Source organism: Pseudomonas sp. JZ134 (assembly GCF_051027695.1).
In the GTDB taxonomy this organism is placed as follows: Bacteria; Pseudomonadota; Gammaproteobacteria; order Pseudomonadales; family Pseudomonadaceae; genus Chryseomonas; species Chryseomonas luteola.
Genome location: NZ_CP069251.1, coordinates 748,857 through 806,527 on the forward strand (window position 1 = coordinate 748,857; position 57,671 = coordinate 806,527).

Here is a 57,671-nt window from a genome sequence, read left to right on the forward strand (position 1 = left end):
TCATGTTGTGACAGGATTCACATCAAATACTGTATTAACAATACGACCGTTAATCTGATACCTCAAGCCTTGCATTGGCAGGACTTGAGGTAACCCTCTATCAGATGCCACCTTCTTCATCGGCCTCGTCAGGTGCCTGGTCAGGGTCCAGTGGTGCCATCTCGTCATCGTTCGCACCTACTTCATCACCCGGACCTAATGGATCAGAGCCCTGCATCCGCCATGTGTCGATTGGTTGAGTATTCATATACACCTCGAGTGGGGTCCTAAATGACCCTATCGTTGGACAGCACTTGTAGGGCTTCATTGAATCCGTGAAACGCTTTGAATCAAACGGTCTTTATGAATACCCAAGCCTTGGCGGCCTTACTGCTCTGGTTCCGCTACTGGTTGATCCAAAGTATCTAGCGATGCAAAGACCTCTTGGGCTGCGAACAGTCCGTTCAACGCCGCTGGGAAGCCTGCATAGACCGACATCTGTATGATCGTCTCAATGACTTCTTCACGCGAAACACCTACATTCAGCGCGCCCTGGATATGTACTCTGAGTTGAGGCGCTGCATTCCCCATAGCCGTGAGCGCCGCCACCACTGCAATTTCTCGACTTTTAAGGTCAAGACCGGGACGAGAGTAGATGTCTCCAAACGGAAACTCGATTAGATAGCGTGCAAAGTCCGGAGCGATGTCAGCAAGACTGGCGACGACGCGCTCGCCTATCTCACCATCGATTTCCTTTAACTTCTCAAGTCCGCGTTCATAGCGCGTTGCAATGTTCATCAGGCGTCTCTCCATGGTAGCTAAGGGTTATGTCAGGAATGCTCCAGCGCCTGGTAGTGCTCGACCTTGGCTTGCAGGGCATCGGCAGACTTTTTCATGGCCTCGATTTGGGCAAGTACCTCCGCCAGGTGATCCTCCAGCAAGCGACGGCGCTCGGATACGGTTGAGTCTCCAACAGCACGCAACTTTGCGAAGGTCAGCATTTTTCCGATAGGCATCTGGGTGGTACGCAGCCTTAGAAGAAAACTGATCCAGGCCATGTCTGATGCTGCGTAACGCCGTTGGCCGCCAGGGGCTCGGCCAACAGGCGCAATCAACCCGATACGCTCGTAGTAGCGCAACGTGTGAGCCGTCAGACCAGTACGCTTGGCAACTTCATCTATCGTTAAATTCGAGTCCATGGAGAAGATCCTAGAGGTTAGAGTGCGCTCTAAGTCAAACACTTTTTTCTGCTCGCCGACACCTCTTCATGTTATGCCGTAATCGTCTAGAGACCGCTTGCTACAGACGCGGCTGCCCTATCCCTCGAAGGACTTGCGAGGCCATCCACTTGAGCTGATCGCGGGAGCTGACGTAGGAGGCGCTGCCGGCCATGTTGCGGGACATTACGACAGTGCAGGTGCGGCGGCAGGATGCGCGGTTGGCCATCACGAGGCCAATAAGAAGGACAAAGCCAAAGATACCCAGTCGGAACAAGAGATCCGGTGCCGCGCAGTCAGGCTCCTCTCAGGCGGCACCGGCTGATAAATAAACAAGGTCGCCATAAGAGCACTGCCGGTACAGTAACCGGCAGGCAGCTGATTGTCTTTTAAAGGTAACGTCTTTGATACCCGCCTGTTGAGCCTGAACGTCTGTCTTTGACAAACGTTCAGATGACTCAGACACTAGCCGGATCGGCTAATAACGATAACCAAGCGTAGCTCAGCAAAACGAGTCAATCGATTACACGTACGGTTTACGCCAACCTGAACCGACCTACCAGCTTTTGCTGGTGCTCAGCCAGACGCGCCAGCTCCAGACTGGTTGCGGCAGTCTGCTCGGCACCTGCGCTGACTTGGATAGCCACATCGTTGATCTCCACGATGTTGCGGTTGATGTCCTCCGCTACGGCGCTTTGCTCTTCCGCAGCCGCAGCAATCTGCAGGTTTCTATCGTTAATACTAGCTACGCCCTCGGCAATCCTGGTGAGCATATCACCGGCCCGCTCGATGTTGGAGGCGCCCGCGCGAGCCTTGCCTACAGTCTCCTGCATCGATTGAGTAGCACGATCAGAGCCTGTCTGCAGGTTTGCAATCATCTGCTGAATATTGCCAGTAGACTCTTGTGTCTTTTGGGCCAGCATACGTACTTCGGAAGCCACCACCGCAAAGCCCCGACCGTGGTCGCCGGCCCGCGCCGCTTCGATGGCCGCATTAAGCGCCAGCAAATTGGTCTGGTCCGCAATGCCGCGGATCACATCAAGCACCGTGGAAATGGAGTCGCTTTCTCGCTTCAGATCGCTGATGATGGCTGCGGTCTGATCGGCCTGGGCAGACAGTTCGCGTATGACACTGATCGTGCTTTCCACCTCACGTCGACCCTGGCTTGTGCTCTGGTTGACCTCTTGTGACATGCTGGCGGCATCGCTGGTGCTCTGAGCTACCTCTCGCACGGTCGCGCTCATCTGGTTGATCGCGGTGACAACAAGCTCAGTACCCTGGCGCTGGCGCTCAATGCTTTTGCTGGTCTGAAGCGTGACCGCTGAGGATTCTTCCGCGGCCGTTGCAACCTGCGTGGTGGCGTTACCAATTTCCTGAATCACCTGGCCCAACTCGTCAGCCATACGATTGAGGTTATGGGTAATCTCGCCAAATTCATCCTTGCCCTTATAATCGGATCGCGCAGTAAGATCGCGTTGCGAAAGTGCCAGCAGCGCATTGTTCACCGCTTTTACGGCAACGCTGATGTTGCGAATGATCAGGTAGGACAGCACCGAGACGACCAACAGCGCAAGCACTGCGACACCCAGCGTTGTCCACAGCACGGCTGACGCATGATGTTGCGCCTTGGCTGCCAGGGCGCCCACCTGCTGTCCCAACTCTTCCTCTACTTCGCCCATCAGATCGATTCGGCTCGTCGAGGTTTTGAACCATCCTTCGGCAGACACACCCAGTGACTGGCCGATTGGCGTCTCGAACGCCAGATGCTGCAGACGTGCGACCTCAAGCGCGCTGGGCTGCTGCATCTTTTCATCAAGCTTGCGCACAAGCGCCTCAGACGCGTTACGTCTGAAGGCCTCGGAGTAGGCGGAAAACTCACCCAGGTTACGGCTGAAAGCTGATAGCAGATCAGAATCGAATCGATCCTGGTTGAACACGACACCTAGCATGGCCCGCTCACGACCTGCCCGCTCCTTCATCTCGATGAATTCATTAAGCGAGGATAACGCTCGGGCAAGCGATGGCTCATTCACATTGTGTTCCAGTGAATGAGTGAATCCAATCAGCGTTTGAATGATTTTGGTAAACCGCGAGCCTGATTCACGGTTGGTGATGCCCAACGTATCAATCTGGTCACGGGTGGCTTTCAAACCATCCAATCCAGCCATGGCGTCGCGAATCTCTCTGGCACTTCCAGAAAGCGCGCGCAAGGCCGCCATAGCTTCATCCGTCTGCTGACGCATGCGAGGCAGCATATCCCGCATTGCATTTCCCTTGCTGCCCAGATAAACACCGCTTGCGCCGCGCTCACGCTGCAGCACAGTAATTAACTGACTTACCTTCTGGGCAACCGTGCTCGCTTCCACCGTTCGATTCATCTCCTGCAAGGTCTGGTAGCTATCAACCACCTTCGCCGTCGCGAGCCATAGGAAGCCGAGAAGGGGGCATATGAGAATCAGCAGAAGCTTGAAACCCAACGGGATGTTTCGGAGCACGATGTTCACCTCAGAGTCTGCTTCGATATCAATGGTACGAAGCTCAGTCGATTACCTACCGTCGTGCTTTTATGGCTGCACGTTAAGCAGGATGAGCGCAGCCAGAGGCTGCCCTTACAAGGCATCACACTCTCTATCGGACCGATAGAAAAAATCTTTAGAAAGGATATGTGTCCAACCCCTATAACTTTCGGCATCTGTATCGGTAGCTAGCTTGCCCGTCTGGTTCGTGCGCGATGGTCCTGCAAGAGCTTGCATTGATGATCGGGTAAACGACTTGCCCTGCCTGATTGCAGACGAGATGACTGACCTGTTTCCCTGGGGTAAACCGCTAACGATGTCGAAAGCCAGGAAAGTACTGTTGCTGCTCATGATTGTGGGCGCTGCCCTGGGTTATCTCGGGCTTCGTGCCGCTTCAACTCCGCGCGAGGCTCAAGCGGGAACTACTGATGTCGCTCAGCGGCAGCAACTGATTCATGCACTGGTCTCGAACAAGAAAAGCCCTATCAAGGAAGCCCGCTGGGTTACACCGTCCCTGCTGCAGATAGGTGTTGTCGATGATCATACCTTGCAGTTCCGGCTGGCCGAGTCCGTTTGCCTGAGTGCCAAACAGTACGGTACGCCTGCAAGGCTCGTCAGAGTGGTGGATGCAGCAGAACTGAGGCAAGGTGGAAAGCTGGTAGAGCTTGGGCAGGCCGCTTGTCAGTAGATAGTCTCGTGAAGGTCGTATAGACGAGAAAACCAACTCTCAAGCGCGCCCCGATTGTCACAATCGGGGCAAGGCGAATCTGGAATGCTGAGCCGTTTAATGTAGCCGTTAATCGGCCTGGTGCCTTCCGGTTGATGTGAGAGATGCCACCTTAATTAACGGTTGATCAGCCCGTGTTTACGGAGCTTGCGGTACAACGTATTGCGACTGATACCGAGCCGCTCAGCCACATGCCCTCGATGCCAGTGCTCAGCCTGCAAGGCTGCAACCAGGGCATCACGCTCCGCTGTCCCCAAAGGGTTACATGCATTTTCTGCAGGTGCCTCCAGAGGCAGAACGGCTGCCACATCCCTGAGGCCGATCCAGCACCCTTCGCTCAAGGCTACAAGCGTTCTCAACAGGTTTCTCAGCTGACGAATATTGCCGGGCCATGGCTGCGCCAGTAGCGCCTGCCTGGCTGCCGGTTCCACTCGAATTTCTTTGCCACGAGCCTCCTCTCGGAGCAGATGATCGATCAGATCAGCCTTGTCGCTTCGTTCTCGCAAAGGCGTCAGGGTGACTTGCAGGCCAGTCAGGCGGTAATAGAGATCTTCCCGAAACTGACCCGCCGCCACCAGCGCCTTGAGGTCTCGATGGCTGGCACTGATCAGGCGAATATCAAGCGGCTGTGGTGTGGTACTTCCCAACGGAACGACATGACGTTCCTCTAGAACACGCAGTAGCCGGGTCTGCAGGGCAAGCGGCATATCGCCAATTTCATCAAGGAACAGGACGCCGCCATTGGCATGCTGGAGCTTGCCTGCCATGCCTTCCTTGCGTGCACCGGTAAATGTTCCGCCGCAATAACCAAACAGCTCGCTTTCGATCAGCGCCTCGGGAATGGCCGCACAGTTGAGTGCGATAAATGGCTTGCCTGCACGTGAACTGGCACGGTGCAGCGCAGTAGCGAAAGCCTCCTTGCCAGTCCCGGTCTCCCCATAGAGAAGAACCGGCACATCATGCTCCAACACCTTGAGCGCCCGATCGAACGCCGCATGTAGTGCATGATCGGCGAGACATAGCCCCTCGATCTTTGCGCGGCGAACCGGCGGAGGCGTTACAACTGTACGCAGCTGTATGCCCCGTACCTGTGCATGGAGCAACACGCCGCTCAAGGTGCATATCGACCAATAGGTACTGGGTTGCGGCTGCGCATAGGCCAGGAGTTCATCGAGTCTGATGTCAAGCACGCCCTCCAGCGACTGACCCAGCAACGCCTCACGGCGGGTGGCCAGTAGGTTCAGGGCCGGCTCGTTAACCGCGGTAATCCGACCGCCTCCATCGAATGACAGGAGCCCCTCGCTAAGCAGACCGAGAAACTCGGGCTGGGTATGGAAGCGCAGCAGGTAGTCCTGCTTACAATGCTGCAGGAAAACGCCATTTTCGATCAGTTTTGCCGAAAGTGTCGTGAGCGCCATCGTATGAAACTGGCTCTGCCGCGATTGCTGCTCGCGAACCGTAGAAACGTTGAGTACCGCCTGGAGGTTTCCGGCCGGATCAAAGACGGGCATCGCCGAGCAAGTCAAACCCGTATGGCGACTGCGAAAGTGTTCCTCCCGAAAAATCGTGATGGGTTGGCGCTCAACCAGACAGGTACCCACCCCGTTGGTCCCCTCGATATCTTCGTTCCATACCGCACCAAGCCACAGGCCAGCACGCTCGAGCAGAACTTGCTCTGCCTCATGGAAGACGCTTTCAATCACCACGCCCTGGGCATCGGTCAACAAGATCGTGTGTCCTGCCCCGCCCAGCTGCTGGTAAAGGGTGTTCATCTGCCCACGGGCCAAGCCAAGGAGGTTACACAGCGGCTCTCGGTGATCAACCAGGCGCGGCTGCTCTATGACGCAAGGTGCCTGGGGACTGGCAGGATCCAGCTGGTAGTGCTCAAGGCAGCGCTGCCAGGAGCGTACGACAACCGGGTCTGTAGAGCCTGAAGGCAAGCTGTCTTGTGCTCTTGAAAAAGGAGGTATTGAAGTATGAGGCCTTTGGGACATTCTTGTTATTCTCCCTATGCAGGCGGCAAGGTGCAATGTCTAGTGTAGGTCATTCAAGCCTCTAAGGCTGGTAGGCCAGAAGCGGTACAAAATGTCACCCCCTTAGGCCATGATCGATACACGGGCTGACCTGGGATAGCCACAACCGTATCGGCAACACCACAGCAGGTAAGCGTTTTCCAAACCTGGCCCTATCCTTGCTCCACTCTCCTATGTATTCCCCTGCACAACAACAACGATCAGGAGAGTCCATTTATGCGTTACGCCTTTTTCTGCACCAGGAACGTTTGCGCCCTGCCATACGGTACGCCAAAGCCATCCATTATCGATTCAAGGGAGCAGCACGCTACGCCCGCTGAACAATCCCTCCTACGCCAGCATGCCTGGTGCCGGGAAGCCCTCACTCTCTTGCCCGTTGCACGGCCTAACTAACCCCGTCACGACAGACCTGTTTGAGCCGACGCGGACTTGCCGACCCGGGGCGGGCTGCGCACAACAACAATTAGTCCGGGAGGAGACACCTATGAATATTCATGTTGATCCTACAGCCGTATCGCAAGCGCAATCCCCGACAGCCCAGCTCTCCAATTGGGTAGAGCGCTTCGGCAGCCGCCTTGCTGCACGAGACATCGATGGCACACTTGAGCTGTTTGCCGATGACTGCCACTGGCGTGATCTGGTGCTGTTCAGCTGGAACCTGATTACGCTGGAGGGCAAAACCGCGATTCGTGAAATGCTTGAGGAGCGCCTCGAACAGACCCAACCTGATCACTGGACGTTGGAGGGCGAGGCGACTCTAACCGAAGGTGTACTCGAAGGCTGGATCCGTCTGGAAACAGACGTTGCCCGTGGTAAAGGTTATGTGCGACTCAAAGACGGGCTGTGCTGGACACTCCTCACCACCATGCGTGAACTCAAAGGGTTCGAGGAGCCTTCCGGGCGGCGGCGCCCCATGGGTGCAACGCATGGACATGGTCATGCCGACAAGCGCAACTGGCTGGAAAAACGCCGTGACGAGGAGGCAGCCCTGGGTATCACCGAACAACCCTATTGCCTGATCATCGGGGGTGGGCAAGGCGGTCTGGGGCTTGCCGCACGGCTCAAGCGCCTTGGCGTTCCTACCTTGATCGTCGACAAGGCTGAACGACCGGGCGATCAATGGCGTGGTCGCTACAAGTCGCTTTGCCTGCATGATCCCGTCTGGTACGACCACATGCCCTACCTGCCTTTTCCTGATCACTGGCCCGTCTTTACGCCCAAAGATCAGATCGGCGACTGGCTGGAGATGTATTCCAAAGTCATGGAGCTCAATTACTGGGCAAAGACCGAATGCGTCAAAGCCTCTTATGACGAGGCTGCGCGGCAATGGACCGTAGAGGTGGTACGTGACGGCAAGCCGATTACGCTTAAACCTACCCAGCTGATTCTGGCAACCGGTATGTCGGGCGTACCCAATGTTCCCGTTTACCCCGGCGCTGAGACGTTTGCCGGGCAACAGTATCATTCCAGCCAACACCCAGGAGGCGATGCCTGGCGTGGCAAACGGGCAGTCGTTATCGGAGCCAACAACTCGGCCCACGACATTTGCGCAGATCTTGTGGAAAACGGTGCGGACGTCACCATGGTGCAGCGCTCCAGCACCCATATCGTACGCTCCGATTCGTTGATGGAAATCGTCTTCGGCCCTCTCTACTCCGAAGATGCCCTTGAGAAGGGGATTACGGCAGATAAGGCCGACATGCTGTTCGCTTCCCTGCCCTACCGTGTGCTGCCTGAATTCCATCGCAAGGCCTTCGACCGCGTGAAGGAACGAGACAAGGACTTCTATGAGCGGTTAAGCGCAGCCGGTTTCATGCTGGACTTCGGGGACGATGAGTCCGGCCTCTTCCTCAAATATGTTCGCCGCGGCTCAGGCTATTACATTGATGTTGGGGCGTCGGAGCTCATCGCCAATGGCACTATCAAGCTCAAGAGCGGGAAAGGACTGGGCGTCGATCATATCGAGCCAGACGCCGTAGTCCTGACCGATAGCAGCCGATTACCGGCTGATCTTATCGTCTATGCCACCGGCTACGGCTCGATGAATGGATGGGCCGCCAAGCTGATCTCACAGGAAGTGGCTGACAAAGTAGGTCGATGCTGGGGGCTTGGGTCAGGAACCACCAAGGACCCAGGCCCATATGAGGGAGAGCTGCGTAACATGTGGAAGCCTACCCAGCAAGACAACCTCTGGTTCCATGGGGGCAATCTCCATCAGTCCCGACATTATTCTCTGTATTTGGCTCTCCAACTCAAGGCACGCTTCGAGGGGCTGAATACCTCGGTCTACAAACTTGCGCCAAGCTACCACAAGGGCTGATCGGCTTGCGCCAATCGCTCAATATTGCGGTCTTGCATGCTTTCTCCAGGCGATGTGCAAGACCGTCTCACAATACGCCGGATATCCTCAGGGCGCTTGAAACGCAGATCAACGCAGGTGTCCCTGTCATGCTCCTGACTAGCAGCTTGTCCGGACTGGTCGGTGCCACTTATATAAGGGGTAGATGATTAGACCGCAGGGCATAACGCCGCTACAGGGGGCGTCAAGTAAGACAGGCAGCAAGACGGGCCTTTCCCTGGCCCGCCTTGCTGTTTTGCTATGAGTCGCAGCTCAGTCCTTGATTCGACTCATCGCTATTCGCTTACGCCAGTTGTGTATCGAGGTTGGCACCATCCCCCTTGTAATCTTCATGCTCGACGTCGTCGAAACCGGGCGACGGCAAATGCCCTCCGTCTGCAAAGAACTCATATTCCTCTTCACGGTACTCGAAGATACTTAGCTCTTCCGGTGCGTCACGCTGGCCGTAGTTGTACATGTATTCATCCAGAAACTCGAAGCGCTGTTTGCCATCGGCGGTGAGCAGGTTCTGATCATTCAGATCGTTGATCAGGCTTTGCAAATCTTCGCGATGAGCATCCATGCGGTTGTTGTGTTTGATGTCCTCGACGATCAGGAAGGGCGTCAGCGCCACCGTCAATGCTGCGCCAACCCATAGCAGCGGCCCCGCCAGGGCACGAGCGGCGTTGGCTCCCATGACCGCGGCCATTTGTGCGCCGCCACCGGCAAAGTTGAAGGCGCCCGCAGCAACAGTAATAGCACCCTGCGCCACAGCGACCTTGTCGCTGCTGTTAAGACCTGACTTGATCTTCAAGCCACCCAGCACAATGTCAGCGACCCCGGTGAAGGTATTAGCGCCTGCATCCATGACCCGCAGGAATGCCGAAACGCCACGGCTGGTAGGGGTGCTGCCCTTAAGCCCCGGATTTTTGGCAAAACCGTCACGGAAGCCTTCGTTCAGGGTTGTCCACTGCTCCGGCGTCAGATCCATCTTTGCTGCCAGCTTCTGCTGATCGGGAACAGGGGCAGCATCAATCGCTGCGTTGAAGCCTTCATAGATCTTTTTCAGATCACCCTCCACAAGGCTCAGGTTTCTGCCAGAACCTTCCGGTACATCCTTACCAAAGATCTGCGGCAAGGACTTGTCCAACCCCATCATCTGGTTGATCTTGGTCCCCCAGATGCTATCGACGATATTACTGCCCAGGTTCACAAAGTGCTGCCCTGCGCCCAACACACTGACAAAGTCTTTTGCAATCGCCAGGCGCTCCTCTGGAGTATCCGCCAGTGTGCCGCCCTTGCCTGCAATCTGGTAAATCCCGGAAGCCAGGGAAATCAGACCACCTGCAGACCCCAACACGCCGTTGCTGTTGAGCTCGGTAATGGTCTTGAGCATGCTGCCATGGGCGCCCTCACCCAAGGTCTTGTAGACGTCTTTGCTCATAACCTTGTTGATGTCATCCGCCGTCACGACCCCGTTCTTGCTAAAGGTCGCCCCCAATTCCTTGAGTGCTTCGCCAAATGCTTTTGCAGTCTGCTTGTTACCCAGGAACTCCTGTACGAAGCGCTCGGTTTCCACAGTGCGCCGCGATATGTCGATACCGCCTTTTTTCAGTGCGGTCAGGAGCGTCTTGATGGTGTCCTGGGTAGCTAGAACTGTGTTTTCGTCGTTGATTCCCGAGGGATCGGCCAGCAGCTTGTCGAGATCAATTGTCGTGGCGTCAATCATCATGTGCTGGGAAAACTGCGCAGCCTTGTCCGGGTCGAAGGCCGCCAGCGAAGCATAGGTCTTGCCGATGTCAGCCTCCGCCAGTTCATCCTTGCCATTCTTCTTGAGTTCGGCGATATAACGCGAGTACTCCTCGGAGAAGGCCATGGTCTCGAGTTTTTCGCGCACCGCGTCCTTGTTTGGCAGTGCGTCCAGGGCCTTACTTTGTTGAGCCTGGAAATCCTTCTGTACGCTTTCCGAGCCGAAGAGCTTGCCGACCTGTTCGTCCACCTTGGCCTTATCAATGATGGAAGACAGGTCTTTACCGCTCACCTTGGCTGTACCCTGCCCCATCGACATGTCCAGCACGACCATGTCCAACCCGTTCTCGCTGGCGCTCTGAGCACGCAAGGCGTTATAGAGCTTGGCGCGGTCATCGTCCTTGGCAATGCTGCCGTTGTCGATTCCCTTTTTCCAATCGGCGAGCAGGTTCTGCCACGTCAGTTCGCTCACTGTAAGTTTGCGGTTCTTGTCCGCTGGATCAGTTGTGGTAGTTTCCAGGTTGGCAACATCCGTTTCGGTATCCGGTGGCAGGCCTGCACTTTCGCGTGCAAAATCGATTTTCCCTTCTTCGGTAAGCTCTGGCCCCTTGAGATTGGAGAAACCGTACTTGCCAAAATCCTGAAGTCGGCCGGCCTCAGTGCCATTTTCTGCTTCGCCGCCCTTGGTGATGCCATTGATCTTGCCATCGCCAATATCGCTACCAGAAAGAACCTTGCCTTCACCGTCGTAGCGCTCGATGTGTTCGAGCACCTGTGAAGCCCGGTAGGCTGCATCGGCATCTTTTTCAAAATCGCCGACTCGCTCCTTAAGCATATCCTTGATGCCACTCTGGTTTCCCAGATTCTTGAGTAGCGGATCGCTGTCGATAATATCCTGGGCCGAGCGCTTATCGTTCGGAGGCAGCTCCCATACGATGCCCAGTTTCTCGGCCTGCTCACGGGCCTGCTTGTCACCCGCTACCGCTGCAGGGTCCTTGAGCTCACCTTTCAGGCTAGAAAAGCCGTACTTACCAAAATCCTGCAGCCGACCGGCTTCAGTGCCGTGCTTCGCCTCACCACTCTTGGTAAAGCCGTTGATACTGCCATTGCCCACGTCTTTTCCGGCAATCTTCTCACCAGAGGCGTCCAACGTTTCTACATGCTCCAACACTTGTGCCGCCCGGTAGGCCGCATCGGCGTCCTTTTCAAAATCACCTACCTGCTCCTTGAGCATGTCCTTCACGTTGCTCTGGTTGCCCAGGTTCTTGAGCAAGGGATTGGAATCAATAATGTCTTGCGCGGAGCGATCATCACCTTCCGGCCGCTCCCAGCGGATACCCAGCGCTTCTGCCTGCTCGCGAGCCTTATCGTTATTACCAGCTAAAGAGACCTGATGGAGCTCGCCCTTCAAAAAAGAGAACCCATACTTGCCAAAGTCTTGTAGGCGGCCAGCTTCAGTACCGTGCTTTGCATCGCCCCCCTTGGTGAATCCATCGATTCGATCATTATCGACATTGCTGTCACCGATGATGCGATTGCCGTTTTCATCGATCTTCACTACGTGCTCAAGCACCTGGACAGCCCGGTATGCGGCGTCAGCGTCCTTCTCGAAATCGCCCACCCGCTCCTTGAGTTTGTCCTTCACCCCGCTCTGGTTGCCCAGATGTTTGAGTAGCGGGCTGTCGTCGATGATTTCCTGCGCGGAACGCGTATCGTCCTTAGGGCGTTCCCAGCGGATGCCGACCTCCTTGGCATCTTCCACTGCCTGACTCCAGGCTTTGTCTGATTCCGAGCCTGCTGGCGGGTTATCGTTATTACTTACAGCCTTGACGGTCATTGCCTATTCCTTCTTGTGGTGGACCAGACAAGTCAGTGACTACATGAGCTTACGTAAACAGGCCGCAAAACTCCCTACTGGTTAGACTGGGCATGGATGAGGTATGGCTATAGGGTTCGGCCTCTCACCAGGATGCTATCGTCAATACATAACGAAGCACCCCGAGCCAGATGCCGACTCCGACAAACCTCGCCTATCAAAAACCTTCACGATGAAAATACAATGACACTGCTGATTGCCAAGCACAGGCAATACCGCAGATAACGGCTAAGTTCCGTCGCTTAGAGAGGATTTTTAGAAGCAGGCCTGTAGGCTGAGCACCGCAGACAAAGATGTAACAAGCAAATGATGGCCGGGTACTAACAGGCTTATCCTGCGTAACATCTGGATGGAGCCATAAAGAAGGTTCAGTGCGGTACCAGCAAGCGGCGCAGTCAGTGCCACGCCGGGTGGGTTATAGCCGCTATCAACCCAATACCACGTGCGGTAAAAACCGGCTGGAGTCCTTGGTAATAAGGCTGTCATCTTCTCTGATGCCGATACCCGAAGCCACATCGGCAATCACCCAGGAGCCGATCAGGGTGTAACTGTCACCAAAGCGTGGGAGCGGTGAAAAAGCCTGGAGTATGTACGGCGCGTCCGTATAAGGACCATCCTCCCTGATAACCTGATCCTCATCGGTGCGGATTTCAATGTTGGCACCCTCCCGCGAAAAGAAGGGTTTGCGCACCCAACCTTTGGGAACCGGCTTTGCTGGATCAGCATCGACCATGCACGGCAGCAGATTGGGGTGTCCCTCGTTGAATCGCCACAACAGCGGCAGAATACCCTTGTTGCTGATCAAAGACTTCCAGGCGGGCTCCACGAACTGCGTATCACATCGTGGTACGGCTTTGCCAAACTCTTCGTTGAAGATATGCTCCCAGGCATGGAGCTTGAAGAGCCGCTCGATCCAACGTCCTTCAAGGTCCACGAACCGCCCCTCAGCCGTCAGCCCGATATCCTCCACATTGATATGCCGCGCATCGATTCCGGCGTGTGCCGCCATTCGACGCAAGAAATCTGTCGTACCGCGGTCCTCGACCGAGCCCGACATGGCCGAAAAATAGAAAGCCCCACCGACAGGAAATGCAGCAAAGGCACGTATCAAGTCTTCGGCGATGGTATTGAACTGATTTGCCTCAGGCGGCAACACGCCACGGGCGATCTGATCTTCAAGCCATAACAGCTGCACGGATCCTGCTTCAAGCAATGAGGTAGGCGTATCCATGTTGGCTTCCAGCAGTTTGGCAGGCCCGCTTCCGTCGTAGGCAAAATCGAATCGCCCATACAAATGCGGGTGGCCTTCCTTCCATGAGCTGCGGACCAGATCGAAAAAGGCCGGGGGAATGGCGAGACCTTCGAGCAGCTCTTCGCTGTCGACAACCCGGTCGACGACATCCAGGCACATCTCATGCAGTTCCCGGGTCGGCTGCTCCAAATCGCGGGTGATCTGGGCCTCGGTGAACTGGTAGTAACCACGTTCATCCCAGTAGCGCTCGCCATCGATCGTGTGAAAGTTGAAGCCTTCACGCTCCAGGGTCTCGCGCCAATCCGGGCGCTCTTCGATGCTGATCTTTTTCATGCTCGAATGTCCTTAGCTACTGCTGTACCCACCGCTGCTCTTGCCACCCCAGCCGCTACGGGCGGTGGCCTGACTGCCAAAGCCTCCGCGAGAGATGGTGGAAGATACGGCTGATCCGGATGTTCCCGAATTTCGACTCAGGCTTCTGCCCAGAGTGGATGAGGTATAGCTGTTGGTAGGACTGGTCCTGGCCTGCGTCGAACGGCTGAATGTCTTACCCTGCTCGATCTGGCGCGAAAGCGTCGAGTTGTAATAATTGCCGCGGTTGTCCCGCGCCTGGTAAATCGGCTGCGAGTAGTAGTGGTTGTTACCCGAGCCACTAAGCATGTTGCCGATCAGGAGTCCCATGAGCAGGCCGTTAAGGTGACTGCCCCCACCACCTCCGCCGCCGCTTTGATTGTTCGCCTGCTCGACAGCCTGCTTGGGCAGGTCTCCGGACATGGCCAGTTCAAAGCCCCCCAGCTTGGGCATGTACTTGCCATCGGATGTCGCCTGGCAATAACCGGGTACGAAGTCGGCATCGCATGACGCCTGATCGTCGTAGGTCGGCGCGATGCGCTTGTGATCAGCCATCGCCTGCATGTAGGCATCCGAACAGATATCGACCGGAACCTTGGCCTCAACGCACTGCTGCACGGAGCTGAAGTTCTGGCTGGCGCTGTAGGTGGCGGTATTCTGTGACTTGCCACAGGCGACCAGCGCCAGCGGCAGTGTACTGGCCAATACCAGCTTGACGGAACTGCGTTTTCTCATCGGTTATTCCTCCTGGCTCAGACCGACGGCGTCATGCAGGCGGAATTGATAAAACCGATACTGATTGCGACAGAGGCTGAATACACTGCCGCAGCCGTTTCACCTCGCCCGATACGAGCAGAAAGGTCCTTCACCACCAGGCTGGTGCCAAGGAAGGTCAACAGCTGAACGACCGCAGCGATGACTACCCAGACCACAAAGTCCAGAACGCTTACGCTGTAGGCAATGATATTGCTCGCTGGCAGGGCAAAACCGATCAGCGAGCCACCCAAGGCAATGGCAGCCGCAGTGTTGCCCTCGCGAATGAGCGCAAATTCCTTGTGTGGTGTGAGACGGGTATAAATCAGCTGGAACAAGGCAAACAGGATAGCGGCAACAACAATATAAATGATGAAGCCCATTACCGCGCCGGCGTTCAGGGATAGACGAAGTGCTTCAAGCATGGAGATTTCCTTATCAGAGGACCTGAAGGTCTGTAGGTTGTAGCGTTACGCCAACGGCCGTCGACAGCGAGATGACACCCTCATCATCTTCCTCGACCGACAGGAGCAGAAACTCCCGACGATTCACCAGGCCGATTTCACGTGCGTAGAGCATGCAATTATGCCGGATTCGATAAGACTGCTCTGGACTTTTGACGTACTCAAGGAGCGGCGTCAGCTCAGTCTGGCCGTCTTCCGTTCCCCATTGGCGTTCATACTCCTCGCCGTCGAGCTCATAGAGTGGCATACCCAGCTTTGCGCCCGGCCCCGAGAGGCTTAGCAACTCGGCCTTGCTGTTGATCGTGGTGACGCTGTGATAGCCAAAAAGAATGATGTCCTGGATGTCATCATTGCTAGGGCCGTTCATGACTATCTGGAGGAAATAATCCTCATCGTCCAGATAGAAACGCAGCAGTCGCATGGACTGGCCAAGGTCGATATTACCCACCGCCCAGACCTTTTCATCCCCTGGCAGGGTAACGTGCGAGTGCCCGTCGAGCAGCAGCTTCAGGGATTTGTCCAGGCATATCATCCGCTCCCGGGTCAGCCCCAGCGGGCTGGCGTTGGTGATAGGTGCAGAACCTGCCCTTTCCTTAGGGAGCGGCGCCTCCATGCCTAGCGCCCTCTTGATCCAACTCATAAAGCACCTCCTGTTTCTTTATTGTAGAGATTATCTGGCATTAGCCAGTAATGTCTTCGAATGCATGATCCACCCGACCACTATGCCTGCAACGGCACCGGCGATGTGGGACTCGAACGAAATACCCGGCACGGGTAGAAAACCAAAGACCAGCCCGCCATAACCCAGCAAGGCGGCTGCGGCAATCAACAGACTTAAAAGGCTCCGCTGAAACCATGCGCGGGCCAGGACATAGGACCACAGACCGAAGATCAGCCCACTGGCTCCTACATGAATACTAGGCCGACCCAGCAGCCAGACCAGCAGTCCGCCCAACATGGCAATCAGCACGAGCACCCGAACATAGCGCTCGAGGCCTTCGTTGGAAATAAGCCAGCTGAGCACTACAAAGGGCGCAAGGTTACTGAGCAGATGCCGGATGGAGCCGTGTAGAAAAGGGGCAAACAGGAGCCCCTGCAAGCCGCTGGTTGTACGAGGGATGATTCCGTGGTGTACCAGGCTGTTCGCCGTCAAGGTGTTCACCAGTTGAACCAGCACCATGATCCCGGCCAACATGAGAATAACCGGCAGGCATTTTCCTGTACGCATCGACATCTCTCATGACACAGAAGGGCAGCCGGAAGGATTCGGCTGCCCTTCTGTAACGCTTATTGTGCAGAGCCCGAGGATTGCTTGGCCTTCAGGCGAGCCAGGACATCAGCACCGCCGCCCGACTTGGAGCCAATCCCGGCTTCTTGTAGACGGCGCTCCAGATCACCGCCGTTGGAAGCGCTGGCGAGCTCTTCAGCTGCCTGCAGGCGAGCATCCTGCTCGTCCTGACGGGCCTTGATCCGGGCCAGCGAATCTACAGCCGTTTCCAGGGAACCATTGGCACCACCTGTAGCGGCAGCTGTTGCCACTCGTGCCTTCTGAACGGTTTCCCGCGCCTTGGCCATCTCGACTTGCTGCTTGAGCCCCTTGATCTGCGCTTCGGCCTTGATGACCTGAGCATGCAGGGCTTCTGTCTGCTTGCCGAACTGATCCGCCAGCACCTGCTCCTGATCACGCTGGGCCTCGATCTCGGCTACCTTGTTTGCACACTCAGTCGCCAGACCTTCCTCGCCTTTCTCCAGCGCAGCCATCGCCTTGCCTTCCCAGTTCTGAATGTCCCCCTTGAAGGCATCCAGACGTTGCAGCGATAGCTTGTGCTTGGCCTTGATATCGACCAGGCCGTTACGAGCCCGCAGCAAGGCGGCTTCGGCATCACGGATTTCCTGGTCAAGAATACGGATCGCCTGCTGATCGACAATTGCTTCGCCCACTTCAGAGGCGCCACCGCGAAGCGCGGTTACTACTTTTTTCCAAATGCTCATCTGTGTACTCCAATGCGAATAAAGGGTCAGGCCTTGATATGATCTTCGAATGCTTCAGCAGCACGAATCACGTTTTCCGCCAGGGTGTAGATCTCCTGAACGATGACCGTCAGGGACGAGGCCGCGCTCAAGGCACCAAACATGCAATAAATCTCTGTACCGTCTACCGATTCGATACCTACCGAGGACAGGGGGAACATGTCCCGGCTACGCAGCAGCAGGCTGTTGAACTCAACGGTATCCTTGACTTTGCCTGCCTCGAACAGCGTCGCATCGACTAACACCTGATCACCGGAGACCGCCAGGTAAATCGGCAAGTCGCCATACTCAGTCATGGTAAGTTTGATGCTGGGCACCGCACCTTCGGCAATGGTCAGAACAATCTCGCCCTTCTCAACCGCCTCAAGCTCGGCCAGGGCCTTGTGCAGCGAGCTGATACTCCAGTTGGTGTTCTCGGTCATAAAGTCCTCCAGTTTGACTTTCTCGCCCAAAAAGGGCTGCCGTAGCGCTTTTTCTATACCCCGAAGGGCGTTGACGTTTTCAGGAAGAATCCAGAACTCACGCTTTACCAGACCTGCCTCACGTAATCGCGTCCGCATCTCGCGGACATAATCAGCGGTCGTTTTACCTTTGCCGGAGCCTGCCTTGGCTGTAGCATCATCCAGTGGTTTCTTGCGAGGCATCTGACCTCCCAGACTCATTACATGTAAGGAAATTTACGCCTGAATCCAGGGCAGCGCAATACTTACATGTAAGTATTTTTAACCATTACATGTAATATTATTTTGCCTGAACCTTTTCAGGCCTAGAACAGTGGAAATCTCAGTAAACGCCTTTACCGCCATTACGGCGATAGAACAGGCAACCGCTCCATACATTCATGGTGATTGTTCTGAGTCGGTTCTCAAGGGTATCGCGGCAAGTTAGGCACGCGAACTCCACGCTTCAGGAGCACTCAATTATCTCGTACCCATCATGAGGACTCGCCATGAGAAAGATAACTGCTTTTCTAACAGCCTCACTACTGACTGCCAGTGTTGCGGGTGTAGCCTGGGCCGATCAGCCCGGTGCTGACTGGATCAGCAAAGATCAGGCGGAGGCTGCGCTCAAGGCTGCCGGCTATACAGAGATCACCAAGATCGAAGCGGACGATGGGCATTGGGAAGGGGAAGGCACCAAGCAGGACGGCATGAAGTATGAATTTCATGTAGACCCGCACAGTGGCAAGATCACTAAAGACGAAATGGACCATTAACGCCTACTCGTGTGCCTACCTACGCCGGTAGGCACACACTTCACACCGTGCTTCTGTGACGTGTACGCCTCTGCCCTTTCTTCCGAACTTGAACAGTGGTTTAACCGCTAGGCCGCCTGTACACCACAAATAGGCAGATATGCTTATGATAGGTGTCCCTTTTCAGGAAGACGGCCATGACGCAAAAGACATTATTATTGACGGGCGCGAGCCGTGGCATCGGCCATGCCACGGTCAAGCACTTCAATGCAGCGGGCTGGCGCGTATTTACCGCTTCACGCCAGAATTGGGCGGCAGACTGCCCCTGGTCCGAAGGATTGATGAACCATATCCATCTCGACCTCGAAGACATCGATAGCGTTGAGCAGAACTTGGCGCTGATTCACGACAAACTGGGTGGTCGTCTTGACGCGCTAGTGAATAATGCTGGCATCTCACCCAAAAGCGAGACCGGCTCACGGCTGGGTGTGTTAGAAATGGGCTACGCTGATTGGATCAAGGTATTCAACGTCAACTTATTTTCTACCGCCCTGCTGGCAAAAGGGTTGTTCAACGAGCTCAAGGTCGCCAAGGGTTGCGTCATCAACGTTACCTCCATTGCTGGGTCGCGAGTTCATCCATTCGCCGGCGTAGCCTATGCAACGTCCAAAGCGGCCCTTTCGGCGCTGACCCGAGAAATGGCCTACGACTTCGGCCCGCATGGCATCAGGGTAAATGCCATTGCTCCGGGTGAAATCGATACCTCGATTCTTTCACCCGGAACGGAAGAAATCGTTCAACGCGATATTCCACTTCATCGCCTGGGTAAGCCCGAGGAAGTGGCCTCCTTGATCTATTTTTTATGTACAGGAGGCGCGTCGTACATTAATGGCTCCGAGATCCATGTCAATGGTGGCCAGCATGTTTGAAGCGCAGGAAGGCCGGAGTAAAAGCTGCTACGGCTTTTCTCTGAATCAACCAAGTCGGCTCAACCGAGTGGATCGTTTACCCGAGCGCTCCTTTGGAATGCCTGAAGAGAACGGAGCTGTTGGCCGTCCTCGTTAAAGTTGGCCGGGTCTAACCATCCTGTAAACGCGTTACGCAGTACCGGCCATTCAGTGTCAATGATTGAAAACCAGGCCGTATCCCGGCTCCGTCCCTTGTAGACCAGAGCCTGCCGGAATACCCCTTCAAACTGAAACCCCAAGCGAAGCGCAGCCTGGCGCGAGGGCTCGTTCAGGCTATCGCATTTCCACTCGTAACGCCGATAGCCCAGGTCCTCGAAGGCATGATACATAAGCAGATAATGTGCTTCGGTTGAAAGTATCGAGCGCTTCATGAGTGTGGAGAAAGCAACATGACCAACCTCCATAACGCCATTGGCAGGATCTATCCGCATCAGGGACAACGTCCCAACCGCGCGACCGCTTCGTAGATCGACCACCGCGAAGTGCATCGGGTCCTCACTCGCAGCAGCCTGCTCGGCAAACCGGTAATAGTCCGCTTCATGAGTGAAAGGGCCGGACAGCATATAGGTCCAGTCTCGGCCGTCTTCTGCCTGACCATACGCCTCGTACAGGTCGGATGCGTGGATCTCAGCATTGAGTGGCTCAAGGCGACAATAGCGACCCTTCTTTACCGTACGAGACGGCCGCAAACGCTCTGTCCACTCTGCCAGAGGCTGCCCTATGGGTTGTTGGTACGCGTTCCGTATTTCTTCCCGATTCATCATCTACCTGACCAACAGTTGAATGAGCTATAACGGTATTCAGGATATGGTTCTGCCAAAAGAGCCACATTTGAGCTTTTTTATAGAGCCAGACACTTAGCTGATGAGTACGATACGTGAAACCCTGTTGCTGTTTGACACACCACTCTCTCGAGCCCCATCAGCGGCGTCGTTGCAGGCACAGCTCTATGAACGACTTCAATCAGCTATTTTGAAGGGACAGCTAGCGGCAGCCACTCGGCTGCCCGGCTCACGTGAACTGGCCAGTGCGTTATCAATTTCACGCAACACGGTTATTGCCGTATATGAGCAACTTTCCACCGAAGGGTATGTTCATGCGAGCCCTACCGGTACCCGAGTCGCGAGATTGTCCGAGAGGCCTGTATCCGCTGTAGATGATACGCCATGCACGGTCGGACTGGCCCGACGCATTGAGCAGATAGGGGATGCCTCAGCGCTCGCCGAATCCAGTGGTGCACTCCGGCCTGGTATCCCGGCACTCTCCTACTTTCCGCTCTCTACCTGGCGACGGGTGTTGGATCAGGAGATCAGCCGTGCAGGCGCTTCGGGTCTGGGCTATGGAGATCCGTTGGGTGAGCCACGTTTACGCGCCTCGCTAGCACGTTATCTCTCGCTTTCACGCGGGGTTAACTGCACGGCAGAGCAGATCATCATTACCGAAGGAACCCAGGAAGCCCTGGCGCTATCTGTTCGCCTGCTGACCAATCCAGGCGATACGGCCTGGATTGAAGATCCCGGCTACCGGGGTGTAAAGACTGCAATGCGTGCAGGTGATCTACATATCGTTCCCAAACGGGTCGATACAGAAGGGTTGGCAGTAGCAGCCGCTGACTGGGTTACTGCTCCACCTCGCCTGATCTACACTACTCCCTCTCATCAATATCCCATGGGGTCAGTGCTTAGCGTAAGCCGGCGTCTGGCATTGATTGAGCAGGCACGAGCGCATGGCGCCTGGATCATTGAAGATGATTATGACAGCGAGTTTCGCCATTTCGGTGAGCCTGTAAAAGCCATGCAAGGCCTCGTCCTGAATGCGCCGGTGGTGTATATCGGCAGCTTCAGCAAAACCATGTTTCCAGCGCTTCGCCTGGGTTTCATGGTACTGCCTCACTCACTGATGGTAGCGACCCGCGCCTCCCTGACAGAAATGCTGCGTGGAGGACATCGTCATGAGCAGTTGGCGATGGCGTCCTTTATCGAGAAGGGACATTTCAGTCGTCATCTAGGCCGCATGCGGCGCCTGTACCGTGAGCGCCAACAGATCTTGCGCACCGCGCTCCAGCAGTTCATCCCTATGCCCTATGAACTCATGGGTGGAAATGCGGGAATGCATCTGACGTTACGTCTACCCGCACATTGTTGTGATCAGAAGGTAGTTGAAGCGGCTAGTCGCTACAATATGGCTCCATCGGCTCTGTCACGTTATACCTTGTCACCGCTGCCCGAGGACAACGGCTTGGTAATTGGATATGGCAATACGGCGACGGAACTGTTTGCTCCGCTGGCCAGCAGACTTGGGCAACTTCTTAAAAGCGCTTGATTACTGATGTTGCTGAAGGGTTCCAGTCACGGCCCAGGCTTAACGTTATCTCTTCCGTATCCATGCAGATCTACCGTACGAACTTGAAAGAGCCCCTTGCACCCTTAAAGACAACCTAAGGCTGGCTATAAATTGCCTCACTTCACTAGCATCCGGTCAGGCTAAGGCGTCAGCATGTAGCTATTGAGCTAAACCACTACATTTCGTCTGTTCCGCCTCGCTTTTTTTGCAAAAAAATGAATTTTTTTACTGAATTTGTCCTTCTACGGCCCATGCGGCATGGACAAATCACTATCAGCATTGCACCCTTGGGTCGGAGCTTCTCTAACCGCCCTACCTGAAGGAAAAAGTGATGGCCAAGGCCTCTGATTTGATCGTACGTTGTCTGGAAAACGAAGGTGTGGAATACATCTTTGGTATTCCTGGGGAAGAAAACCTGGACCTGCTGGACTCGCTCTCCCGTTCCAGCCAGATCAAACTGATCCTGACACGTCACGAACAATCCGCCGGATTCATGGCGGCGACCTATGGTCGTCTGACCGGTAAGACCGGCGTGTGTCTGTCGACGTTAGGCCCAGGCGCCACAAACCTTGTGACTGCAGGCGCCTATGCCTACCTGGGCGGCATGCCGATGATGATGATCACCGGGCAGAAGCCGATCAAGAAGTCCAAGCAGGGCCGTTTCCAGATTATCGATGTCTGCGGCATGATGGACCCGATTACCAAGTACACCCACCAGCTGGCTTCTGCCGACAATATCCCTTCGCGTATCCGTGAAGCGATCCGTCTGGCTGAAGAAGAAAAGCCCGGTTCGGTTCACCTGGAACTTCCAGAAGACATCGCGGCTGAGCAGACTGAAAGCACCCCGATTCCACCCAGCCTGACCCGCCGACCCATCGCTGAATACAAGTCCATCCAGGCGGCCATATCCAAGCTGGAAGGCGCACGCAGCCCAGTCCTGGTCATCGGTGCGGGGGCTAATCGCAAGATGACGGCGCGCGTGCTGCGTCAGTTGATTGAAAAGACGGGTATTCCGTTCATTACCACCCAGATGGGTAAAGGGGTGGTGGATGAGCGTCATCCCCGTTTCCTGGGTAACGCGGCGCTGTCGGCCGGTGACTTCGTGCACCGTGCGCTGGAGTCGGCTGATCTGATCGTCAACATTGGCCACGATGTCATCGAGAAGCCACCGTTCTTCATGGTGCGTGGAGGTACGGAGGTCATCCACATCAACTTCCGTTCGGCCGAAGTCGATCCGGTGTATTTCCCTCAGGTAGAAGTGGTAGGCGATATCGCCAATGCCATCTGGCAAATCAAGGAAGCCATTGAAGTTCAACCAACCTGGGACTTCGACCGCCTGTTGACCATTCGTGAAGCCAACGAGGCTCATGTCTCCGAAGGTTCTACAGATGACCGCTTCCCGATGTACCCGCAGCGTATGGTCGCAGACCTGCGCAAGGTACTGCCGTCGGATGGTATCGTGGCGCTGGATAACGGTATCTACAAGATCTGGTTTGCTCGTAACTATAAGGCCTACATGCCCAACACGGTGTTGCTGGATAACGCACTGGCTACCATGGGTGCGGGACTGCCTTCTGCCATGGCGGCACGCCTGGTTCATCCACAGACGCCTATCGTTGCCGTATGCGGTGACGGCGGCTTCATGATGAACAGCCAAGAACTGGAAACTGCTGTGCGCCTGAAGATGAACCTTGTGGTCATCATCCTGCGTGATGACGGATACGGCATGATCCGCTGGAAGCAGGCACAGATGGGCTTTGAAGATTATGGTCTGGACTACGGTAACCCGGACTTTGTCCGTTATGCCGAAAGCTATGGCGCTCAGGGCCATCGGGTGGAAAGCGCTGCGGAATTCGCCTCATTGGTTGAGCGCTGCGTGAACACACCAGGCGTACATGTAATCGATTGCCCGGTCGATTACTCCGAAAACGACCGCATTCTGCACCAGGAAATCAAGGAGCGCAGCGCTCAGGTCTAAATAGCACTGTACCCGATGAAACCAAACGCCCCCGTACTAACGGGGGCGTTTGGTTTGAGAGTCTGGAAGGATGGGTATGGCCCCACCTTTTCACCCTATCGCGCCGGCGCCTTATGAATCAAAGCGATCCGGTTACTGCTGGTCGCTGCCCAATCTCAAACTGATCAAAAAATGATCAACTCTGTCCAGCCCTTGCCGTATATGGGCTAGCCGTAATTATCCACAAGCATATTCACTTTATAAGTGGAAAACCTATCAGGCTGAAACACTGAAAATTCGCAGCCCGGCCTGTTAGCTCACTCCCACACCGACGCCTTATTGATTCGGATCAACGTCCTGCACGGCAAAACGCTGAACTTCTGGTCACAAGCGGGTTACTAAATCGTAACCGAAGGACAATGTTATCGATCCCTCTAGAAAGGAGTGCTGATTTGAGCCAGTTAGAGAATGTCCCAAAGCGTAAACGCATTACGGCTACGTATGTCATAACGCTTGCGATCCTGGGAATCCTGTTTGCCATCGTGGTCAACAAGTTCATTCTGCCCAAGTCCGAGACCTTTGATGGCGATGCCGTCAAACCCAGACCTTCAGTCAGCGAATACATTACCCAGGCCCAGCCGGACGTCTGTAAAGATGAGGCAGCAGATGCGCCAAGTCCGAAATGCGTATCAGACCTTGCCCTTAAGGCCAAAGAGCAGGGCTATGACTTTAATGAAGTGGATACTTACCTGAAGCAGCGTTTCCCTAACGTTCAGCGTTAACGAAGCAGCCTGGAAGCGCCAGTCCTTCTCAGGAACGCTTCCCCAAAACACCAGAGCGCCTGCAGACATCCTGCAGGCGCTCTGGTTTTAAAACATGAAACAGGACGTAATTGATCAACGATTACCGGCGGCACCCAGCCGGATCAGCCGGTTACTGCGGTCAGATGCTCATGCAGAATGACCGAGCCGATACCGATTAGCACTACCCCACCAATGATCTCGGCCCGCTTGCCGATGACAGCCCCCATCACGCGCCCCAACATGACGCCGATAGTCACCATGATCATGGTCGCCAAGCCGATGGCCAGCGCCGCGCCAATGATATTGACGTTGATGAAAGCAAGCCCCACGCCGACCGCCAGGGCATCGATACTGGTGGCTACCGCCGTAATGGCGAGCAACCAGAACGAGTGCTGAGTGGGCTTTTCCACGACCTCTTCTGCTTCTCTCACGCCAGACCAGATCATGCGCAGACCCAGACCTAACAGAAGCGTAAAGGCAATCCAGTGATCCCACTCTTGTACAAACTGAGCAGCTGCAAGGCCGGCAGCCCAGCCAATGACGGGGGTAATGGCCTCAATGGTGCCAAAGATCGCACCGGTGCGCAGCGCTTCTCGCAGACAAGGCTTATGCAGGCTGGCACCTTTGCCCACCGCAGCGGCGAACGCATCCGTGGACATGGCTAAGGCAAGTAAGACGAGAGCAGCTGGATTCACGATTTCCGTACCGATCGGGCTAACGTCCAATGACATATCCACGCGCCCGATCCTGAACGCAGATATATCAATGGTCTCGCCAACCGGGTGGTCGTTTATGCCACGGCATGCATGCCGAGAATGTTGACATAAACACTTTCGAAGCATTCGAAAGCAGGCTACTCCCCAAAGAAGCCGCCACAATACACAAAGAAATTTATCAAGTCTATCAGATAGATAGAGCTAATCTTTTTAGCCATGGCTATGTTTTGCCGCCACCTTATAGGGTCGAAAGGGCTTCACGCACCTTGAGCCTGTATAACCTCAGCGTATACCTCTCCTTCTGGCACAGGCGTCAACGTACCGCCAGCCGTGCGGCTCGGTGCCATATGCCTGACACACTTGCGCCGTATTGTGCTCAGCACCACTGGAGCAGCGGCCATGGGCCTGCGACCGGTGCACTCATTTCCTGGACGGAGAAGATAACAATGAAAAAAGTACGGCCTCTCTGGGTCGCGCTGGCGGCTTTGCTGTCTACCCATGCGCTGGCGTCTCCCAATAACACGCTGGTAGGCTGGGCTGTCATGCCACCTGATACGTTTTCCGATGGGCCTACTTCTGGCCAGTTCATCAGTCCAAATTCGTATGGCACCTTTCTACCGCCTTATCAGGGCCTCCAGCCCGTACAGGGGTTTTCCGCGGTGTTGCCAGGCGCTGATGAAAACAGTTTTCTGTTCCTGACAGACAATGGCTTCGGTACTCAGGCCAACTCTGCCGATGCCCTGCTGCGTCTGTATAGCGCACGGGTTGATTTCAAGACCCGCCGCGGCGGTACTGGTACGATTACCGCAAGCAACGCTCTGACCGGCATGCCTCTGGCTCGCTTTACCGAGCCGTCGCGAATCACGCTCAACGATGTCAACCGTAAACTGACCATGCCTATCCAGGCGGATTACGCTCACTACTACAACAAGAGCACCAATCCCGAAGTGGATCCCGCCATTCAGTTCTCTCGCCTGATCACTGGTGCTGATCTGGACGTCGAGTCCGTGCGCCGTGACAAGAACTGTGCATTGTGGTTTGGCGATGAGTTCGGACCTTATCTGGTCAAGACAGACGGCTCAGGAACCGTATTGCGGAGCGAAATCCCACTCCCAGGCGTTTACGCGCCGGAAAACAAGGACGTTGTAGCAGGAAAGGCCACGGCCAACCTGGGCGGCTCGGGTGGGTTTGAGGGTATGGCTATCAACCCCCGTGGTGACAAATTGTATGCCCTACTGGAAAAACCGGTGACAGGTGATCCGGCTAACCAGCTGCGTATCAACGAATTCGACATCGATCATGAGCGCTTCACGGGCGTTACCTATTTTTATCGTACCCAAGCTGCTGGCAATGCTATTGGGGACATGACAGCCATCGACGATAATCGCTTTCTGGTCATCGAGCGTAACGGCGGCACAGCCACCAATGGCGTCCCGTTCAAGCGGATCTACCTGATCGACACCCGTGCCGTGCCTAATGGCGGTGTGGTACGCAAGACCGAACTGGTCGATCTGATGCGCCTGGACGATCCAGACGACCTGAACGGCGATGGCTCAAATGTATTCACCTTCCCCTATGTCACCATCGAAGACGTGCTGCCGCTGGACGAGCGCACCCTGCTGGTGGTCAACGACAACAACTTCCCTGGCGGAGGCGGTCGCGAGCGGGCAGCAGATGCGACCGAGTTTCTTAAAATCCGTCTGGCTCAGCCCATTCCTGGCATGTGGCCTCCACACCTGTTACAACGCACCAGTAATGCACGGTGCGGTCTGCCCTTAAAAATGGCCAGAAACGGCCAGTAAACCAGAAGCGCTCCGAAGCATTCCTCGAAGCGCTTCTACCAGACTTACAGCTCCGTTTTTCCAGACGAACTACGGGGCCGTTCACGGCAGCTGAAACTTGCCGCCGATTCGATATCGCCCGTGCCGTTGTACAGAGCAATACGCGGATAAGGACACAGTGGACGTGTCCGTGCAGGTGACCAGTCCGCCGGAACGTCAGCGTTCACTCCGCCTGCATTACCTACGCCGCGTGCGGTGGCAATGATCTCTTCTGGCGCCCTGCCCTTTTCAACCCAGTTGACCAGAGGCGTCAGCATGTCGAATTGATCGGTGGACGGTCCGCCTTGGCAATGTCCCATGCCCGGTACGGTATACAAGCGGGCAAAGCGCTCTGCTTGACCGCGATTGCTTTTCTGGAGCCCTTCATACCAAGCCACGGTATCGTCGACCGAAAAAATAGGATCGCTGACACCGTGATACACCATGACCTTGGCTCCCCGCTGTCTCAGTAACTCAAGATGGGTAGGATCCGGGGGTGTCATGAATCGCATGGCGGATTCGGTGTAGATCGCATTGGAACGTGTGATTCGTGCGAGCAGATCATCAATGGAGCTGTTGAGGGCCAGCGACTTGCCATCGAACGTCGCCGGGCTTACCGGCGGTACGCCAAATACAATACCCACAGCCAATGAGTCACGGCTGATAGGCGACTCGAACTCCCAGGAGGCTACATCCTTGGTCGCAAGACCGCTGTCATAGGGGAAACTCGAATAGAATCGCTTGCCCACCCGCGTTGTAGCTCCCTTGAAAATAGGGTCTATGGCACGCTTCTGCGCAATGCTCAGGCACTGACCGTTGCGCTCACCCCGACAGGTGGGAACATCTCGCCACAGGCTGAACGTACGCTGGCAGCGCGGGTAATCCTGCACAAGCCCATCGGTAGCGCCATCCAAGGCATCGCAACGTGCCAGGACGCGTTTTGCAACCAAAGCACGCTCCTGGGCAGTGAATGCAGTAGACAGGTCATTGGGATCCGTGGCGACCTTGGCATACTGCTGCGCCCCAAAGATACTGGCTACCGCTGCCAGGGGAAGCCGATAGCCCGGTGCGCCGGCCAGGAAGCCATCGTAGTCGTTCGCCAGCCGATTCATGGCTACAAAGGTATGCCGACCGCCATTGGAGCATCCACCGAAGTAGGAGTGTTCAGGCCGCCTGCCATAGGCTATCTGTAACGCCTGCTTGGCCATGGGCGTCAGCCTCAAGGCCGCCTGATAGCCATAGTCGAGACGGGCCTGCGGGTCGATGCCAAATGTCATGTTCTGTTGCGCCGTATGACCGGCATCGGAGCTCAGAACGGCAAAGCCTTTATCGAGGGCATTAGTGACCGGCCCTCCGCCCAGCCCGCCTGTAGCGGTAACTACACTGCCATCCAGCCCGCCATTGGCCTGATAGAAGAACCGTCCGTTCCAGGCCAGGGGCAAGCGCATCTCAAAGCCAACGGCATAATGGGCGCCATCGATACCAGTTCGAGGATTCATGCGCCCCTGAATCAGGCAGTGGGCCGCAATATCATGCCCGCCGACCTTGAGCTCACCGGCATCAATCCGCGTGGCTGTGTCAATCAGAGTGTTATCAAGCCTGGCAAGCTTGCTTGCCAGCGAGGTGCAACTACCTTGCAACGAGAGGGTGGAGTCAGCGCTGGCGAGGGGAATAACAAAAGCTAAAGCACTCAGGCAGCCGGCAACGGCCAGCGTCTTGTGGGTAATGGTTCGCTTCATGGTGCGTCCTTCTTGTGTTTATTGTCGGAGCAGTCAAAGAGCAATCACAGAGGCGACTCCGGATAACAGCAGCGGTTACCTCTGTCTAATAGTTAATATAATTAACTATTAGACGCAAGCGAATCTGCGTAGACAAATGCATTCAGCCATTGACGATCAACCTGATCACCCGCAGAACATCTTCACGGCTCGTCGGCTCTTGCTCAACGGAGCGATGTATGGTCAGCCCTTCGATCAGAGCATCTAGCGTTCTGGCAGTGCGTGCATCGAAATGCTGCGCCAGTGCCCGCTGACTGCGAAACATCCAGTCCTGCATGATCGACTTCATTGCGGGGTTGCGACTCGCGTAGGCGTAGAGTTCGTAGGAAAGCGTCATGACACGACCATTGTCTTCCTGCCAGAAATCGCCACAGATCACATTGGCCACGGCGTCGAGAGCTTGCTCGGGTGTCTTGGCTGCGCCCAGGAGAGCATCGAAGCGGGCAGAAATGGACCAGGCAAAACGGGTGAACGCTTCCTTGAGCAAGTGCTCGATGCCGTCAAAGTGATAAGTCATCGAGCCCAGTGGCACATCAGCCACGGCTGCAATGCGGCGGTGGGTAGCGCCTGACACGCCATCACGCGCGATGACCTCCAGAGTGGCATCAATGATGCGACTCCTTCGCTCAGGATCCAGACGTCGTTCAGAGGGCATGCCGTGTCAGTCTCCGAAAACAATGCAACGTAACCGTATAGGTCGGGTGGACGGATGGAACGAACAGGCTACCATGTGTACGAACGTACACATAAGCCCTGATTTTGTTTTATCTAGGATGGAGTAAATCCGTGACTCCCGCGATTCGGCGCAGACGTACCGCTCTGTTTGTACTGTTTTTGATCCCCGGACTCCTATTGGCGTCATGGGTAACCCGGACACCCGATATCCGGGACCTGCTGAGTGCCTCGACCAGTGAAATGGGCATGATCCTGTTCGGCCTGTCATTGGGCGCCATGCTCGGCGTGCTTGCCTCGGGCCGCCTGGTGAGCCGCGTGGGTACCCGACCGGTCATTGGTGGTGGGTTGGTACTGGTATACCTGGGGTTTCTGGCCATTGCTGGAGCCTCCACTGCCTCGCTGGCCATGGGCGTGTTTGCCGGGCTTTTTTTGTTCGGCCTAGGCCTGGGCCTTTCGGACATTGCCATCAATATCGAGGGCGCCGAACTTGAAACCACCACACGCAAACCGCTTCTGCCCGCGCTTCATGGCTGTTTCAGCCTTGGCACATTGGCAGGCTCTCTGATCAGCCTGGGACTGACTCATCTTTCGCTACCGGTCTTCTGGCACCTTATTCTCATGGGCGCGGCAACCCTGCTTCCCTGCGTCTGGGCGTGCCTCGCCATCCCCTCAGGTACCGGGCAGACGCAGACCGCCAAGACAGAGCAGCAGTCGGTCACGCCTTTCAAACCCTGGAAAGACAAGACGCTGATCATGATTGGTCTGATTGTACTGGCGCTTGCCCTGGCGGAAGGCTCCGCCACTGACTGGCTGCCGCTATTAATGGTCGATGGACACGGTTTTGATCCGGCGTCCAGCGCACTCGTGTATGCCGGCTTTACCACCGCCATGACGATAGGGCGCTTCTCAGGAACCTATATCCTCCAGCGATTCAGCCGAGAGGCCGTCATACGGGCCAGTGCCCTGTCCGGTGCGTTGGGTATTGGCCTCGTGTCGTTCTCTGACAACCCCATCTTGGCGGCGGCCTCCGTACTCTTCTGGGGGCTTGGCGCATCGCTGGGTTTTCCGGTGGGGATCTCTGCTGCCGGCGACTCCGGCGAACAGTCGGCCAAGCGGGTAGCGGCCGTTGCAACTGTGGGCTATCTCGCCTTTCTGATCGGTCCGCCCTCGCTGGGCTTCATTGGACAAGCCTACGGGTTACGCATGGCCATGGTGGTCGTGCTGGTATTGGTGGCGGCAACGGTCCTGCTGGCACCTGCCGTACGGGACAGTCGATTGCATCCGGAACGTCGAATCAAGGAAGCCTGCCATGAATGAACGCGAAAAAGCGGCCGCCGGCCTGCTCTATGACGCCAACAATGATGCCGAACTTATCCAGCAGCGCCTGGAGGCCAAGGTTCAGGTTCATGCTTATAACCAACTTGATCCTCGGGACCTTGAGGGCAAAAAGCGTATTTTGAAAACGCTGTTGGGCAAGACAGGGGAGCACGTCCTCATCGAAGCGCCCTTTCATTGCGATTACGGCTATAACATCGAGCTGGGAGAAAATTTCTATTCCAATGTCAATCTGGTGATTCTGGACTGCGCCAAGGTCAGCATTGGCTGCAACGTATTCATAGCGCCCAACGTAGGACTGTACACGGCTGGCCATCCGCTGGATGCAGAACGACGAAACCAGGGTCTGGAATATGCGCATCCCATTACCATCGGCGACAACGTCTGGATTGGTGGGGGCGTTACAGTGTTGCCAGGTGTGACGATTGGCGAAGGCGCTGTCATCGGCGCAGGTAGCGTCGTAACGAAAGATATCCCGGCTCATGTGGTGGCGGTAGGTAATCCCTGCCGGGTGCTGAGAACAATAGACAACGCCGATCGTACCAGCCCTCCTTCGCACTGACCCCTGGAGCCCGGATCATGTGGAATCACTGCAAATGGTTGAACGAGCCCAGCCGCTGGGCACTTGAGAATGATCACCTGCGCGTGATAACGGATGCGCGTACCGACTTCTGGCGCGAGACCTACTATGGCTTTATTCGAGACACCGGGCACTGGTTTCATGTCGCCGCGGGAGCTGACTTTACGGCAATGGTGAAGATAGAGGGTCGGTTCAGCGAACTCTATGATCAGGCAGGACTCATGATCCGTCTGAACAACACCACATGGTGTAAAGCGGGCATAGAGGTCAGTGATGGCCAACGCCTCATCGGTAGTGTGTTGACGCTGGGCCATTCGGACTGGGCTGTAGGTGCACTGCCGGGCGAGCCTGATACCTTCTGGCTCAGGGCGACTCTCAAGGACAACGCCTTGAGAATTCAGTATTCGCTGGATGGGCAAGAGTGGCCATTGCTAAGGCTGGCCTATTTTCCAGGCTCCAGCGCCGTTGAAGTCGGACCGTTCTGCTGCACGCCCGAACGCGCTGGCCTGGAAATCGTATTCTCGGACTTTACCGTTGGGCCTGCACTGGACAAGCCGTTGCATGATTTGAGTTGAACGCCCTTATAAAAGGTCAGCCGTGCTTGGCTTCCACGAAGCGGCGAAAGATGTCCAACGTTTCGCTGCTGACATGGTGTTCGATACCTTCCGCGTCACGTCGGGCAACGCTTGGATCCACTCCCAGGGCCAGGAGGAAGGACTCGACAATGTGGTGCCGTTCACGGCTGGCTTGGGCGAGCGCTTCCCCTTCCGGCGTCAGGAAGATACCCCGGTACGGCTTTTGGACGACATAGCCACAGGTGGCAAGACGCTTGAGCATTTTCGCGACCGTAGGCTGGGCGACGCCAATCCGGGTGGCGATATCAATCTGGCGCGCCTCGCCGTGGGCATGGATCAGGTCTGAAATCAGTTCGACGTAATCCTCAATGAGTTCCTGCCGATGCGCTTCACGCACCTGCTGAAAGCCTTCCATATGTACGGAAGCCTCTACCAGGGGTTTCATCGATACCGCTTCTCCTCGAACTTTGCTCACCACACATTCTCCAGAATGAATCAAGCGCCCGATACACACGGATAGGGCCGCCCTATTCTGACCGATCCCCTCTGCAACGCCAAAATGTTTAACCGTCAATCCTTGAAATAGATAAGTTTTATTGCCCGTGCTTGGAAACTTAGCCTAGGCTAAGTTTCATATGTATTACGTTGTACAATCCTTGCGAGCGTTCATTACATGAAAGAGTCGGCCACTTATGCAGCACTTTCCTGGGGTGACAGGGAAGAACCGCGCCCCAGCCTGGGACGAATGAACGCCAGCGTGCCTGTTCCTGCAACCGGGCACTGGCTGCGTCGTCTCATGGCTTTTATTGGCCCTGGCTACATGGTAGCCGTGGGCTATATGGATCCGGGCAACTGGGCAACCGACCTCGCGGGCGGCTCCAAGTTTGGCTATATGCTGCTGTCAGTGATCCTGCTGTCCAACCTCATGGCTATTCTGCTCCAGTCGCTGGCAGCGCGGCTGGGTATCGCATCGGGGTTGGATCTTGCGCAGGCCTGCCGCCATCAATACTCCAGGCCAGTCAATTTCCTTCTCTGGATCGCCTGCGAGGTAGCAATCATTGCCTGCGATCTGGCTGAGGTAATTGGCACCGCCATTGCCTTGAATCTATTGTTTGGCATTCCTTTGGTCTGGGGCGCCATCATTACCGCCGCCGATGTCTTCATCATTCTGCTTTTGATGCGCCGTGGTTTCCGCTGGCTGGAAGCCTTTGTCATCGCCCTTTTGACCATTATCTTTGCCTGCTTTGGCGTTCAGATGATGCTCGCACAACCCGCCGTGGGCGAGATTCTCCAAGGCTTTTTGCCCCAGGCAGAAGTGGTGATGAATCCAGAAGCCCTTTACCTGGCCATCGGTATCATCGGTGCGACCGTGATGCCGCACAATCTGTATCTGCACTCCTCCATCGTGCAGACGCGTGCCTACCCCCGTACGGAAGAAGGTCGCCGTCAGGGTATTCGTTGGGCGGTAACGGACAGTACCATCGCCCTTATGCTGGCCCTGTTCGTCAATGCGGCCATTCTGATTACAGCAGCGGCTGTCTTTCATCAGGCAGGTCGTACAGACGTCGAAGAAATCGATCAGGCGTACCACCTGTTATCACCGATGCTGGGCGTAGGTATCGCCTCGATACTGTTTGCGGTAGCGCTATTGGCTTCAGGGATCAACTCCACTGTGACGGCCACCCTGGCGGGCCAGATTGTCATGGAAGGCTTTCTCAACCTACGTCTGCCAGACTGGGCACGTCGCCTGATTACTCGTGGGCTGGCCATCATTCCAGTCGTGGCGGTTACCATCCTGTACGGGGAAAGCGGCACGGCAAAACTGCTGGTCCTGAGTCAAGTTGTTTTATCCATGCAGTTGCCATTTGCAGTGATACCGCTGGTACGGTTCGTATCAAATCGCACACTAATGGGCAGTTTTGCCATTAGTCGTAGCGTGGCGGCACTGGCATGGTTTATCGCCCTGCTGATCGTTGCGTTGAACATCAAGCTGCTCTTCGATGTACTTACCGGCCAGGGAGGCGGCATCTTCTAGCTTTACGGCGAGCAGCGGCCGGGTAATACGCCAGGCTGCATACAAAAAAGCCAGGACCGTCTCCGATCCTGGCTTTTTTGTATCAGATGTTTTTATTGAGCGTCCTTCAGCGTCCCTGAACGACAGCGGCAGGTACCCGGTTGGCCGCCACATGGCGCTTGCCCACCAGATTACCGATGGCGACCACGATCAGGGCCAGCAGGCCGGTTGCCATGATTTCCATACGGTGCGCCTCGCTGAACAGCATGACGGTCAATGCGCCAACGATGAAAACAATAACTGCCCAGGTCAGGTAGGGGAACAGCCACATGCGAAACTCGATCGCCTCGCCATGAGCTTCCAACTTGTGACGCAGACGCAGCTGGGAAATGGCGATGACCAGATAAACCAGCAAGGCAACAGCGCCGGAGGTTGCCAGCAGGAAGCCAAAGACGGCTTCAGGCATAGTGTAGTTTGCAATGGTACTCATAAAGCCTACGGCCGTGCTGGCCAATACAGCCGAGCGGGGGACGCCGTTTGCCGAGACACGCCCTGTCATTGCAGGTGCATCGCCACGACGGCTCAGCGAGAACAGCATGCGTGAGGCGGTATACAGGGCCGAGTTCAGACAACTGGCTACTGCCACCAGCACCACAACATCCACGATCAGCTTGGCGTGCGGGATGGACATCACCTCAAGCGCACGCTGATACGAACCCACGATAGGCAGTTGGGGGTCATTCCACGGAACCATAGAAACAACCAGGAAAATCGATACCAGATAGAACAGTGCAATACGCCAGATAACCGAGTTAGTCGCCTTGCTGATTTGTTTGGAAGGATTCTTGGACTCGGCCGCAGCAATGGTCACGATCTCGGTGCCCATGAAGCTGAACATTGTCGTAAGCAAGGCACCCAGCACTGCGCCAAAGCCATGGGGCATAAACCCACCGGTCATTTCCATCAGGCGTCCCAGGCCGCTGACCTCCCGTCCTGGCAGCCCACCGGCCAACGCAAATGCACCCAGCGCAATGAACGCAACAATAGCCATAACCTTGAGCAGCGCGAACCAGAACTCGAACTCACCGTATTTGGCAACACTAAATAGATTGGTAACGGTAAGAAGCGCAGTAATAGCCAGTGCAAATTGCCACGTAGCCACTACAGGGAACCAGGAGTTCAGAATGGACGCTGCCGCAACGGCTTCGAGGGGGATAACCAATACCCAGAACCACCAGTACAACCAACCGATTGTGAACCCTGCCCAACGTCCAATGCCGCGTTGCGCGTAAGAAGAAAAAGAACCCGTGTCCGGCGAGGCCACTGCCATCTCGCCCAACATGCGCATAACCAGTACGACAAGGGTGCCTGCCAGTGCATAGGCCAGCAGAACAGCGGGACCTGCAGCGGCAATGGCGTGGCCGGATCCTACAAATAAACCGGCACCGATTACCCCAGCGATTGAAAGCATAGTGACATGGCGGGGTTTTAGAGCGGGTGAAAGGCTTTTTTCATTATGTACTTGGCTCATAGGTGCTACCTAAAGCGGAAAAACCTTTCAGCAGCAATATATGAGCCAGCTACCAAACACCTTTGCTAAACGCCATAAATTGGAGCGAACTTCCACCAATGTGCACAATTTTTAAGCTTATTCCTTGCTATAGGCTTGCTGAATGGTTTCACCCATATGAATAGCTCGCACTTTAATTGTGCTTATAACGGTAACAATGTGTGCAACCCGCATCAAAAAGGTGCATAGATTGGTAGCACCCTGGTTGCACCTTTGCAAGACAACTAAAGAAAGCCTCGTCTTAATGGCGAGGCTTTTCCCAAGTCAGATTCTGAAACTTGAAACGAGCTGATCGAGGCGATTGGCCTGTTGCTCCAGGGCATGGCAAGCGCCCAGGGTCGCGTTCAGGTTTTCCACGCCCTGCTGGTTGAGCGAGTTGATCTCGGTAATGTCGACATTAAGCGACTCCACCACCGCGCTCTGCTCTTCCGTAGCGGCCGCCACCGATTGGGTCATGCCATCGATATCGGTAATGCGCTCGGCTACCGAGCCCAACCGCTCGTTGGCCTTTTGCGCGATGGTCATGCTGTCCTCGCTGAAGCGCTGACTTTCGGTCATGGTGGAAACCGCTTCGCTCGCCCCGGTTTGCAGCTCCTGAATCATGCTCTGGATCTCTCGGGCCGAACTCTGGGTACGATGTGCCAGACCACGCACCTCGTCCGCTACCACCGCAAAACCACGCCCAGCATCGCCTGCCCGTGCAGCTTCGATCGCAGCGTTGAGCGCCAGCAGGTTGGTCTGCTCGGAAATGCCCTGGATCACTTCCAGGATATGTCCGATGCGGGTGGTCTTCTGGTTCAGCTCATCAATACGGCCGCAGGAGGCGCTGATGTTGGCGGACAGGGTTTCCATCGCCGTCAGGGTCTGGCCCAGTACGCGGCGACCCTCCTCGGCCTGCTGCCGGGCACTGGTAGCCTGTACGGACGCATCGGCAGCGTTGCGGGCAATCTCCTGTGTAGCGGCGCCCAACTGGTTGATGGCTGCCGCCACGCTTCCGGTACGTCCGGCCTGATTGTCCGAGTTGTGTAGCGAGGAGTTGGAGGCCGCCAGCACCTGACGGGAGACCTCGTTGAGCTGGCGGGTACTGGCCGATACTTCGCTGATCGAGCCATGGATACGCTCGACAAAGCGGTTGAAGGCAGCGGCCAGCACACCAAACTCGTCCTGGCTATTGATGGCCAGACGCCGGGTCAGGTCGCCCTCTCCTTGTGCGATGTCCTGCATCGCCTGGCTCATGGTCGTGAGCGGACGCATCAGCACACGGATCAGCACACCCAGGAGCAGCATGATCAGCACAACGCCAATCACCATGGCCAGCACGGCCGAGGTTCTGAACTCCTTGAGCGGGGCGTAGGCTTTCTCTTCGTCAACCATCAGGCCCAGATACCAGTTGACCGATGGCAGACCGGTGACCGGCTTGAAGACCATAAGCTGAGGTTTGCCGTCCAGCTCGACCCGCTTGAGCGCGCCATCCAGTGCAGGCGCACCGGCGGGAAACAGCTCAGCGAGGTTTTTCATCACCTCCTCTTTTCTGGGGCTGACCAGTACCTTGCCTTCGCTATTCACCAGAATCGCATGACCGATACCGCCCAGGTCGAGCGAATTGACGATACCCACCATCGTCTGCAGACTCAGATCGCCTCCCAGAACACCCGCCAGTTGCCCCTCATGCATGACGGGTGTGGCAAGGCTCATGATCAATCCGCCCGAAGCGGCATCTACATAAGGCTCGGTCAGAATCGAACCGGCTTTGGTTTGGGCGCCCTGATACCAGGGGCGTGTTCTCGGGTCATAGCCGGCAGGCATACTGATAGAGGGTCGAACTGTAAACGTACCGTCCGCCTGCCCCAGATAGGTCAGGTCAAAGCTTGAGGTATATGCTTTCTGCTCCAGCACTGCAGTGAATGCCTGAGGGGCAAGATTACGCTGTACCGCCTGCGCCTCTCCTTCAAGCAGCGTGATACGCCCACTTACCCAGTTGGCAATATTGCTGGAGGCACTGGTGCCCAGTTCATTGAGGCGAACGGTCAGGTCCCGGGTGATTGCCGTACGTTGCAGATAATCGTTGTACGTCATGAACAACGAGAAGGCAGCAATCAGCACTACCGAGGCCGTTGCCAGGATCTTGTGGCTGAACTTTATTCTACTGAGCATACGACTCGGCCCTACTGAAGGTGGGGATATATAAGGTCTGGCTAACAGATTTCTGTTTGGCTATAGAGGCTATCGGCCAGTCACGTGCGGTCTTCAGCGGCGCGATAATATTTTTCTACAGAGCGACGAGGATTGGCCTACTGTTTTCTTAAAGCCTATGACGACTCGGCCGATGTAGCCTAAGCAGTGGGATGGCCGGTACGGTCGCGGCAGAACCTTGGGCGCTCCGTCCGGTCAGTCATCTAGGATTGACAGAGGCGAGGTTCTCATGACGTATGCAGCAGCACGAGCGCTCAAGGTCGCGGTCTACGGCGCGCAGAGCCCGCTGGGCCAGGCGTTGATCAACGAGTTGCTTAATCGCGAACATAAGGCCGTGCCGCTACAGGCGGATCTCAAGGCATTACCGCCCCGCCCCTATCCCCAATCGACTCCTGGCCATATGTTCAGCGCCTATAAGGTCAGCCAGGGGGTGGCAGGAATGAAGGCAGTCGTCGCGGTACTGGAACCGCCTCGCGTAGTAATTGAGGTCGAAGATCCCAACTACCTGATCGATGCTGTGGCTGCACTCATCAGCGGCCTACGCAAAGGCAAGGTATCCCAGCTCATGCTAGTGGGTGATTTCGCTGCGCTGGAAGATGAGGATGTCGACCCTCGCTGGCGACGTGTCTGCCAGAAGATTCACGAGCGGCTCGATACCAGCCCGCTTCACTGGACGCTGGTCAACTGTCCCATTCTGGATGAACGGGAATCCGACGACTCGACCAGTCTCGAAGAAGATTATGAGCTTCTTCATCTCGCCGCCGAGGTCGCCGATGTACTTGAAAAACCCGGGCATAGCGGTCGCCAGCTGAACCTTGATCCCTGACCGGCTCGTTCGCTGGCCTGAGGCAGCATGGCCGCCTCTATCAAACAGAAAGCTGGACACTTCTTATACGCACCGCTTCACAAATCCATCAGTTGTGATATACCACGCGCCCCGTTACCCATGAGCAGGAAGCAGGAGTCACCATGGACGCGTACTGGAAGCGTTATATCCGCTGCATCAAAAACCCGGACAGCTTGGAAGAGATTCGCTGGAACAAGAAGGCGGCTGAATCCTATGCCTGGCAACTGCTGCTGGAAAACCTGATCACGGAGGATCAGTACGCGGCATTTCTGGAACAGGAAAAAGCTGGCCGGTATATCGATGAGGATGTCGTTGAGCCTCAGCAGGGCTCACAAGCGAGCTAAGCCTCGCTCTTAAAAAATTGCTCTTATCAGGCAAATAAGACTATTTATTCTTGATTTTAGCTATTATTTAGCTATTAAATAGCCATCATCATCGAAATCTTGGGAGATTTTATTTCCCTGAACTTTGCACACGTTCGCCGTTTCGCTTGTTCCAAATAGCAGTACGTGACTCCCCGCACAGTCACTCCTTATAAATACCGCCTCCTCCTCGCACAATGCGCCCCCGCAAACGCACCAGGATGCCGTTTGCAGCCCACACCTGTTGTTTAACTCTCATAAATATATGGAGGATAGGGTCTTGTTCACCCGTTCCCTGAAGCTTGCCACACTCTTTGCTGGATGCATCGCCAGCGCACATTACGCCGCTGCTGCTCAGAGTTCTGAGGCTTCTTCGTGCACCATTCGCATGTTGTTCGTTGGTAACAGCTACACCTATGCGAACAGTTTAACGACCACCCTGATGGGAATGGCGTCACGCGCCCACGACAGCGCATCATCGTCTTGCACCATCGAGGCGGACTCGATTGCCAAACCCTCATATACCCTTGAGCAGCACTGGAACAGTGGAGCGGTACAAAGCAAGCTGGCAAGCAACACCTATGACTATGTTGTCCTGCAGGAGCACGCCGCTCGGCCATTGCTTCAGCCAGAACGGCTGGAAGAATATGCGCTGAAATTCAACGATCTGATCCGTGCCCATCATGCCAAGCCGATTCTGTTCGAAACCTGGGCCAACGAGAATCAACAGGGTAAGCAACCACAAATCTATAAAGAGTACGTGAGCCTGGCGCGCAAGATGGGCGCCCAGCTCTCCCCTTGCGGTGAGTCCTGGAAGGGTACGTTTGCAAGCGATTCAGTGGCCAAGCTGTACATTGCTGACGGGCGCCATGCCTCTTTCTCAGGCGGGTATGCCTGCGCCGCCTCCTTCTACACCTTGCTATTCCGTCAGAAGCCTCTTCAGCCCAGCGCAGAAGAGGCCAATATCCTCGCGTCGGATAAGACATCCGCACCGGAGCTGCACCAGGCGGCTCACCAGGCCGTCGGTAAGCTGGCTCCCGATGTACGCGGCTGGTAAGCGCTTGGTCATCTACTGATCGCGCATACCGCAGGCCAGTCTCTTGCAGGCTGGCCTGTTACAGGAGAGCTGTACTGACTAATGGACAGTAATGGCAAAACAGGACTGGTTACGTCCTGCGGCCTTGGCCTGGTAAAGCGCTGTGTCAGCCGCTCTGGAATAGTCGACACGCGTATCGTCTGGTCGAGGAGAGCGGCATTCAACGCCAATACTTACTGTAAAACGCAGCGTTCCGCTGTCCGTTTTGATGCCGAGGGAGGCCATGTCGAGTCGAATACGTTCAACAAGCGTCGCCATTTCAGTCGGGGTGCGATTCATGAAGAGTAGAATGAACTCTTCTCCACCAAAACGCGCTGCATGATCGCCTGCCTCCTGGGTATGATTCAGCAATACCTGCCCAACCTTGACCAGACACTCGTCACCTGTCGAATGACCATAGGTATCGTTAATTTGCTTGAAGTAATCGATATCGATCATGACAACACTCAGCATTTGCCCAGTTGCCAGGGCCTGTGCAAGCGAGGCGGTAAAGTTTTCTTCAAAAGCACTTCGGTTCTGTAACTGGGTCAGGGCATCCAGTCGGCTCAGGCGTGACAGCTGAAGGTTTGCCTCCTCCAGGGCCAGGGTCCGCTCCTTCACCCGCCGCTCGAGTGCTTCGTTGGTTTCCTGCTGAAAAATCAATAGTTTCTCTTGTGCCTGCAAGGTTGCCAACCGCTCTCGTGCCAGATGCTCGCTGGTTCTTATGGCCTCCTGCTTTGCCTGTATTCGTGCTGCACGCTCACGGTTTATCCGCTCGGCCAAGGCCATCGACAGCAACAGGAACTCAAGCGCGAACCCAAGCATCTGGACATACAACGGATTGACCCACCCTTTGCTCAAGCCGGACATGACCAGCGTCATATATAAGGTGGCTAGATTGAGCACTATCCAGGCGATAGTGAAATAACGGGCCGATACATGGCCTCGCCACCACAAGGCAAGGCCAACCCATAGCCCCGTGAGGCAGCTGAGAAAGACCATGACATCGATACCGAGAAACGGAATGAACGCAGGGTCGATCGCGATAATCAGCGAGGCGCCAAGCCAATAGATCAGAAAGCTTTTACACAAGACTGAAAAGAAGCGGCTGTGGCTGGATAACTGAAGAAAGTGCTTGATGAACTGGGCGGCACCGGCCATGCAAAGCGAAATGGACAGAACGGTGGCACGCACTGCCAGTTCGGTCCATTCTGGCCACAGATACAACCGTCCAAAGCCGGTCGCACAGACCATATAGAAAATGGCACCAGCGAGATAACCGCTATACCAGAGATAGGCCCGGTCCCGTATGAAGACATAGAGTGATAGGTTGTAAGCCAGCATGATTACTGCTGCGCCCAGAAAGGCGCTCAGGCTCAGGGCTGTTTGTGTATAGATGCGTTCATACGCGGCAGGAGACATGATCTCCATCGGAATGGTCAGCGGCTGGCTCGCACGCATGCGACCGTACAGAACCATGGCCTGATTGGGCGGCAAGTCAAGCGTAGCGACCGGATAAGGGCCGCGGGTGGCTTGCCTACTCAAGGGTATGCGATTACCCAGCGATTCGACTGAAGACCACCGCTCCAGAACAGGATCGAACAGGCGCAGCTCAAGCTGATCGATCAGAGGGGTTTCGGCCACCAGTAACCATCGGCGAACCTCGGACGAGGGGTTTTGCAGCCTTAATCGGATCCAGCTACCGTCCTGCTGATACCCAAGGCTGATTAATGCCTTTACGTTCGGCTGCCACGCGCTATCAGGTACAGCGTAGCGAATAGCCTCGAATGTCTCGGCGAAGGGGTGCAACAGATAGTCCGTCTGGTAGCCTGCAGGATAGTTATTCTGGTTATCCAGAACCAATACGCGTCCTGGTGCAGCAGGTGCTTCTGCTGCCAACGTGAAGCAAGCGATCAGCACCACGGCGAACGACGTAATACCTGCTGAACAGGACAGCCTTCGAAGGCAAGCGTGTAATACAAAAAGCAAAGCGCCCATCGAAGAACCTGTCATACATCATCAAGAATAAAGCAGATCGTCAGCCTTACGAGTGGCTTGTCACTATCTGGCTCCATAATGAGCCGGTTACCAGCCAGCTACTTAACGGCGGCTCATTCAACACCCAACCTTTCCAAACGGTGTGCCTGTACCCGAGAAACAAAACCGCCGATCAACATGGCGGATGTTCCACTGACAAGCCCGGCCCCTTCCAGCGCAATCATGAAACCGTCAATCTTGGCAGCGGCCAGCTCCAGTTCAGATACATTCCGGGCGGTACGCAAAGCGTCCAGAAAGAAGTAGAAGCTATCGATATTGGCGGCCGGCAGTCGGGCACCGCAAATATTGTCCAGCCGGTTTTGCAGTTGATAGCAATCGAATTCGGTCAAGATCATGGATGTCTGCCCCTACCCAGTCGAACCGCCAGCTGATGTCTAGATGACACTTCGACTACAAGGAACGAAAACGTTTCCACTCGATATAACTGAACACTGCCGCTCTGCTTGCACTACCTGATGTATCGCAACAAGTATAATGGCGCGCAGCCATCATCGTAATCAGCAGTGAGCGCTACTGGATAAATGGAGCAGCAGAGGTGACGGCATGACAACAATAGACTGAACGGCTAGTACCTTTAGCATGTACTGGTGTATCGGTTTATCTTTTTCATGCATTCATGCACGCATTGCCTGATATTTCCAGCTCGGGATACGCAGGCTGGTAGGTAAAAAAACGGCCCTCCACGGGCCGTTTTAATGTCAGATGCGGTTCAGGCCAACTGATAAGGCTCCCGCTCGGGATGATTGGACAGCGATTCGTTGGGCATCTGGCTATGAAACGTTTTAAGCGCCTGGAAAACAAATAACAAGGCAGTCATACCCTCCTGATATTCGAAGATACCTTGCAAAGGCCAGATAGAAAGATGGGCCAGGAACACAGCCAAGGTAAAATCCAGACTGGGGTTCAGCCGCTTGGCCACTTTGAAATACACCAGGAAGCTGACCGGAATGATCGCGATGGTTAGAAAACCAAAGCGGAACAGCGTACCGATCACACCTACATCGGAAAGGAAGAAGTAGTAACTGAAGTAGTGCTTGAAACCATCATTCCACATCAGGCTCAGACTACCGCTGGGTACCCAGTTGTACTCATGCAGATGATCCATGATCTGGGCGATGGTAGCCTCGCGCACATTATCCGTAGCGCCGTTCTGGGCAGATTGCATGTAGAAATCGATATTAACCCCGAAAAGCTCGAGCAGGTCAGGGTCGATAACGAAGGGGGAAACGAGCAAGCCGCCAATCACCGCCAGCTTCACGGACTTAACCCGCAGGCACAGGAACGTAAAGATGATGCACAAGAGAATGACCTGCCGGGTCTGTGTGACGAACACCAGTGTCGCAAGGTAAACGAGCGCCAACAGTCCATAGCGAAGACTGGAGCGAGGGCTGCCGTCGATAGGTGATTTTCCTTTGCCCCAGAAGTAGATGCTCAGGCAGTAGCCAATGATCAGGGCAAACGCCCCGGTCGAGGCACGGCCCGGTCGGCTGAGGTCCAGGTCCATCCCATCTCGCAAATCTGGCAACACCTCGAAATAGCACAGCCAGGACAGGACAACAGCCCCTAGCGCCACGATCAGAATGCAATTTTCAAACTGTGCCGCCGACACACGTTTGGCCAGGTACAACAAGGGAATGACACTAAAGCAGAGCAGCACCCTGCGTTCTTCGATTACCCCATAGACCAGCGGCTGACCATAAAAGAGCTCGGCAAACAGCGCCGGGAGGAAGGTAAAGGTAAAAGCCGAAAACAGACAGAACAGGAACGCAACACTATAATCCTTTCGTTCAGCTCCAACGGTTCCCACCAGAAACATGGCGCTGAAACCCAAACAGGCGGCCAGATAAAGCTCTGTCAAGTATTTAATACCAATAGGGTTCTGGGGATTCTGCTCAAGCAGCCCGAAATGCAGCACAAACGCCAACCCCAACAAACCACAGTACAACGTATTTGTACTTACTTTCTTCATTGACTACCCGTCCTATTACCTGGACATGACGTGCCGCCTGATGCGGCTACACAACCGATACGCAATCCTTGATTGCACCACTCTGAAACACCAACAACCTACCGCGCTCACGCCATGTGGACACACTTGCTACTGAAGTCACTGGTCAAAAGCGCGAACGCAACCGATCGACTTACAGCATCAAATGGTTACATTTGTACATACAAAAAACTTAAATTTACTTGACATACCTTGATGCCAACAGTCGGACTCCAGGATCTAAAAGAGTTCAATAGGGCGCAATGAAAGCCATCAAGGCAATGCATAAAGGGAGAAGTCGCTAACACTTAGGGCTGAGAGGAAGCGAGAAGATACTGCGCCCAGCAGATACAGGGCGCTACGGAAGAGCCCTATACGTAATAGAGCAGAATATCGTGCCTGTAATGCCAGGCGGCGAGTTCATTCAACAGTAGTGGCGGTGACACAAGTTAACCCTGAATGGCAGCGTTGAGCTTTTCCTCCGTGTCGACATCCTCGGTCATGACCAGCTTACCCTGGGCATGACATGGCGAAACGATGGATGCGAGGCTGCTCAAATAAGGGACATTGCCAGCCGCTTGACGATAGGCATGTCGAGCCTGATGGTGTCGGTAGGAAACTGGCGGACATTAGCCAAAGAACACTACAGCGCTTGCAAGAATAAAGGCAAACAGTCCGATATAGGCCAGAGGCCGATCAAGGCGAACAGTACGTGTCGCCTTATAGCTGCGCCCCATGTGCCCTAGCACAAGCGCTACGATTAACATCCCTGCTGCAATGAACATTCCTGTTAAACCTGTACTCAAACCGCTGCGCTGTTCTATTTCAGCGCTTGCCATTGACAAACGTCCCGAATAACGGGCTCAGATCGCTGCTATCCGACGATTGGGCCGCATTTATCTAGCAATTTTGACTCAGACGTCTATCTGAATGCCAGTACGGAATTGCGCCTAGGCGAAGGAGACCAAGGTCGCCATGTTTGTGGATTTTCTTTCTAATGCTGCTCTACTTCTGGCGCTCTGCTGGCTACGGGACTACCTCTGGCGTACCTGGCCACACAAGGTACTGTCATCGGAACTGATTGTTGGATGTGCAACGGGCCTGATCTGTATTGCCGTCATGATACATCCCGTACCGATTGGCCTCGGGATCTTTGTAGATGCGCGGCTGGCCATACTGTCGGTGACCGCCCTGATGGCAGGCCCCCTGGTTGCCAGTATTGCAGCAGCAATGACGGCACTGTATCGGTTCTGGCTAGGCGGCGTAGGGGCCTACCCCGGCGTATTGAATGCCTTCATGGCGGTGGCGTTAGGTCTCGCTTATCGCATGGCCTACCACCGAGGCTGGATCAGACAAGGCCCTCTTCAGGTGCTATTGCTGGGCGGTGCGGTACATGCCCTCGCCCTGCTCACGCTTACCCTCGTATATGGCCCTTTCGGCCAAGCGGCTCAACGTACCATGCTGGCCATGATGCTGACGATGCCCCCTACAGGCCTGCTCGTCTGGCTTCTGTTTCGTGACCAGGAAAAACGCAATCAGGCTGAACAGGCTCTGGCGCGAAGCGAAGCCCGGCTGAGCGCCATTACCCAGGCGATTCCTGACATCCTGCTGGTTATCGATCAGGACGGTCGCTTTCAGGAGGTCGTCTCGTCCTCCCATGATGCCAAGAAGATCAATGAGCACTTGGCGAAGGTGGGCCAGCGATTGCAGGATGTGCTGCCTTATACCCAGGCGAACTACCTGACCACCTGGGTCAGAAAGGTCCTGAAAAGCCCGACACCTCTCACCCTGGAATACCAGCTCAGCTCTCCTTCGGGGGAACGCTATTTCGAGGGCAAGGCCCAGGCGATCGCTTCGGATGCAGAACATAAGCAGGCGATCGTCATGGTAACTCGTGATGTCACGGCCAGGCATGAGTACGAAGAGCAGATCCGTCGGCTGGCGTTTTACGACACCCTGACCGAACTTCCCAATCGGCGCTTTTTCCTGGAGCGGCTCAAAACGGCCCAGCTTGCCTGCCAGCGACACGGACACAGCGGCGCCCTGCTATTCATCGATCTGGATAACTTCAAAAACATCAATGATCTGTATGGCCACGATGCCGGCGATACCGTCCTCAAGGAAGCAGCACACCGTCTGAAACAGATCGTGCGGGTAACTGATACCGTGGCTCGTCTGGGAGGAGACGAGTTTGTCATCCTGCTGGAAGGCTTGTCGGAAGACGAGCAAGCTGCCGCGCACCAGGCAAGTCACATCGGCCAGCAGGTGCTGTCGGCCCTGGAGCGTCCTTTCGAATTCGAACAAGGTAATCAGACTATTAGCGGTAGCGTAGGCATTGTGTTGTTTGACAGCAGAAGTGCAAGCCACGACTTGCTTCAGCAGGCCGACATCTCTATGTATTCAGCCAAGAGCCACGGCAAGAATGCCATTCGCTTTTACGATCCGAGCATGCAAAGCAGCATTGCTGCCCGCCTGCAACTGGAGCAACAGATCCGGCAAGGGCTGCTCGACAATGAATTCCGCGTTTACTATCAGCTTCAGTGGAGCGATCAGAAAGGGCTTATCGGCCTTGAAGCGCTTCTGCGCTGGCAGCATCCGGATTGGGGCCTGGTAGGCCCTGCCGCCTTTCTGGAAGTCGCAAGCAACACAGGATTACTTACCGAACTGGACCGCTGGCTGCTCGATGAGGTGTGCTCGCAGTTGCTTGCCTGGTCAAAAGAGCCTTCTCTCGCCCACCTACCGGTTTCGGTCAATGTCTGCGCGTCCCATCTACGGCAATCCAGTTTTGCCACTGAGGTCATGGACGTCTTGAAACACAAGCATATCGACCCTGCCCAGATCAAAATCGAGCTGACCGAGGCAACTCTGATACTGGACCTCGACCAGGCCTGTTCGCATATCGAAACACTTAGAGGACAAGGTGTTCGCTTCGCCCTGGATGACTTCGGTACCGGGTACTCATCACTCAACTATCTGCAGAAGCTGCCCATCGATCAGGTCAAGATCGACCAGAGCTTTGTGCAACGGCTGCCAGGGTCGGAGAGTGTTGCCATCATCCAGGCCATTTCCGGTCTGGCTACGACCTTTGGCCTCGATATCGTAGCAGAGGGTGTGGAAAGTGAAGCACAGCGCCAGCTGCTGGCCGAAAATGGTTGCACCACCTATCAGGGCTATCTGTTCGCTAAACCCTTGCCGGCTCGAGACGTAGTCCGTGCGGCGGAGCTGGCCAGCACCTGAAGGGAGTGATTGCCAGGTGTGGCAGACCAGCAGTCAAATCCTGCCGCTGGTCTGCCATAAATATTTAATGATCGTCTGCCTTTCATTAAATCCTGTGGGCGCCGATAAATGAACCAAGCCTCCCCTTTCGGCCGCTTACTTCAAGGATCAATCATGTTCTTCAAACGCCTCAAACAGGAATTGGCCGCCCTGCGGGAAAGACTCTCGGTTGTACAACAGGTCAAACAAAGCCTCGATACATCGATGATTGGCTTTACCCTTGACTCACGAGGCGTGATTGAACAGGTCAACGAGCAATTCATGCTTGAAATGCTCTACAAAAGCCATGAGATCGTCGGTCGCAATATTGACGAGCTGGTTCCAGTGCATATCAAGCAAACCGATATCTATCGACGGATGAAGGTTGCGCTTCAAAAAGGTGAACACTTCAGTGGCGTTGTACGTCTGCTCAGGGCAGACGGGAAAGAAGCTTGGCTACGCTGCCTGTGGCAACCGATACGCAATGCTTCGGGTCAAGTTGACCAGTTTTATATCTACGCCAACAACCTGACCCGTACGATCGAGACCTCCCGCGAGCACGAAAGCCTAATCAAGGCGCTGTTACGCTCAACTGCTGTCATTGAGTTCAACCTAAACGGCGAAGTAATCACAGCCAATGACCGCTTCCTCAGTGCTATGGGTTATACGCTGGATCAAATCAAGGGAAAGCACCACCGCCTGTTCTGTGAGCCGGCCGAATACAATTCGTCTGAATATCAGGATTTTTGGGCCAAGCTCAATCGCAGCGAATTCGTCAGCGGCCGCTTCAAGCGCGTGGACAAATATGGCCATATCGTCTGGCTTGAAGCTTCCTACAACCCCATCCTCAACGCTGAGGACAAGCTGTGCAAGGTCGTGAAGTTCGCAACGGTCATCACAGATCAGGTCAACCGTGAAAACGCCGTCATCGAGGCGGCCGGTATCGCCTACGGCACGTCGCAACAAACCGATGCCGCGGCCAGAAAAGGTGCTGGCGTAGTCAACCAGACCATCGATATCATGCAGCAGTTGTCCAAGCAGATGGAGCATGCTGCTGAAGGCATCGAAGCACTAGACAAGCAGTCACTCGTGATCGGCTCGATCGTTAAGACAATCAGTAGTATTGCAGACCAAACTAATCTGCTGGCTCTCAATGCGGCTATTGAAGCCGCCCGCGCGGGTGAGCAAGGTCGTGGTTTCGCGGTCGTGGCCGATGAAGTACGTCAGCTGGCAGCCCGAACGAGCAAGGCAACCGAAGAAATCGTTGGCGTCGTGCAAGAGAACCAGGCACTGGCTCAGGAAGCCGTCTCCCGCATGTCTCAAGGCAAGAGCCAGGCAGAACAGGGTTTGGCGCTAGCCTCTGAAGCCGGTGTGGTCATCGTTGATATCCAGGACGGTGCCCAGCGTGTAGTTGATGCAGTGGGCCAGTTCAACCAACTGACAACATAAGCCACACAGTGCCTTCTCGGATAAAAGGGCTCTGCGGGTGACTGTTTGCAGACCGCGTGTTGGGCCGTACCAGGCTCTATGGAGCTTGGTCTGGAGCTGAATGTATACAGTTCGTCCAATAACGTAAAAAGCAACCCAAAAAAATTAATTTTTTTTTGGGTCAGCTAAGTCCATGCCAGCAAAAGATTTTTTTACACGCCAATGCAATATTACGGAAATATTTGCGTGCCATTGGGCAGAACCCCCTAGAGGGAACGAGCGGTCATCATTAGAATGCGCGCCCCTAACCCATGGAACTCGAACCGGTAGCGGCTAAAGTCGTTATCAGGCAGTCCATGTGCGCACGGCGGCCGGCAGTCCACACGATATGTCTTGGCCCTGTGAAGTCGAATTACTCATTGAAATTGACAGATCTCCTGTGAGAAGGCCTCGCGCGTACTGACAGGAGGTAATACGCCATATCGATCTGATTATCCCACGAGGACATGATGGACGTTACCCAATTTGATACGCTTATCCAGCTGCTTGAAACGCTTCCCCTGCATAATCTGACCGAAGCCCAACTGGACCGTCTGCATGCTGCAGCCGATGTCTGTTTCTGTGAAGTTGAAGAAGAGTGGGACAAGCGGGAAAGCACGACGGTAGTCGCCTGATACGCCTTGCTTGACTACAGGGGGAGGCCTCCCCTGTCTGAAGAGCCCGCCGGTTGTTTTTATCTCCATCTCGTGACAAGACGCTCAGTCTGAAAACACAGCGGCTCGATGATCAAACAAAGCCGCCCCTGACCCAGGGGCGGCTTTGTCGTTTCTGGGTATACCGATCAACTCTGCCTATCCACTCTCACAAATAACTGCTTCATACGCTGGGCTTTACCGGGTCCACTAAGACATTTGACCCCCAACAGGTGTACGGAGACGTACCGAACCCAACAATTCTGTAATCCCGCCGACGCAGTGCGGCACGCCCTGGCGTACCGCACTGCTGCGTTCAAGGCTTCACAGGCACCGGGCACAACCGCAAGCGGCCGGAACTGTAGCCAATCGCCAGGACCTGATCATCTTCGCTCCAGGCCATGGAGCTTACACCCACCTCATCCAGCAAGCCTGCCAATGGTTCACCACGGGCCAGATCAAAAATAACTGTGAGACCATCGTCTCCACCGGAGGCTAGGCGGCTGTCTGCATGGCTGAACACAATAGAGCTGATTGGTTTGGTATGTACGGGCAGTACTACCGGCTTGCTGCTTTGTGGCCCCCCACCTGAACAATCCCAAATAATCAAAGATGCCGCACCGCCTGTTGCGAAGTAGCGGCTGTCAGCACTCCAATCAAAATGCCTGACCTTGGATGGGTACCCACTCATGCGAAAATCTTCGCCGCTTTTCAGATACCACAGGTGAATAGCATTGTCCTGGCATCCGGCGGCAATGAACCGCTGATCTGGACTGACCGAGAGACTCAGCAAAGAGTCTTTCCAGGGGAAGTGCCGCAGGGGCTGCTCACGCTCCGCAGACCATTGGTTGACCAGCCCATAGCAGCTGCTGAGCAGGGTAGCATCAGCCAGCCATAACAACCCTGTGACCGTACTGGCGGTCTGTCCAAAGCTTTGCTTCAGCTTGCCTTCGGCGGTCCAGAGCTGGATCTGCCGGCCGGCTGCTGAAGCCAATCCGCCCTCGGCTGACCAGCATAAGAATTCAACCCAACTACGTCCGCTATCCAGCTGATGTACTTTACTGCCCGTAGCGGGCTCCCACAGGATAATACCGCCCCGCTGCCCACCACTGGCCAAAAGGTTACCGTCAGGTGACCACGCTAATGCACTGGTCGCCAGCCCATGCACCGCATGACGCCATACTTCGCGACCATTAGCCGTGTCATACACCGCAACCGAACCGTCCGCATAGGCCGTCGCCAGCCGGGTATTGTCTGGCGACCAGACCAGCGTGTTGATGTGCTCACCACCCTCCACTTGCCAGAGGCTCTGCAGGCGTTGTACCGCTGTGGAGTCGCTCATGCCAGGCAACCTTTCAGTCCTGCTATTAGCTCTTCGCGGTCCAGATTACGACCAATGAATACGATTTCGCTCTGGCGTTTCTCATTGGGCTGCCACAACCGATCCGGGCCGCCATCAAGCAACATATGAACGGCTTGGAAGACGAATCGGCGATTCTCCTGTGCAATGTTTAGAATGCCTTTGGTTCGTAGGATGTCCTGCCCCTTCCGAGCCAGTAGCGGACCTAGCCATTGATTGACCTTTGCCTCCGACAGCGCCCCTTCCAAGGTAATGCCAACAGAGCTGATTTCTTCATCATGGCTATGGGACGCGGCAAACTCGCGTTGACTGCTCGGCTCAAGGCGAACGCCTGACTGCTCCAGTCGCAGCCCAAACTCTTCGGGCCCATGCTCAGTTACCAGAGCATAGTATCCCGCCGCCGGAATCAGCAGATTAACCGTCTGCTCTCCATCGTCTTCCGGCACTTTCAAATTGACGGCCTGACGACCAGGCATCAGCTTGGTACCTGCACGGATCTTTTTAGCCTCTCGATCAAAGGCTCCTTCGGCAATAACAACAGCCCTGTCCAGATCATCCTCACTGTCGCCATTGACAGGCATCAGCAGCGCGCCAATGAAAGGATCGGGTCCTGCCCCATAACGAAGCTCGGTAATGCCCGCCGGCAAATGCCAGATTCCAGCCCACTCAAATGGATATTCCTTTTGTAGAAAGTCTGGCCGTTGGTCCAATACCCGTTCCAGATCAAAGCCGCCCACGTTCATGACAGTAGGAATGTCGACTTCGGCATTGACGGTCCGATGGATACGAGCCAACGAATTCATCTTGCGGATTCGTGTTTCCAGTTCGTCCAGCCTGGCGGGCTCGACTAGGTCCGTCTTGTTCAGCAGGATGACATCGGCAAAAGCGATCTGCTCTCGTACCTCACTGCTGTCCTCCAGATGCAGCCCGACATGGTGAGCGTCGACGACGGTAATGATGCCGTCCAGTTGGAGCTGCGCTCGGATTTCGTCATCAACAAAGAACGTTTGTGCCACCGGGCCAGGATCGGCCATGCCCGTGGTCTCCACCAGAATGTGATCGAACTTGTCACGCCGGTTCATCAGGTTGCCCAGGATCCGGATAAGGTCACCCCGTACCGTGCAGCAGATACAACCGTTATTCATCTCAAAGACTTCCTCGTCGGCATTAACCACCAAGGCGTCATCAATGCCGATCTCGCCAAACTCATTTTCAATCACAGCAATACGCATACCATGCTGCTTGCTAAGGATGTGATTGAGCAACGTCGTTTTGCCTGAACCCAGAAAGCCGGTCAGCACCGTGACAGGGACGCGTAGATCTGACATAAAACACCCAACCGATAATGTTATGAGATAACGTAACTCATCAAATAGCTAGCGTCTATATGCGCTTGATAGAGTAATTAGCTAATCCAGTGTCCCTAGTCGGGAAAAACGTCCTGTTTCATCGAGTAACATGTAGGTGTCATGTACTCCCTTTCGAGCAAAGGCTTCATGTTTTCTGGATTCATCGTTTCTGCCTCAATATAAGAAAGAACCGCCGCCCAGAACAGCCGTTGCGATACCAATAGGAAGATCGTCGGATGTGAATAAGGTATGCGCGGCCATGTCAATCCATAGCAGAAACAGCCCGCCTAGTAGTGCTGCCACCGGTAAAGGTTGCCGATGTTTGGCCCCGATAAACCGCCTCGCCAGATGTGGGAGCATTAGTCTGAAAAATCCAATGGCGCTGCTGACCACCACCATGACGCCTGAAAGCAAAGAGGCACAGATATAGGCTAGCAAGGGAACCCTGGTTTACTCAGGTATTACTGGCTTACTGAGTAAGGTTGAGCTGATAACTGAACTGCTCTTTCAACTATCCTTCGCCATCAAAGGCCATCTGCCACAGGTCATAGCTGCCGTAGCCCAAACGTAGATGATTTTGGATCAGCTCTTGCAGGGACTGTTTTGACAGGACGTTGTCCACTACACCAGCCGCGACTTCGCCATGAAATAGAGAGGCGAGTCCCCATAGCAGCTCAATCAGGCCCACCTGATTACAGGTCCGTTGGAAACGGGGCCGTCCCGTAATCGATATAAAGGCTCGCTCCGTCATAGAGCTGAATGACCAAACGTTACTCTGTAAAACCACAACGTTCATGCAGTGCCGTACCGCCCCATATGAATAATAAAAGGGCGACCGTGAAACAGCGTCTTAACAGATAGATTTACATCTGATGAGCCTCCTCCCCCGTCTATTACCGAAAGGCTGGCAGGCCTCTCCGGAGGCGTAAGACTACTCAAGGGGCTGTTACATTTTCGGTTTTAAGCCTGTCGCCGGGTTGCACTCAAAACCAGGCGCCTACCGTCGCGTCTGGTAATGTTGACGGTGTCTCGGCAGCCATAACTGAAAAATAAAAAGATAACGTTGCCATGTCATGCAGCACGCTTCATGGGATACATCCACGGTATAAATTGAGAGGATTAGCAATCCAGTAAGTCAACTGAATCAGTTACGTTATGACGTATTATTAATAAAGGAGTGTAGGCCCGATCTAAAATTCAGAAGCCTGCTGCCAGCTCCTAGGCAGAGTGTTGTCTCAGCGAGACGCAATCCTTTCGGCTCTGATGATAGTGCAAAACCATAGGTATGCTAAGAATTGCCTCGTCTTCCGCATTCCCGAGCCGCCTTATCCGTCCAGATAGAATCATTTGCTTGTAAGCCCCTCTTGGACAGCGCTACCTTAGACGGCTATATCCCGGATGTACGACTCATAACAACAACGCACTGATTAACCTATGCCCAGAACAGGTTCCCGTACCACTGGCCGCCCTACGCTGGCCGAAGTAGCCAGACTGGCCGCTGTTTCGCCCATTACTGCATCACGAGCCCTGCGAGGGGTTGCCACGGTTGCGCCCGAGCTGGTCGAAAAAGTCCGCGAGGCCGCCCGTGCCCTGGGTTACGTTGCCAACCCTGCCGCCCGCACCCTGGCCTCCGCACAAAGTCAATCCGTTGTGGTGCTAATCCCTTCGCTGTCAAACCAGCTGTTCATCGAGAGTCTGGAAGCTATCCATCAGGTTTTAAGACCTCACGGGCTGGAGGTACTGATTGGCAATTATCACTACTCGCCTGAAGAAGAAGAAAACCTGATTCGCAATTATCTGGCGTATCAGCCCAGGGGAATTCTGCTGACAGGCTTTGACAGAACGGAGCATGCCCGTCAGCTACTGGCTGGCAGTCGCGTTCCTTGCGTACATATGATGGAACTGGATGCGGATACGGCTACGTGCAGCGCTGGTTTCTCCCAATATGCTGCGGGAGCAGCGGCGGCCCGGCATCTGATTGAGCGTGGCCGCCAACGCATTGCCTATATTGCGGCCCAGCTCGATCCACGCGCGCTAAGGCGTGGCGATGGATTCCGGGAAACCCTACAGCAAGCCGGCATGTATGATCCTGCTTTGGAGATACTTGATGTCCGGCCCTCCTCGATCGAATTGGGAGCTACCTTGTTCACCGATCTTATGCACCGGCATCCTGACGTGGATGGGATCTTCTTTTGTAACGATGACCTGGCACACGGAGCGATCTTTCAGGCCCAGCGCCAGGGTATTTCCATTCCCCGCCAGGTTGCCCTGGTCGGCTTCAATGATCTGCCGGCCTCGGCCCATATGGTGCCGCGCCTTACGTCCATCCGGACACCCCGGGAAGCCGTAGGTCATCAAGCCGCCATGTTACTCCTGGACCTGATGGCAGAACGTACCGGACCAACCCAGATCGACCTGGGATTTGAATTGGTCGTGCGGGAAAGTAGCTAGACTGGGTAGTATAGGGCCATCTGTTGGAATACATGCTCATACGCAGCGGTCAGTAGGGCTTGTCAGATCCCGCCCCTTGTACGATCGCCACACCAGAGCTAGTACCAAGGCGGGTAGCACCCGCCTCAATCATGGCAACGGCGGTGGCGTAATCCCGAACACCGCCCGAAGCCTTGACTCCCATATCAGGCCCAACGACCCGGCGCATCAGGCGAACATCTTCAAGGGTTGCGCCCTGATGACTGAAGCCGGTAGACGTCTTTACAAACGCAACGCCCAGCTCCCGACAGATCACACAAGCCTGCTCCTTCTGCAGATCATCCAGCAGGCAGGTTTCTAGAATGACTTTGAGCGGAACGGAACCGCAGGCAGCAAGTACCTGTGCAATGTCGGTGCGGACCTCTTCCAGCAAACCATCCTTCAACCAACCGATATTCAGCACCATATCGATCTCCTGAGCACCGTTTGCAATGGCACGTTCGGCCTCGAACGCCTTGGTTTCGCTTAACCCTGCTCCAAGCGGAAACCCCACTACAGTGCACACACGCGACGGAGTCTCTTTCAGGCATTGAGCCACATAGGGCACATGCGCCGAATTTACGCATACGGAATAAAACCCATACTGCTGCGCCTCTTGGCACAGCTGCCGAAGCTGTTCGCGCGAGGCATTGGCAGCCAGTAACGTGTGGTCGATGTAGTGAGCAAGGCTAGCCGGTTCGATAGTCATGGCGTTACGTCCGTAGCGGTCGCATTAAAGACGCGTACGTTAAATAAAAAACGGCCTGCGAGGCAAACGCCTGCTGGCTGCTCTTTTTCCCCTCACTCTCAAGATGACCGGGCAGTCATATAATCCTTGTCTATAGTTGCCTAGGACTGGCGCTGCGCTTGTTCGACATCCTAGCAGGGGCGTCGCTCTATAGCCGCAGCGTGCTCCCCTACCTCATAAGAAAAGCAAGAAGGTCCTATGCGCATCATGTTGCTTCGAAACAGCCTGCTTACCCTGTGCGTAAGCCTTTCCACTGCCGTCGCTGCCGATTCGGCTGTCGCACCCGGGGCACCGGGTGAATCGCCCTTTTGGTCGTATTCAGGCAAGACCGGCATCGGAACGTCCTATGAGCAATACCATAACGGGGCTTATTCCAGCGATGCCGCGACAGGACAGGTGTCCAGGGTGTGGTTTTCCTTAGCCAACGGCATCGTGACAGAAACCATGTTCGGCCTGATACATGAGGCACAGCTGCGTGCAATGCAGGTAGTGGTAAAAGGGCCTGACTTTGTCAATCTTGAAGAAACCGATACGACCAGCGAAACGCACTATCTCTCTACCGACAGCGAGGGCAGACCTACGTCCCTGGCCTACCGGCTGATCAATCGCGCCAAAAACGGCCAGTATGAAATCGAAAAGCATATATTTACCGATCCAGACTCCGACGCATTGATCATGCGAGTCATCTTTCGCAGTGCCAACCCTGCACTCGAGGCTTATCTCCATATTGACCCTGCCATAAATAACAGCGGAAGCGGTGATCATGCCTTTACAGAGCGAAACGCACTGTATGCCCAGGAACAGGAAACCACTCTGGTGGTCAAGGCTAGTCGTGATCTGGAGCTACCAACCGTGGGCTTTGCCGGAGTCTCGGATGGGCTTGAGGAGTTGCGCAAGAAAGGATCGCTCGAGTCACGCTATACCACTACCGGCAATACACCCGGCAATGTAGCCATGATGGCCCGGATACCCCGTACGGGGGACTTGACCACCATCGATGTCGTAGTCGGATTCGGTCGTACTCGACAGGCCGCAGACCAGGCAGCCGATAGCACCTTGCAGCGTGGCTACGAACATGTGCTTGCGCACTATAACGGTGAGGGAGATGCTATAGGTTGGCAGGACTATCTGGCCTCGCTGACCAGTCTGCCAACGATGCGGCAACAGTCGACAGATAACGGCAAGCTGCTCAATGTCAGTGCGATGGTGCTGAAAGCCCAGGAAGACAAGACTCATGCAGGTGCTTTAATCGCCTCGCTGTCCAACCCCTGGGGTGAAACGGTACCCGCTACCAAAGGCACTACCGGCTACAAGGCCGTCTGGCCACGGGACTTTTACCAATGTGCCATGGCTCTGCTGGCTCTGGGCGATACACAGACCTCCAGGGTAGCGTTTGAATACCTGAAAAAGGTCCAGGTCACAAAAGACACACCTCCCCTGCAGGCAGATGGCTCTGCCTATATCCATGAGCAAAAGCAAGAAAGTGCCCAGAAAAGCGCTGAGTCTGGAGCAACCGGCTGGTTTCTTCAGAAGACCCATGTCGACGGCACGATTGAATGGGTAGGTGTTCAGCTCGATCAAACCGCCATGCCGATCATGCTGGGCTACAAGCTCTGGAAAAATGGCGTGCTTTCTGACAACGACATCACCCGGTGGTATCGGGAGATGCTCAAACCGGCCGCGGACTTCCTGGCTCAAGGTGGGCAGGTCAGGCTGGGCTGGAATGACTGGACCGTAAAACCTCCACAAACACAGCAGGATCGCTGGGAGGAACAATGGGGCTACTCCCCCTCTACCACCGCGGCCGTCATTGCAGGTCTTGTAGCCGCATCGGAACTAGCCACCCAGGCAGGTGACCAGGAAGGAGCCAAATCCTACCTGGATACTGCCAGGCGCTACTCTAGTCGTATCGAATCCAGCATGTTTACACAAAAAGGTGTTTTTGGAGACAAGCGCTATTACCTGCGGATCACACAAAACGATAACCCTGACGACGGCGGGATGCTGCTGGACAACAACAGCCGGCCAGGCCTTCCAGAAAACCAGATACTGGACGCGGGCTTTCTGGAGCTTGTCCGTTACGGTGTTCGTCCTGCCACAGACACCCACATCGTCAATAGCCTGAATGTACTGGACAATCAAGCCATTCCGGAAAACCTCAGGGTCAAGTACACCTTTACCTACCCGGGCGTTTCAGGAGAATTTCCCGGCTGGAGACGCTACGGAAACGATG

General features: G+C 55.1%; 49 protein-coding genes, 3 pseudogenes and 1 riboswitch (1 of these 53 only partly in view). Of the genes and pseudogenes, 22 read left to right on the plus strand and 30 right to left on the minus strand.

Going from position 1 to position 57,671, the window contains the following annotated elements:
- Window positions 1-100: 100 nt before the first annotated feature.
- The 3 genes from JQR86_RS22810 to JQR86_RS22820 form a co-directional block, all read right to left on the minus strand.
- Entirely contained in the window at window positions 101-247 is a 147-nt protein-coding gene (locus JQR86_RS22810) for a hypothetical protein (RefSeq protein ID WP_010798786.1), read from the minus strand.
- Window positions 248-366: 119 nt separating this feature from the next.
- Window positions 367-777 (minus strand): carboxymuconolactone decarboxylase family protein, encoded by a 411-nt coding sequence (locus JQR86_RS22815; RefSeq protein ID WP_434155167.1) that lies wholly within the window; start codon window positions 775-777, stop codon window positions 367-369.
- 32 nt (window positions 778-809) lie between these two features.
- Window positions 810-1,178: a MerR family transcriptional regulator gene (locus JQR86_RS22820; protein ID WP_150346282.1), complete on the minus strand. Its 369-nt coding sequence runs from the start codon at window positions 1,176-1,178 to the stop codon at window positions 810-812.
- Window positions 1,179-1,290: 112 nt separating this feature from the next.
- On the opposite strand from JQR86_RS22820, the gene JQR86_RS22825 reads away from it, so the two are divergent.
- Window positions 1,291-1,521: a hypothetical protein gene (locus JQR86_RS22825; RefSeq protein ID WP_434155459.1), complete on the plus strand. Its 231-nt coding sequence runs from the start codon at window positions 1,291-1,293 to the stop codon at window positions 1,519-1,521.
- A 211-nt stretch (window positions 1,522-1,732) separates the two neighbouring features.
- Here JQR86_RS22825 and JQR86_RS22830 read toward each other — a convergent pair whose 3' ends face one another.
- Entirely contained in the window at window positions 1,733-3,691 is a 1,959-nt protein-coding gene (locus JQR86_RS22830) for a methyl-accepting chemotaxis protein (RefSeq protein ID WP_434155169.1), read from the minus strand.
- A gap of 301 nt (window positions 3,692-3,992) precedes the next feature.
- Here JQR86_RS22830 and JQR86_RS22835 point away from each other — a divergent pair, with 301 nt between their 5' ends.
- Window positions 3,993-4,400 (plus strand): hypothetical protein, encoded by a 408-nt coding sequence (locus tag JQR86_RS22835; RefSeq protein WP_286788921.1) that lies wholly within the window; start codon window positions 3,993-3,995, stop codon window positions 4,398-4,400.
- A 155-nt stretch (window positions 4,401-4,555) separates the two neighbouring features.
- Here the strand turns inward: JQR86_RS22835 and JQR86_RS22840 are convergent, their stop codons facing one another.
- Window positions 4,556-6,433 (minus strand): sigma-54-dependent Fis family transcriptional regulator, encoded by a 1,878-nt coding sequence (locus tag JQR86_RS22840; protein ID WP_434155171.1) that lies wholly within the window; start codon window positions 6,431-6,433, stop codon window positions 4,556-4,558.
- A gap of 523 nt (window positions 6,434-6,956) precedes the next feature.
- Here JQR86_RS22840 and JQR86_RS22845 point away from each other — a divergent pair.
- Window positions 6,957-8,792, plus strand: coding sequence for an NAD(P)-binding domain-containing protein (locus tag JQR86_RS22845; RefSeq protein ID WP_434155172.1), 1,836 nt, complete (start codon window positions 6,957-6,959; stop codon window positions 8,790-8,792).
- 322 nt (window positions 8,793-9,114) lie between these two features.
- On the opposite strand, the gene JQR86_RS22850 is transcribed toward JQR86_RS22845, so the two are convergent.
- The 8 genes from JQR86_RS22850 to JQR86_RS22885 all read right to left on the minus strand — a co-directional run bounded on the left by JQR86_RS22850 (window position 9,115) and on the right by JQR86_RS22885 (window position 17,930).
- On the minus strand, window positions 9,115-12,396 hold the full coding sequence (locus tag JQR86_RS22850) for a hypothetical protein (protein WP_434155173.1): 3,282 nt from the start codon (window positions 12,394-12,396) through the stop codon (window positions 9,115-9,117).
- Window positions 12,397-12,862: 466 nt separating this feature from the next.
- Complete coding sequence (locus JQR86_RS22855; protein ID WP_434155175.1) at window positions 12,863-14,020, minus strand: glutathionylspermidine synthase family protein; 1,158 nt, start codon at window positions 14,018-14,020, stop codon at window positions 12,863-12,865.
- A gap of 12 nt (window positions 14,021-14,032) precedes the next feature.
- On the minus strand, window positions 14,033-14,773 hold the full coding sequence (locus JQR86_RS22860) for a DUF1190 domain-containing protein (RefSeq protein WP_434155176.1): 741 nt from the start codon (window positions 14,771-14,773) through the stop codon (window positions 14,033-14,035).
- A 17-nt stretch (window positions 14,774-14,790) separates the two neighbouring features.
- A complete protein-coding gene (locus JQR86_RS22865) occupies window positions 14,791-15,216 on the minus strand; it encodes a DUF350 domain-containing protein (protein ID WP_019364662.1) in 426 nt (141 codons plus the stop codon).
- A gap of 13 nt (window positions 15,217-15,229) precedes the next feature.
- Window positions 15,230-15,895, minus strand: a complete 666-nt coding sequence (locus tag JQR86_RS22870; protein ID WP_010798798.1) for a DUF2491 family protein — start codon at window positions 15,893-15,895, stop codon at window positions 15,230-15,232.
- Between the two features lie 30 nt (window positions 15,896-15,925).
- Window positions 15,926-16,483, minus strand: a complete 558-nt coding sequence (locus tag JQR86_RS22875; RefSeq protein WP_010798799.1) for a rhomboid family intramembrane serine protease — start codon at window positions 16,481-16,483, stop codon at window positions 15,926-15,928.
- A 59-nt stretch (window positions 16,484-16,542) separates the two neighbouring features.
- Window positions 16,543-17,247, minus strand: a complete 705-nt coding sequence (locus JQR86_RS22880) for a PspA/IM30 family protein (protein ID WP_010798800.1) — start codon at window positions 17,245-17,247, stop codon at window positions 16,543-16,545.
- Between the two features lie 26 nt (window positions 17,248-17,273).
- Entirely contained in the window at window positions 17,274-17,930 is a 657-nt protein-coding gene (locus tag JQR86_RS22885) for a YjfI family protein (protein ID WP_122044882.1), read from the minus strand.
- A gap of 305 nt (window positions 17,931-18,235) precedes the next feature.
- Here JQR86_RS22885 and JQR86_RS22890 point away from each other — a divergent pair, with 305 nt between their 5' ends.
- Both JQR86_RS22890 and JQR86_RS22895 read left to right on the plus strand, forming a co-directional pair.
- Entirely contained in the window at window positions 18,236-18,502 is a 267-nt protein-coding gene (locus tag JQR86_RS22890; RefSeq protein ID WP_434155177.1) for a PepSY domain-containing protein, read from the plus strand.
- Window positions 18,503-18,678: 176 nt separating this feature from the next.
- Window positions 18,679-19,410 carry an SDR family NAD(P)-dependent oxidoreductase gene (locus tag JQR86_RS22895; RefSeq protein ID WP_010798803.1) on the plus strand — a complete coding sequence of 244 codons (732 nt, stop codon included), beginning with the start codon at window positions 18,679-18,681 and terminating at the stop codon, window positions 19,408-19,410.
- Window positions 19,411-19,469: 59 nt separating this feature from the next.
- On the opposite strand, the gene JQR86_RS22900 is transcribed toward JQR86_RS22895, so the two are convergent.
- Complete coding sequence (locus tag JQR86_RS22900) at window positions 19,470-20,213, minus strand: GNAT family N-acetyltransferase (RefSeq protein WP_434155180.1); 744 nt, start codon at window positions 20,211-20,213, stop codon at window positions 19,470-19,472.
- A 100-nt stretch (window positions 20,214-20,313) separates the two neighbouring features.
- Here JQR86_RS22900 and JQR86_RS22905 point away from each other — a divergent pair, with 100 nt between their 5' ends.
- The 3 genes from JQR86_RS22905 (at window position 20,314) to JQR86_RS22915 (ending at window position 24,531) form a co-directional block, all read left to right on the plus strand.
- Window positions 20,314-21,771: a PLP-dependent aminotransferase family protein gene (locus JQR86_RS22905; protein WP_434155182.1), complete on the plus strand. Its 1,458-nt coding sequence runs from the start codon at window positions 20,314-20,316 to the stop codon at window positions 21,769-21,771.
- Window positions 21,772-22,123: 352 nt separating this feature from the next.
- A complete protein-coding gene (locus tag JQR86_RS22910) occupies window positions 22,124-23,770 on the plus strand; it encodes an acetolactate synthase large subunit (RefSeq protein ID WP_010798806.1) in 1,647 nt (548 codons plus the stop codon).
- 431 nt (window positions 23,771-24,201) lie between these two features.
- Window positions 24,202-24,531: a hypothetical protein gene (locus JQR86_RS22915; RefSeq protein WP_010798807.1), complete on the plus strand. Its 330-nt coding sequence runs from the start codon at window positions 24,202-24,204 to the stop codon at window positions 24,529-24,531.
- 143 nt (window positions 24,532-24,674) lie between these two features.
- Here JQR86_RS22915 and mntP read toward each other — a convergent pair whose 3' ends face one another.
- Window positions 24,675-25,247, minus strand: a complete 573-nt coding sequence (gene mntP / locus JQR86_RS22920; RefSeq protein ID WP_150346462.1) for a manganese efflux pump MntP — start codon at window positions 25,245-25,247, stop codon at window positions 24,675-24,677.
- A gap of 9 nt (window positions 25,248-25,256) precedes the next feature.
- A riboswitch (yybP-ykoY riboswitch) is annotated at window positions 25,257-25,421 on the minus strand.
- A 293-nt stretch (window positions 25,422-25,714) separates the two neighbouring features.
- Between mntP and JQR86_RS22925 the strand changes: the two genes are divergently transcribed.
- A complete protein-coding gene (locus JQR86_RS22925) occupies window positions 25,715-27,070 on the plus strand; it encodes an esterase-like activity of phytase family protein (RefSeq protein ID WP_434155185.1) in 1,356 nt (451 codons plus the stop codon).
- 44 nt (window positions 27,071-27,114) lie between these two features.
- Here JQR86_RS22925 and JQR86_RS22930 read toward each other — a convergent pair whose 3' ends face one another.
- The gene (locus tag JQR86_RS22930) at window positions 27,115-28,827 is read right to left on the minus strand and encodes a tannase/feruloyl esterase family alpha/beta hydrolase (RefSeq protein WP_434155187.1); all 1,713 of its coding nucleotides are present in this window, start codon (window positions 28,825-28,827) and stop codon (window positions 27,115-27,117) included.
- A gap of 142 nt (window positions 28,828-28,969) precedes the next feature.
- Window positions 28,970-29,521: a TetR/AcrR family transcriptional regulator gene (locus JQR86_RS22935; protein WP_434155189.1), complete on the minus strand. Its 552-nt coding sequence runs from the start codon at window positions 29,519-29,521 to the stop codon at window positions 28,970-28,972.
- Between the two features lie 131 nt (window positions 29,522-29,652).
- On the opposite strand from JQR86_RS22935, the gene JQR86_RS22940 reads away from it, so the two are divergent.
- Genes JQR86_RS22940 through JQR86_RS22950 form a run of 3 tightly spaced genes read left to right on the plus strand, consistent with a single transcriptional unit; the run spans window position 29,653 to window position 32,031 of the window.
- The gene (locus JQR86_RS22940; RefSeq protein WP_434155191.1) at window positions 29,653-30,858 is read left to right on the plus strand and encodes an MFS transporter; all 1,206 of its coding nucleotides are present in this window, start codon (window positions 29,653-29,655) and stop codon (window positions 30,856-30,858) included.
- Entirely contained in the window at window positions 30,851-31,438 is a 588-nt protein-coding gene (locus tag JQR86_RS22945) for a sugar O-acetyltransferase (RefSeq protein ID WP_181123534.1), read from the plus strand. The genes JQR86_RS22940 and JQR86_RS22945 overlap by 8 nt, the downstream gene beginning before the upstream one ends.
- Before the next feature lie 17 nt (window positions 31,439-31,455).
- Window positions 31,456-32,031 (plus strand): DUF1349 domain-containing protein, encoded by a 576-nt coding sequence (locus tag JQR86_RS22950; protein ID WP_150346267.1) that lies wholly within the window; start codon window positions 31,456-31,458, stop codon window positions 32,029-32,031.
- A 16-nt stretch (window positions 32,032-32,047) separates the two neighbouring features.
- Here the strand turns inward: JQR86_RS22950 and mntR are convergent, their stop codons facing one another.
- Window positions 32,048-32,476, minus strand: a complete 429-nt coding sequence (gene mntR, locus JQR86_RS22955) for a manganese-binding transcriptional regulator MntR (RefSeq protein WP_019364646.1) — start codon at window positions 32,474-32,476, stop codon at window positions 32,048-32,050.
- A 228-nt stretch (window positions 32,477-32,704) separates the two neighbouring features.
- Here mntR and JQR86_RS22960 point away from each other — a divergent pair, with 228 nt between their 5' ends.
- A complete protein-coding gene (locus JQR86_RS22960; RefSeq protein ID WP_125889141.1) occupies window positions 32,705-34,066 on the plus strand; it encodes an Nramp family divalent metal transporter in 1,362 nt (453 codons plus the stop codon).
- Between the two features lie 106 nt (window positions 34,067-34,172).
- On the opposite strand, the gene gabP is transcribed toward JQR86_RS22960, so the two are convergent.
- From gabP to JQR86_RS22975, 3 genes and pseudogenes are all read right to left on the minus strand, one after another.
- Window positions 34,173-35,576: a GABA permease gene (gene gabP / locus JQR86_RS22965; RefSeq protein WP_434155193.1), complete on the minus strand. Its 1,404-nt coding sequence runs from the start codon at window positions 35,574-35,576 to the stop codon at window positions 34,173-34,175.
- Window positions 35,577-35,879: 303 nt separating this feature from the next.
- Window positions 35,880-36,668 (minus strand): methyl-accepting chemotaxis protein, encoded by a 789-nt coding sequence (locus tag JQR86_RS22970; protein ID WP_372238925.1) that lies wholly within the window; start codon window positions 36,666-36,668, stop codon window positions 35,880-35,882.
- A 69-nt stretch (window positions 36,669-36,737) separates the two neighbouring features.
- Window positions 36,738-37,769: pseudogene (locus JQR86_RS22975) on the minus strand (HAMP domain-containing protein); the annotation flags it as partial.
- A gap of 268 nt (window positions 37,770-38,037) precedes the next feature.
- Here JQR86_RS22975 and JQR86_RS22980 point away from each other — a divergent pair.
- The 3 genes from JQR86_RS22980 to JQR86_RS22990 all read left to right on the plus strand — a co-directional run bounded on the left by JQR86_RS22980 (window position 38,038) and on the right by JQR86_RS22990 (window position 40,074).
- Complete coding sequence (locus tag JQR86_RS22980; RefSeq protein WP_434155194.1) at window positions 38,038-38,634, plus strand: NAD(P)H-binding protein; 597 nt, start codon at window positions 38,038-38,040, stop codon at window positions 38,632-38,634.
- 143 nt (window positions 38,635-38,777) lie between these two features.
- A complete protein-coding gene (locus JQR86_RS22985; RefSeq protein ID WP_407363617.1) occupies window positions 38,778-38,999 on the plus strand; it encodes a hypothetical protein in 222 nt (73 codons plus the stop codon).
- A gap of 298 nt (window positions 39,000-39,297) precedes the next feature.
- Window positions 39,298-40,074 carry a hypothetical protein gene (locus tag JQR86_RS22990; RefSeq protein WP_019366715.1) on the plus strand — a complete coding sequence of 259 codons (777 nt, stop codon included), beginning with the start codon at window positions 39,298-39,300 and terminating at the stop codon, window positions 40,072-40,074.
- A gap of 78 nt (window positions 40,075-40,152) precedes the next feature.
- Here the strand turns inward: JQR86_RS22990 and JQR86_RS22995 are convergent, their stop codons facing one another.
- The 4 genes from JQR86_RS22995 to JQR86_RS23010 form a co-directional block, all read right to left on the minus strand.
- Window positions 40,153-42,015: a sensor domain-containing diguanylate cyclase gene (locus tag JQR86_RS22995; protein ID WP_434155196.1), complete on the minus strand. Its 1,863-nt coding sequence runs from the start codon at window positions 42,013-42,015 to the stop codon at window positions 40,153-40,155.
- Between the two features lie 188 nt (window positions 42,016-42,203).
- Window positions 42,204-42,485: a hypothetical protein gene (locus JQR86_RS23000; protein ID WP_010798824.1), complete on the minus strand. Its 282-nt coding sequence runs from the start codon at window positions 42,483-42,485 to the stop codon at window positions 42,204-42,206.
- A 374-nt stretch (window positions 42,486-42,859) separates the two neighbouring features.
- The gene (locus JQR86_RS23005; RefSeq protein ID WP_312270730.1) at window positions 42,860-44,119 is read right to left on the minus strand and encodes a hypothetical protein; all 1,260 of its coding nucleotides are present in this window, start codon (window positions 44,117-44,119) and stop codon (window positions 42,860-42,862) included.
- A 647-nt stretch (window positions 44,120-44,766) separates the two neighbouring features.
- Window positions 44,767-44,922, minus strand: a complete 156-nt coding sequence (locus JQR86_RS23010; protein ID WP_434155197.1) for a hypothetical protein — start codon at window positions 44,920-44,922, stop codon at window positions 44,767-44,769.
- A gap of 190 nt (window positions 44,923-45,112) precedes the next feature.
- On the opposite strand from JQR86_RS23010, the gene JQR86_RS23015 reads away from it, so the two are divergent.
- The 4 genes and pseudogenes from JQR86_RS23015 (at window position 45,113) to JQR86_RS23030 (ending at window position 49,494) form a co-directional block, all read left to right on the plus strand.
- Window positions 45,113-47,374, plus strand: a complete 2,262-nt coding sequence (locus tag JQR86_RS23015; RefSeq protein ID WP_407363619.1) for a putative bifunctional diguanylate cyclase/phosphodiesterase — start codon at window positions 45,113-45,115, stop codon at window positions 47,372-47,374.
- A gap of 243 nt (window positions 47,375-47,617) precedes the next feature.
- A pseudogene (locus JQR86_RS23020) lies at window positions 47,618-48,304 on the plus strand (PAS domain-containing protein); the annotation flags it as partial.
- A 105-nt stretch (window positions 48,305-48,409) separates the two neighbouring features.
- A pseudogene (locus JQR86_RS23025) lies at window positions 48,410-48,841 on the plus strand (methyl-accepting chemotaxis protein); the annotation flags it as partial.
- A gap of 488 nt (window positions 48,842-49,329) precedes the next feature.
- Window positions 49,330-49,494: a hypothetical protein gene (locus JQR86_RS23030; RefSeq protein WP_010798829.1), complete on the plus strand. Its 165-nt coding sequence runs from the start codon at window positions 49,330-49,332 to the stop codon at window positions 49,492-49,494.
- 334 nt (window positions 49,495-49,828) lie between these two features.
- On the opposite strand, the gene JQR86_RS23035 is transcribed toward JQR86_RS23030, so the two are convergent.
- The 4 genes from JQR86_RS23035 to JQR86_RS23050 form a co-directional block, all read right to left on the minus strand.
- Window positions 49,829-50,854: a WD40 repeat domain-containing protein gene (locus JQR86_RS23035; RefSeq protein WP_434155199.1), complete on the minus strand. Its 1,026-nt coding sequence runs from the start codon at window positions 50,852-50,854 to the stop codon at window positions 49,829-49,831.
- Entirely contained in the window at window positions 50,851-52,200 is a 1,350-nt protein-coding gene (locus JQR86_RS23040) for a CobW family GTP-binding protein (RefSeq protein WP_434155200.1), read from the minus strand. The genes JQR86_RS23035 and JQR86_RS23040 overlap by 4 nt, the downstream gene beginning before the upstream one ends.
- 195 nt (window positions 52,201-52,395) lie before the next feature.
- A complete protein-coding gene (locus JQR86_RS23045) occupies window positions 52,396-52,620 on the minus strand; it encodes an iron chelate uptake ABC transporter family permease subunit (protein WP_219653441.1) in 225 nt (74 codons plus the stop codon).
- 112 nt (window positions 52,621-52,732) lie between these two features.
- Entirely contained in the window at window positions 52,733-52,972 is a 240-nt protein-coding gene (locus tag JQR86_RS23050; RefSeq protein ID WP_434155202.1) for a hypothetical protein, read from the minus strand.
- 683 nt (window positions 52,973-53,655) lie between these two features.
- Between JQR86_RS23050 and JQR86_RS23055 the strand changes: the two genes are divergently transcribed.
- Window positions 53,656-54,672 (plus strand): LacI family DNA-binding transcriptional regulator, encoded by a 1,017-nt coding sequence (locus JQR86_RS23055; RefSeq protein ID WP_197873429.1) that lies wholly within the window; start codon window positions 53,656-53,658, stop codon window positions 54,670-54,672.
- Between the two features lie 49 nt (window positions 54,673-54,721).
- Here the strand turns inward: JQR86_RS23055 and deoC are convergent, their stop codons facing one another.
- Window positions 54,722-55,399, minus strand: coding sequence for a deoxyribose-phosphate aldolase (gene deoC / locus JQR86_RS23060; protein ID WP_404629061.1), 678 nt, complete (start codon window positions 55,397-55,399; stop codon window positions 54,722-54,724).
- 237 nt (window positions 55,400-55,636) lie between these two features.
- Here deoC and JQR86_RS23065 point away from each other — a divergent pair, with 237 nt between their 5' ends.
- On the plus strand, window positions 55,637-57,671 hold the 5' portion of the coding sequence (locus tag JQR86_RS23065; protein WP_404629060.1) for a glucan 1,4-alpha-glucosidase. It continues 425 nt past the right edge of the window; only the first 2,035 of its 2,460 coding nucleotides appear in the window; its start codon is at window positions 55,637-55,639; its stop codon lies beyond the right edge, outside the window.

Coding starts and splice junctions, on each gene's coding strand:
- JQR86_RS22810 (WP_010798786.1), bottom strand. CDS start 247: ATGAATACTCAACCAATCGACACATGGCGGATGCAGGGCTCTGATCCA.
- JQR86_RS22815 (WP_434155167.1), bottom strand. CDS start 777: ATGAACATTGCAACGCGCTATGAACGCGGACTTGAGAAGTTAAAGGAA.
- JQR86_RS22820 (WP_150346282.1), bottom strand. CDS start 1,178: ATGGACTCGAATTTAACGATAGATGAAGTTGCCAAGCGTACTGGTCTG.
- JQR86_RS22835 (WP_286788921.1), top strand. CDS start 3,993: ATGACTGACCTGTTTCCCTGGGGTAAACCGCTAACGATGTCGAAAGCC.
- JQR86_RS22840 (WP_434155171.1), bottom strand. CDS start 6,433: ATGTCCCAAAGGCCTCATACTTCAATACCTCCTTTTTCAAGAGCACAA.
- JQR86_RS22845 (WP_434155172.1), top strand. CDS start 6,957: ATGAATATTCATGTTGATCCTACAGCCGTATCGCAAGCGCAATCCCCG.
- JQR86_RS22850 (WP_434155173.1), bottom strand. CDS start 12,396: ATGACCGTCAAGGCTGTAAGTAATAACGATAACCCGCCAGCAGGCTCG.
- JQR86_RS22855 (WP_434155175.1), bottom strand. CDS start 14,020: ATGAAAAAGATCAGCATCGAAGAGCGCCCGGATTGGCGCGAGACCCTG.
- JQR86_RS22860 (WP_434155176.1), bottom strand. CDS start 14,773: ATGAGAAAACGCAGTTCCGTCAAGCTGGTATTGGCCAGTACACTGCCG.
- JQR86_RS22865 (WP_019364662.1), bottom strand. CDS start 15,216: ATGCTTGAAGCACTTCGTCTATCCCTGAACGCCGGCGCGGTAATGGGC.
- JQR86_RS22870 (WP_010798798.1), bottom strand. CDS start 15,895: ATGAGTTGGATCAAGAGGGCGCTAGGCATGGAGGCGCCGCTCCCTAAG.
- JQR86_RS22875 (WP_010798799.1), bottom strand. CDS start 16,483: ATGCGTACAGGAAAATGCCTGCCGGTTATTCTCATGTTGGCCGGGATC.
- JQR86_RS22880 (WP_010798800.1), bottom strand. CDS start 17,247: ATGAGCATTTGGAAAAAAGTAGTAACCGCGCTTCGCGGTGGCGCCTCT.
- JQR86_RS22885 (WP_122044882.1), bottom strand. CDS start 17,930: ATGCCTCGCAAGAAACCACTGGATGATGCTACAGCCAAGGCAGGCTCC.
- JQR86_RS22890 (WP_434155177.1), top strand. CDS start 18,236: ATGAGAAAGATAACTGCTTTTCTAACAGCCTCACTACTGACTGCCAGT.
- JQR86_RS22895 (WP_010798803.1), top strand. CDS start 18,679: ATGACGCAAAAGACATTATTATTGACGGGCGCGAGCCGTGGCATCGGC.
- JQR86_RS22900 (WP_434155180.1), bottom strand. CDS start 20,213: ATGATGAATCGGGAAGAAATACGGAACGCGTACCAACAACCCATAGGG.
- JQR86_RS22905 (WP_434155182.1), top strand. CDS start 20,314: ATGAGTACGATACGTGAAACCCTGTTGCTGTTTGACACACCACTCTCT.
- JQR86_RS22910 (WP_010798806.1), top strand. CDS start 22,124: ATGGCCAAGGCCTCTGATTTGATCGTACGTTGTCTGGAAAACGAAGGT.
- JQR86_RS22925 (WP_434155185.1), top strand. CDS start 25,715: ATGAAAAAAGTACGGCCTCTCTGGGTCGCGCTGGCGGCTTTGCTGTCT.
- JQR86_RS22930 (WP_434155187.1), bottom strand. CDS start 28,827: ATGAAGCGAACCATTACCCACAAGACGCTGGCCGTTGCCGGCTGCCTG.
- JQR86_RS22935 (WP_434155189.1), bottom strand. CDS start 29,521: ATGCCCTCTGAACGACGTCTGGATCCTGAGCGAAGGAGTCGCATCATT.
- JQR86_RS22945 (WP_181123534.1), top strand. CDS start 30,851: ATGAATGAACGCGAAAAAGCGGCCGCCGGCCTGCTCTATGACGCCAAC.
- JQR86_RS22950 (WP_150346267.1), top strand. CDS start 31,456: ATGTGGAATCACTGCAAATGGTTGAACGAGCCCAGCCGCTGGGCACTT.
- mntR (WP_019364646.1), bottom strand. CDS start 32,476: ATGAAACCCCTGGTAGAGGCTTCCGTACATATGGAAGGCTTTCAGCAG.
- JQR86_RS22960 (WP_125889141.1), top strand. CDS start 32,705: ATGAAAGAGTCGGCCACTTATGCAGCACTTTCCTGGGGTGACAGGGAA.
- gabP (WP_434155193.1), bottom strand. CDS start 35,576: ATGAGCCAAGTACATAATGAAAAAAGCCTTTCACCCGCTCTAAAACCC.
- JQR86_RS22980 (WP_434155194.1), top strand. CDS start 38,038: ATGACGTATGCAGCAGCACGAGCGCTCAAGGTCGCGGTCTACGGCGCG.
- JQR86_RS22985 (WP_407363617.1), top strand. CDS start 38,778: ATGGACGCGTACTGGAAGCGTTATATCCGCTGCATCAAAAACCCGGAC.
- JQR86_RS23000 (WP_010798824.1), bottom strand. CDS start 42,485: ATGATCTTGACCGAATTCGATTGCTATCAACTGCAAAACCGGCTGGAC.
- JQR86_RS23005 (WP_312270730.1), bottom strand. CDS start 44,119: ATGAAGAAAGTAAGTACAAATACGTTGTACTGTGGTTTGTTGGGGTTG.
- JQR86_RS23010 (WP_434155197.1), bottom strand. CDS start 44,922: ATGTTCATTGCAGCAGGGATGTTAATCGTAGCGCTTGTGCTAGGGCAC.
- JQR86_RS23015 (WP_407363619.1), top strand. CDS start 45,113: ATGTTTGTGGATTTTCTTTCTAATGCTGCTCTACTTCTGGCGCTCTGC.
- JQR86_RS23030 (WP_010798829.1), top strand. CDS start 49,330: ATGGACGTTACCCAATTTGATACGCTTATCCAGCTGCTTGAAACGCTT.
- JQR86_RS23035 (WP_434155199.1), bottom strand. CDS start 50,854: ATGAGCGACTCCACAGCGGTACAACGCCTGCAGAGCCTCTGGCAAGTG.
- JQR86_RS23040 (WP_434155200.1), bottom strand. CDS start 52,200: ATGTCAGATCTACGCGTCCCTGTCACGGTGCTGACCGGCTTTCTGGGT.
- JQR86_RS23045 (WP_219653441.1), bottom strand. CDS start 52,620: ATGGTGGTGGTCAGCAGCGCCATTGGATTTTTCAGACTAATGCTCCCA.
- JQR86_RS23050 (WP_434155202.1), bottom strand. CDS start 52,972: ATGACGGAGCGAGCCTTTATATCGATTACGGGACGGCCCCGTTTCCAA.
- JQR86_RS23055 (WP_197873429.1), top strand. CDS start 53,656: ATGCCCAGAACAGGTTCCCGTACCACTGGCCGCCCTACGCTGGCCGAA.
- deoC (WP_404629061.1), bottom strand. CDS start 55,399: ATGACTATCGAACCGGCTAGCCTTGCTCACTACATCGACCACACGTTA.